The following is a 57,671-nucleotide window of genomic DNA, read 5'->3' as shown; positions in this document are numbered from 1 at the left end:
TATCAAAAGCGTATATATAGTGGAGATCCGGCAGGAGATTCCGGATCTCATTGTAGACCGACAACCCACCGACGCCGGAATCAAACACCAGCACGGTGGGACGTGGATCAGAAGGTGTAGCTGCCAGACAAGGTGTATTCCCGCCCTGCAGTTGCGTAGCCATAAACTGTCTCGTAATCTTTATCGAACAGGTTGGCGATTTTACCACGAACAGTCAGCTGTGAGGTGATTGGATATGCCACTGTCAGATCCCACACGCTTACTCCACCCATTTTTACCGGCTGATTGGTGACGAAGTCCTTGTCGTATCGCGTTCCTAAATACTGATACGTTAAACCCCAGTCAAAATCGTAAACCTGCCAGTCAAGCTGATACTTCACCTGCTGCTTTGAACGACGCGCCAGGGGTTTATCGGTAATCGCATTGCGTGCGTCAACGTAATCGTAGCTCAGCGTGTGCGCCAACGGCCCAGTGTCGAAGTTCGCTGTAGCCTCAATACCTTTAATACGTACTTTGCCTTCGTTATAGTATTTTTTGGTGTGGGGGTTGTAATCGATCATGTTATCGATATCGTTGCGATATCCTGACAAACGCCAGTTCACATCCGCTGTTAGCCCTTCAAATGCCCCTTCCCACTGTTTGCTCTCTTCAGGATCCAGATGGGAATTTCCGTACATGCCATACAGTTGTCCCAGATTAGGTGCCTTATAAGAGGTGCCGTAGGAGGCAATAAAACGATAGCCTTCGACAAACTCCCATCCGGCGCTGGTTTGCCATGTGCCATGCCGCCCAAATTGGGAATTGTCATCACTGCGCGCCGCGCCTTCGAACGTGAAATCACCCAGTTGCTGTAATCCCGTCAAGTAGAGACCGGTATTCCGCTGGTCGTAACCGTCCGTGACATACCCGGTGCCAGGCTCTGTAGTTTGCTTTTGCCAGTCTACACCAGCGCCCACGTTACCGTGACCAACCACCATACTGTTTGACCACTGCACATTATATTGCTTCATCTCATCCAGTGTGGCCGACGAGTCATAGCGGCCATAATCCGGATCATAGTTGTAGTCTTTACTGTGGCTATAGCTGGAAACCAGCTGCGACTGGATCAACTCACCATTGAATCGCAGTCCGGCATCCCAGCTTTGGCTGTAGAGTTTCCGGGTATCCACTAACGGCGTCCCCGGATAATAACCCGAGTCATAATCTGTTCGGTTATCATAACCGTAACCGCGAACAAACCCGCTCCAGGTGTCAGAGAAGTTGTGTTCCAGCGCGCCATACAGCGTCTTACTTAAGAAACCGTCTTTGTCGGGTTGAGCCTGCAAACCGGTACTACCGTAAGCCACAACATCAAAGCCTTTGGTATAGGCATAATCGCCCATCAACGTGACGCGCGTATTCTCACCTAACTGTTGTTGGGTTGAGACATCGTAATTCTGGTAGCCATTGCTTCCCACGCCAGCGGTCAGTTCCGTCCCCGGCTTTTCGCGCGTCGTAATGATATTCACCACGCCGCCAATCGCATCAGAACCATAAATAGCCGAACGTGGCCCACGAATGTACTCAATACGTTGTACCAACGATACCGGGAACTGGCTAAGGTCGGCTGCGCCGCTGACCCCTGCCAGATTCAGGCGCACACCGTCAATCAGCACCAGAACATGGCTGGCGTTAGTGCCGCGAATAGAAATAGACGAATTTTGTCCCATACCACCGTATTGGGCGATATCCACGCCTGGCAGGCGACGAAGCACATCATTCACGGAGGTGGATTGCCAGCGATCGATATCCTGACGCGTAACAACGGTGATAGGGGCAAGTACTGCGCTACGAGGCTGCTGAAAACGGTTGGCAGTGACGACGAGAGTATCTGGGCTAGCATCCTGTGCCCAACCAGAAAATGCCGTGACGGAAAGCGCCGTCCACAGCAACGATTTTTTAATCATTGTAAAGCATCCACAATATAAGAAGGATGCCGCAGGTCCCACCGATAGTACGCGATGATGAAAACCAGATGCGACGTTAGCCGGCAGGTCTTCGGGCTTGGAGGCGACTTAAAGAGACGATGACTTCCCACGGCAAGCCGCAGTGTCTGCACCAGGTGCGCTCATCTCCTACCTTCCTTACCGCTGCGCGTCAGCTCCAGATTCACACTGGATTCCCTTTTAACTCACAGGACCGGAAAACGGATGCTACAGTTTGTTACAACCCACTGTCCAGACTGTGTATCACAATATCGGAAATCATCAATGACTGGACATCTGTTGAGCAATCCCTACAATCCCCGCGTACTTTTATTTTTCAGGACGCATCATGACCCCCGAACATCTTCCGACAGAACAGTACGACGCGCAGTTAGCTGAAAAAGTGGTGCGTCTGCAGAGCTTAATGACACCGTTTTATACACAGGCTCCGGAAGTGTTTCGCTCACCGGTCAGTCACTACCGTATGCGTGCCGAATTCCGGCTGTGGCATGACGGTGATGACCTGTACCACATCATGTTCGATCAACAGACGAAAAGTCGTATTCGCGTCGACAGCTTCCCGGCGGCCAGCGAGCTTATCAACACGCTGATGACGGCAATGATTGAAGGGGTACGCGATAACCGTGTCCTGCGCCACAAACTGTTCCAGATTGATTACCTCACCACCCTGAGCGATCAAGCGGTCGTTACGATGCTGTACCATAAAAAGCTGGATGACGAATGGCGTCAGGAAGCCGAAGCGCTACGGGACGCGCTGCGTGCGCAAAACCTGAACGTGCATCTGATTGGCCGTGCCACCAAAACCAAAATCGAGCTGGACCAGGACTATATTGATGAACGCTTGCCAGTCGCGGGTAAAGAGATCATCTACCGCCAGGTTGAGAACAGCTTCACCCAGCCCAATGCCGCAATGAATATTCAGATGCTGGAATGGGCGATTGATGTCACCAAAGGTTCCCAGGGCGACCTGCTTGAGCTGTACTGCGGTAATGGCAACTTCTCATTAGCTCTGGCGCCAAACTTCAACCGCGTGCTGGCGACTGAAATCGCCAAACCATCCGTTGCAGCAGCCCAGTACAACATTGCGGCAAACCATATTGATAACGTCCAAATTATCCGCATGGCGGCAGAAGAGTTTACTCAGGCGATGAATGGAGTTCGCGAGTTCAACCGTTTGCAGGGGATCGATCTGAAGAGTTACCAGTGTGAAACTATTTTCGTTGACCCACCGCGTAGCGGTCTGGACAGCGAAACGGAGAAAATGGTGCAGGCGTATCCGCGGATTCTGTACATCTCCTGCAACCCGGAAACGCTGTGTAAGAATCTGGAAACGTTAAGCCAGACGCACAATGTTTCACGTCTGGCTCTGTTCGATCAGTTCCCGTATACGCACCATATGGAGTGTGGCGTGTTACTGACCGCGAAGTAAGTGATGTCCTGGCCGGGTGCGTTTCGCTTGCCCGGCCTACAAATATTATTCCGCAATTTCCTGCTTACGGTTACGCACTTTAAAGCCGATCCAGAACACCAGAATCACCGACAGTACCGCCGGGAAGAAGTTAGAGCCAATATCCGGATATTCAGCGCGTACCACGGTGCTGTACAACAGAACGCCGAGAATAAAACAGGCGGCGGCCAGGCCTGGTAACCCCACAGGCATGGTGCGGTTCTGATAGCGTTGATGCAGACAATAAACCGTCAGCACCAGCGAAATAATCGGGAATACTGAGAATGGCACAATGGAGCTAAACAGCGCCGCAAATGTGCCATTGATCGATAAGCCAGCAACCAGCGCCAGCAGCAGCGTACCTTTATCTTGACCTGACTGTTTCATTGCTCGTCCTTCTCGTTACTCGGAGTGGTGCGTCATCTTCTCTTGTTCACGGCGGTACCAATAAAATGCGCCTTTCGCGATCATGCGTAGTTGCAATACCAGCCGCTCTTCCAGCTGTCGACGCTGTTCAGCGCCAACATCCAGTGCTTCTGCCCCGGCGCTGAACACAATCGTTACCATGGCTTCGGCCTGCGCTTCAGTAAACGCACGAGGCATATGGTTTTCGAGTTCCAGATAGTCCGCAAGTTCCGCAATGAAGTGCTGAATTTCACGTGCGACCGCTGCACGAAACGCTGCGGAGGTTCCCGAACGCTCGCGCAATAATAAACGGAAGGCGTTGGGATTGTTGCCGATGAACTCCATAAATGTTGAGACCGAGGTACGGATCACACTCCCGCCTTTGGCGATACGCTGACGCGCCTGACGCATCAACTGACGCAGCATCAGACCGCTTTCGTCCACCATCGTCAGCCCGAGCTCATCCACATCGCGGAAATGGCGATAAAACGAGGTTGGCGCAATGCCCGCTTCACGAGCAACTTCTCGTAAACTGAGACTGGCAAAACTACGCTCAGCACTGAGTTGACTAAATGCAGCCTCTACCAGCGAACGCCGGGTTTTCTCTTTTTGTTGCGCTCTAACGCCCATCACGATGTCTGAATCCTTCCACATACCTTGCTGGCACTATACCAGAGATTAGGCGGTTGGCATGGCTTTGTTAATGATTGTTTACGCGCAGTTTGTGCTTCGACTTCGCAAAAAAGCACAACGATAATTGGGTTATCCCGACAACGATGTTACTATTCTGTTGCTTTTATGTATAAGAACAGGTAAGCCTGACCATGTCACATTCCTACGATTACGATGCAATAGTAATAGGTTCCGGTCCCGGCGGCGAAGGCGCTGCAATGGGTCTGGTTAAACAGGGAGCGCGCGTCGCGGTGATTGAGCGCTATCATAACGTCGGCGGAGGCTGTACCCACTGGGGCACCATCCCGTCGAAAGCACTCCGCCACGCCGTCAGCCGCATTATTGAATTCAATCAGAACCCACTTTACAGCGACCATTCCCGACTTCTCCGTTCTTCCTTCGCCGATATTCTCAATCATGCTGATAACGTGATTAATCAGCAAACGCGCATGCGGCAAGGTTTTTACGAGCGTAATCACTGCGAGATTTTGCAGGGGAATGCCCGTTTTGTTGATGAACACACGATTGCCCTGGAATGCCACGACGGCACGGTGGAAACGCTGACCGCGGATAAATTCGTGATCGCCTGCGGTTCACGCCCTTATCGCCCTGTTGACGTCGACTTTTCGCATCCCCGGGTTTATGACAGCGACTCCATCCTGAGCCTGCACCACGAACCTCGCCACGTTCTGATTTACGGCGCGGGGGTCATTGGCTGTGAATATGCGTCGATCTTCCGTGGAATGGACGTCAAAGTTGATTTAATCAACACCCGCGATCGTCTGCTGGCGTTTCTTGATCAAGAGATGTCCGACTCGCTCTCTTACCACTTCTGGAATAGCGGTGTGGTTATTCGCCACAACGAAGAGTACGAGAAGATTGAAGGTTGCGATGACGGCGTTATCATGCACCTGAAATCCGGTAAAAAGCTGAAGGCTGACTGTCTGCTGTACGCCAATGGCCGCACCGGTAATACCGATTCGCTGGCGCTGGAAAACATTGGTCTGAAAACCGACAGCCGTGGGCAGCTCAAAGTGAATAGCATGTACCAGACGGCGCTACCGCATGTGTATGCCGTAGGGGATGTGATCGGCTATCCGAGTCTGGCATCGGCGGCCTACGATCAGGGGCGTATTGCCGCCCAGGCCCTGGTGAAAGGCGAAGCCACCGCGCATCTGATCGAGGATATCCCCACCGGGATTTATACCATTCCTGAAATCAGCTCCGTTGGTAAAACCGAACAGCAGCTTACGGCGATGAAAGTCCCATACGAAGTCGGCCGCGCCCAGTTTAAACATCTGGCACGTGCGCAAATCGTAGGCATGAGTGTCGGAACGTTGAAGATTCTGTTCCATCGCGAAACCAAAGAGATTCTGGGGATCCACTGCTTTGGGGAACGCGCGGCCGAAATTATTCACATCGGTCAGGCGATAATGGAGCAAAAAGGTGGTGGTAACACCATCGAGTACTTCGTTAACACCACCTTTAACTACCCAACCATGGCGGAAGCCTATCGGGTAGCGGCGCTAAATGGCTTAAACCGCCTGTTTTAACGCACTGTCGAAATGGCCATCCATTGATCCACGGATGGCCTCTGCCAGCTGTTCATAACGGCTGCGCAGCGGCGAACCTGGACGATACACCAGGCCAATCGTGCGGCGCGGTTCTGGCTTAATGCATGGCAGATAGACCACACCATCACGCTTACGCTCCGACGGAACAGCCAGCGCAGGCAGTAACGTAATACCGCTACCTGCCGCCACCATATTGCGCAGCGTTTCCAGACTGGTTGCCCGGAAATGGGTATCTTCATCAGCACCTGCTTCAAAGCAGAAGCCCATGGCCTGATCGCGCAGGCAGTGACCATCTTCCAGCATCAGCAGTTTTTCACCCGCCAGATCGGACATCGGTACACAGTCACGGTTTGCCCACGGATGATCTTCATAGATCGCCAGCATCATAGGCTCATCAAATAACGGCACTTCGATGAATGCCTCACTCTCTTTCACCAGCGCCAGAATCACGCAGTCGAGCTTACCGCTATCCAGTTGCGCCAACAGCTGATGCGTCTGCGCCTCATGCAGATACATTTCCAGTTTTGGGAAGGTCTGGTGCAACATAGGAATAATATGCGGCAGCAGGTATGGCCCCACCGTTGGGATCAAACCAATATGCAGCGGGCCAGACATCGTCTCGCCTTGTTGGCTTGCCATCTCCTTGAGCACTTTGACCTCGCGCAGCACGGTGCGCGCCTGATCCACCAGCAGCAGACCTGCCTGAGTGAACAGCACCTTGCGACTCGTACGCTCCAGCAGCATGACGCCCAGCTCGTCTTCCAGCTTACGGATCTGTCCGCTCAGCGTTGGCTGACTCACGTGGCAGGAGTCTGCCGCCCGTCGGAAGTGACGATGTTCGGCAAGCGCCACCAGGTATTCAAGATCACGAATATTCATTATTCATCCTCCATCGCCACGATAGTTCGTAGCGATAGGTAGCATAGCAACGAACGATTATCCCTATCAAGCTTTCTGTTTAATAATGCACCACAGAAACGGAACGGTACCCCTTTAACCCTTGAAGCTACTGTCCGTTTAGAGAGTTTCTCTCATACTCGAAATAACTAAAGCCAACGTGAACTTTTGCGGACCTTGCGTCCGCATTTTTTTTGCATAAAAAAGCCCGGCGTGATGCCAGGCTCTGATAACTGTTTGCCTGATGGCGCTACGCTTATCAGGCCTACAAGACAAAGGTTACGCCAGACGCGCCTTCGCGTAATCAATCGCCTGTGCGACCTGCTGTGGCGACACGCCGCCTTTCGCCGCACGTTTGTCCAGACACGATTGTAGAGAAAGGATCGGGTAAACGTCATCGCCAATGACCGGACTGAACTTCTGTAAGTCGGTCAGCGACAGCGCTTCCAGCGGTTTGCCCTGACGAATCGCCTCAACCACCGTCTCGCCCACAATATGGTGTGCTTCGCGGAACGGAACGCCTTTCGCTACCAGATAATCCGCCAGCTCAGTGGCGTTGGCATAACCCTGCTGCGCCGCTTCCTGACAACGCGGACGTTTCACCTGAATGCCATCCAGCACCAGCGCGGCCATATGCAGACAATCCAGCCAGGTATCGAGCGCATCGAACAGCCCTTCTTTGTCTTCCTGCATATCTTTGTTATACGCCAGCGGTAGGCCTTTTAAGGTCATCAACATGCCGGTCAACGCACCCTGCACGCGACCGCATTTGCCACGGATCAGCTCCAGCGCATCCGGGTTTTTCTTCTGCGGCATCAGGGATGAACCCGAGGTCACACGATCGGACAGCTCGACAAAGCCCGCTTCACCGGTATTAAAGAAAATCAGATCTTCAGCAAAACGCGACAGGTGCACCATGCCGATAGAGGCGTCGGACAGTAACTCCAGCACGTGGTCGCGATCGGAAACGCTGTCCAGACTGTTACGCGTTGCCGAAGTAAAGCCCAACCAACCAGCCAGTTGTTCGCGATCGATTTCATATGCCGTACCCGCCAGCGCACCGCAGCCCAGAGGACTGACGTCCAGACGCTTAAGCGCATCCTGCAGACGGCTTTCATCACGCGCCAGCATTTCGACATAGGCCAGACACCAATGGGCAAACGTCACCGGCTGCGCACGTTGCAGGTGGGTGTAACCCGGCATCACGGCATCCTGGTTATTCTCCGCCGTCACCACCAGCGCGCTTTGCAACTGGCGGTTGGCGGAGAGTAATTCAATAACCGTGTCTTTACACCACAGTTTAAGATCGGTCGCCACCTGATCATTACGGCTACGCCCGGTATGCAGTTTTTTACCAAGCTGGCCGACTTTATCAATCAGCTTACCTTCCACCCAACTGTGAATATCTTCGGCATCGCTTTGCAGGATCTGTTGCGGATTGGCACGAACTTCTTCCAGCAGCGTGTTCAGCGCCTCTTCCAGTTGCAGCTGTTCATCGGCAGTCAGTACGCCGACCGTTACCAACGCTTTGGACCAGGCCACAGAGCCGACAATATCCTGTTCTGCCAGGCGGTAGTCAAAACGCAACGAGTCGTTGAACTGTTTGAACCGCTGATCTGCTGCCTGTGTAAAACGCCCACCCCAAAGTGCCATAACATGCTTCCTTAATATCTTGAATTTCAATGCCGGATGGCGCTTCGCTTATCCGGCCTACAGGTTCGGTTCACATACACCGGATAAGGCGAAGCCGCCATCCGGCACATTAATAGTTAAGCCAGAATACGTGTACCGATCGGCGTGCCGTTAAACAACGCCGGGAGTTGCTCTGCATGACGCCAGGAGGCGATATCCACCGGACGGCCCAGCGTGCGCGCGGCATCCAGCGCCGCATTGACCTTCACGATCATGCCATCGGTAATAATCCCCTGGTCGATCAGTTGCTCCGCTTTCGCGGCGGTCATTTCGGCGATGCGCTGGCCTTTACCATCCAGAATACCGCTCACGTCAGAGAGCAGAATCAGATCCGCACCCAACGTTGCCGCCAACGCTGTTGCCGCCTGATCGGCGTTAACGTTCATCAGCAGTCCATCTTCAGTGACGCCAATGGAGCTGACCACCGGCAGAAAACCGCTTTCCAGCAGCGTGTTAATTAGCTTAGGCGAACCCGGTTGCGCGAGTCCAACATGACCCAGCTCTTTATCGAGCGGCGTCACTGTTACGCTGTCGCCATCGCCAAGATACAGGCCCACAGAGGCGATTTGATGTTTTTTCGCCCAGGCCAGCAAGGTTTTATTCGCCGTGCCCGCCAGGGCGCCAGTGATAATGTCAATCTGATCGGCAGGGGTGACGCGCAAACCGTTTTTCTTTTTGACCGGCAGATTCAACTGCTTCATTAGTTCATCAACCACGCAGCCGCCACCGTGCACAATGATCAGCGGACGCTGATGCGACTCACGATAATTCACCAGGGCGGTAAACAGTCGCTCCAGCGCCTCTTCGCTATCCAGTAAAACGCCGCCCAGCTTGATAATTAATGGATTCATTGTTGCACCCTTAAATAAGAGACTGCGTTTCAGCAAAGCCGAAACGGATATTTGCGCACTGCATCGCCTGTGCCGCCGCGCCTTTCAATAAGTTATCTTCGGTCGCCACCACGATCAGGTGCTCTCCCTGCACGGCAAACCCGATATCACAAAACGGTAAGCCCACCACATTCTTCAGGGCCGGAACTCCTTTGTCGTACAGGCGTACCAGTGGTTTATCACCATACGCTTGTTGCAACGTCTGGGCCACCTGCGCATGGGTTACGCCCGCTTTCAAACGGCAGGTGATCGTTTCCAGAATTCCGCGCGGGAAGTTGCCCAGATGCGGAGTGAAGATCACTTCCGCGCCGAGGTGAGTGGCGATTTCCGGCTGATGACGATGGGTAAACACGCCATAGGGCTGCAGGCTCACTTCGCAAAAGCTGTTCGAGATAGCCGCTTTACGTCCCGCACCGCTGACGCCACTGGTCGCGTTAATCACCGGCCACTGGCTGAGATCCAGAAGTCCGGCGTCAATCAGTGGTTTCAGCGACAACTGCGCCGCCGTCGGATAACAACCCGGTACAGCAACCAGATTCGCTTCTTTCAGTTGCGCTGCGCTCCACTCCGCCAGACCGTACACCGCCTGCTCCAGCAGTTCGGGGTGCTGATGGGTAAAGCCATAATATTTTTCATAGAACGCGCTATCGTTAACACGAAACGCGCCTGAGAGATCAAACACCACACATCCGGCCTGCAAAAACTGCGGGGCCAGGTCATGACTGACCTCATGCGCTGTGGCGAGGAACACAACGTCCACCCCTGCGCTAAACTCGCTGATATCCGACATTGGCTGCAACGGTAAATCGACAATGCCTTTCAACTGCGGATGCAAATCGGAGATGAGTTTTCCTGCATCATTGCTTTGCGCTGAGACGGTCAAAGCGGTTATGTTCATATCAGGATGGCGATTTACATAGGTCACAAGCTCTGCGCCGGCATAGCCGCTGGCGCCCACAATCAGCGTATTCAACATCGGGGCAGCTCACCTTCTTAGATTCTGTTGCCAGGTATAAGCCTTTATCACCTCACCTTACACTTGGTGGGTTTTATTACGCTCAACGTTAATGTATTTTTATTCACAAATACTGCATGAATATTGATACTATCATGACCCGAGGTGTGTCAACAATGAAAAACAATTTACCGCCATTTATCGAGATTTACCGCGCTCTGATTGCCACGCCATCGATTAGCGCCACCGAAGAAGCGTTGGATCAAAGCAATGCAGGTTTAATCACTCTGCTGGCGGGCTGGTTCAAAGATTTAGGCTTCAATGTAGAGGTTCAGCCGGTTCCCGATACGCGAAATAAATTCAACCTGCTGGCAAGCATTGGACAAGGGGCTGGCGGTCTGTTGTTGGCAGGTCATACCGATACCGTGCCGTTTGACGACGGGCGCTGGACGCGCGATCCGTTCACCCTGACCGAGCATGACAATAAGCTCTACGGTCTGGGTACGGCAGATATGAAAGGCTTCTTCGCTTTTATCCTCGACGCGCTGCGTGATGTCGACGTAACGAAGCTGAAAAAGCCCCTGTACATTCTGGCCACTGCCGACGAAGAGACCAGCATGGCGGGAGCGCGTTATTTCTCTGAAACTACCGCTCTGCGTCCGGACTGCGCGATCATTGGCGAGCCCACCTCCCTGCAACCGGTGCGTGCGCACAAAGGGCATATCTCTAATGCCATTCGCATCTTGGGGCAATCGGGACACTCAAGCGATCCGGCGCGTGGCGTCAATGCGATTGAACTGATGCATGATGCTATCGGCCATATCATGACTCTGCGTGATGACCTGAAAGAACGCTATCATCATGACGCTTTTACCGTTCCGTACCCAACCTTAAACCTGGGTCACATCCACGGCGGCGACGCCGCCAACCGAATCTGCGCCTGCTGCGAGCTGCATATGGATATTCGCCCGCTGCCCGGCATGACGCTCAACGATCTTAATGGTTTACTTAACGATGCGCTGGCCCCTGTCAGCGAGCGCTGGCCGGGTCGCCTGACGGTGTCGGAACTGCATCCGCCTATTCCAGGCTATGAGTGTCCGCCGGACCATCAGTTGGTCGAAGTCGTTGAAAAACTGCTGGGAGCGCAAACGGAAGTGGTGAACTACTGCACTGAAGCGCCGTTTATCCAGACGCTTTGCCCGACGCTGGTGTTGGGGCCTGGCTCCATTAATCAGGCGCATCAGCCAGATGAATACCTGGAAACACGCTTTATTAAGCCAACCCGTGAATTGATCACCCAGGTTGTGCATCATTTCTGCTGGCATTAATCGTTTATAACCTTGCTCATCCTTCAGCGGTGAGCAAGGTCATTTATTAACATTTTCATAAGCACAGCTTATTTGATTCGATGTGAATTAAATAACGTAAATTCCCGCCATTTTTTCGTTTGCTGAACCGATTTCGCAGCAATTGACGTCACGAGTTTTACGTGGCTTTATAAAAGACGGCGAAAAAATTAAGTCCGAGAGATTTCGTGTCACAGCCAACGCCGCGGTGGTGCGAAAGATACAGGACGCACAAATTAAAGATGGGGTGTCTGGGTTAATGAACGAACAATATTCCGCGTTGCGTAGTAATGTCAGTATGCTCGGCAAAGTGCTGGGAGAGACCATTAAGGATGCGCTGGGAGAGCACATTCTTGATCGCGTAGAAACAATCCGTAAGCTGTCCAAATCATCCCGCGCTGGCAATGAAGTTAATCGCCAGGAGCTACTTACGACGCTGCAAAACCTGTCTAACGACGAGCTGCTGCCGGTTGCCCGTGCGTTTAGCCAGTTCCTGAACCTGGCTAACACCGCCGAGCAATACCACAGCATTTCGCCCAAAGGCGAAGCAGCCAGCAACCCGGAAGTGATTGCTCGCACTCTGCGTAAACTGAAAGACCAGCCCAACCTCGATGAAGCCACCATCAAGAAAGCCGTGGAATCACTCTCCCTGGAGCTGGTCCTGACCGCCCACCCGACTGAAATCACCCGTCGTACGCTGATCCATAAAATGGGTGAAGTTAACGCCTGTCTCAAACAGCTTGATAACAAGGATCTCGTCGATTACGAACGCCATCAACTGATGCGCCGTCTGCGCCAGTTAATTGCTCAGTCCTGGCATACGGATGAGATCCGCAAGATACGCCCAAGCCCGGTTGATGAAGCCAAATGGGGCTTCGCCGTGGTCGAAAACAGCCTATGGGAAGGCGTGCCGAACTATCTACGCGAGCTGAACGAACAGTTGGAAGATAATCTGGGCTATAAGCTGCCCGTTGATTTTGTTCCGGTTCGGTTTACCTCCTGGATGGGCGGAGACCGCGACGGCAACCCGAACGTGACGGCGGATATCACCCGTCACGTGCTACTGCTCAGCCGCTGGAAAGCCACCGACCTGTTCCTGAAAGACATTCAGTTTCTGATCTCTGAACTGTCGATGGTGGATGCCACGCCGGAACTGCTGGCGCTGGTAGGCGAAGAAGGCGCAGCAGAACCTTACCGCTATCTGATGAAAACCCTGCGTTCACGTCTGATGGCAACTCAAGCCTGGCTGGAAGCCCGTCTGAAAGGCGAGAAATTACCGAAACCTGCCGGCCTTCTCACCCAAAACGAACAGCTCTGGGATCCGTTGTACGCGTGTTACCAGTCCCTGCAGGCCTGTGGCATGGGCATCATCGCCAATGGCGAACTGCTCGACACCCTTAGACGCGTGAAATGTTTCGGCGTACCGCTGGTACGTATTGATATTCGTCAGGAAAGCACCCGTCACACTGAAGCGCTGGGCGAACTGACCCGTTATTTGGGCATTGGCGACTACGAAAACTGGTCAGAAGCGGATAAACAGGCCTTCTTGATCCGCGAACTGAACTCCAAGCGTCCGCTTCTGCCACGTAACTGGGAACCGAGCAACGACACCCGCGAAGTACTCGACACCTGCCGCGTCATTGCCGAAGCCCCGCATGGCTCCATTGCCGCCTATGTTATCTCGATGGCGAAAACGCCGTCAGATGTATTGGCCGTGCATCTGCTGCTGAAAGAAGCCGGGATCGGTTTTGCTATGCCGGTTGCGCCGCTGTTTGAAACGCTGGACGACCTCAACAATGCTGATGACGTCATGTCCCAGCTCTTGAATATCGACTGGTACCGCGGCTTTATTCAGGGCAAACAGATGGTCATGATTGGCTACTCTGATTCCGCAAAAGACGCGGGCGTGATGGCGGCCTCCTGGGCGCAATATCAGGCCCAGGACGCGCTTATCAAAACCTGTGAAAAAGCCGGTATCGAGTTGACGCTGTTCCACGGTCGCGGTGGTTCCATTGGCCGCGGTGGCGCGCCTGCGCATGCGGCACTGCTCTCTCAACCGCCTGGCAGCCTGAAAGGTGGCCTGCGTGTGACGGAACAAGGTGAGATGATCCGCTTTAAGTACGGCCTGCCGGAAGTGACCATCAGCAGCCTGTCGCTTTATACCGCAGCCATCCTGGAGGCCAACCTGTTACCGCCGCCAGAGCCGAAGGATAACTGGCGTCATATCATGGATGAGCTTTCCGATATTTCGTGTGAGCTCTACCGTGGATATGTACGCGAAAACAAAGACTTCGTCCCTTACTTCCGCTCCGCGACTCCAGAGCAGGAACTGGGTAAATTGCCGCTCGGCTCCCGTCCGGCAAAACGCCGTCCGACTGGTGGGGTAGAGTCTCTGCGCGCCATTCCATGGATCTTTGCCTGGACGCAGAACCGCCTGATGCTTCCGGCATGGCTGGGGGCAGGCACCGCGCTGCAAAAAGTGGTGGAAGACGGTAAGCAAAGCGAACTCGAAGCAATGTGCCGCGACTGGCCATTCTTCTCCACACGCCTTGGCATGCTGGAAATGGTTTTCGCTAAAGCCGATCTGTGGCTGGCTGAATACTACGATCAACGTCTGGTCAAAAAGGAGTTGTGGCCGCTCGGCGAAGAACTGCGTCAGCGTCTGGAAGCCGATATCGACGTCGTGCTGGCGATTGCCAATGACTCACATTTGATGGCCGACCTGCCGTGGATTGCCGAGTCCATTCAGTTAAGGAATGTTTATACCGATCCGCTGAACGTTTTACAGGCTGAGCTGTTACACCGCTCGCGCCTGGCTGAAGAGCAAGGCAATGCGCCAGATCCACGCGTTGAACAAGCGCTGATGGTGACCATCGCAGGTGTTGCTGCCGGTATGCGCAATACTGGCTAACGTCCCCTCCCGTCGCCTTCGTGCTATTGCGCGAAGGCGACATCAAAAATCGCTGTTATAACTGCTTCATTTTCAATATATTCCCGCCTGTATATATTTACCCAATAAATATATAAACAACAGAACACGATACTAACATCGTGATGCTTCAGTTCCTCTTAAGGTTTAGCCGCTACTCTTGGCGCTACGATTAAAGACAGGCTCACACTATGCAATCCTTACAACTCCAGTCTAAACCCGCATTTAGCTGGAAAGCCCTGGGTTGGGCGCTCCTCTATTTTTGGTTCTTTTCTTCATTACTGCAGGCGGTTATCTATTTCAGTGGCTACAGCGGATCTACCGGTTTACGCGATTCCTTGCTGTTCAGTTCACTGTGGTTGATCCCCGTATTCTTATTCCCAAATCGTATCCGTATTATTGCTGCCGTTATTGGCGTTATGTTATGGGCTGCCTCTTTAGCCGCTCTGAGTTATTACGTCATCTACGGGCAAGAGTTCTCGCAAAGCGTTCTGTACGTGATGTTTGAAACGAATGCGAACGAAGCCAGCGAATATCTGAGCCAATATTTCAGCCTGAAAATTGTGTTAATTGCGCTGGCGTATACGGTAATGGCGATTCTGCTGTGGACGCGTCTGCGCCCTGTTCATATTCCATCGCCCTGGCGCTATCTGGTGTCGTTTGCGCTGTTATACGGCTTGATTCTGCACCCAATGGCGGTTAATACGTTCATCAAACATAAACCGTTTGAAAAAACGTTGGACGGTCTCGCTTCGCGTATGGAGCCAGCCGCACCGTGGCAATTTATCTCCGGGTATTATCAGTATCGTCAGCAGTTGACCTCGCTCAATAGCCTGCTGAATGAAAACAATGCCCTGCCGCCGCTGGCCAACTTTAAAGACCATTCCGGTGACGCACCGCGTACGCTGGTACTGGTGATTGGCGAGTCAACGCAGCGTGGTCGTATGAGCCTGTATGGTTACCCGCGCGAAACCACACCGGAACTGGATGCGCTGCATAAAACCGATCCTAACTTCACCGTTTTCAATAATGTCGTGACCTCCCGTCCGTATACCATTGAAATCCTGCAGCAGGCGCTGACCTTTGCCAACGAGAAGAACCCGGATCTGTATCTGACCCAGCCATCCCTGATGAACATGATGAAGCAGGCGGGTTATAAAACCTTCTGGATCACCAATCAGCAGACAATGACTGCCCGCAACACCATGCTGACGGTGTTCTCTAAGCAGACAGATAAGCAGTTCTATATGAACCAGCAGCGTACGCAAAGCGCGCGCGAATATGACAGCAATGTGCTGGCGCCATTTAAAGAAGTCCTGGCCGACCCGGCGCCGAAAAAATTCATCATCGTTCACCTGCTGGGTACCCATATTAAGTACAAATTCCGTTATCCGGATGGTCAGGGCAAATTCGACAACAATATCGACAATGTTCCCGCCGGTCTGGGTAATGATGAGCTGGAAGCCTACAACGATTACGACAGCGCGAATGTCTACAATGACCACATCATTGCCAGCCTGATCAAAGACTACAAAGCGACCGATCCGAATGGTTTCCTGCTGTATTTCTCCGATCACGGTGAAGAGGTGTACGACACGCCGCCACATAAAACGCAGGGCCGTAATGAAGACAATCCGACACGCCATATGTATACGGTGCCGTTCTTATTGTGGACCTCGGAAAAATGGCAGGCCGCGCATCCTCGGGACTTCTCACAGGATGTGAATCGTAAATACAGCAGCTCAGAGCTAATCCACACCTGGTCTGATTTAGCTGGCTTCACTTACGATGGCTTCGATCCAACCCGTGCCATTACCAGCCCGCAGTTTAAAGAGACGACTCGCTGGATTGGCAATCCATACAAGAAGAATGCCCTGATAGATTACGATACCTTGCCTTACGGCGATCAAATCGGTAATCAATAATCCCACACAGGCCACTTTTAAGAGTGGCCTTTTTTTATGATGGCGGTTACTGTTCCCCTGTCTGCTGCCTGCAAGGGATTAACATGTATCACGACGTCAGCCATCTTCTCGCCCGCCTGATTAACGGCCCCACACCGCTACGCCAGATTTACTTTGCCAGCACCAGTAGCTCAATGCCGGAACTGGCATATCAGGTTGATTTCCCCCGGCTGGAGATTGTGCTGGAAGGTGAGTTCACCGATCACGGGGTTGCCGGCGCATCCGCAACGTTACGACCTGGTGATGTCCTGTACGTTCCGGCCGGCGGCTGGAACTTTCCGCAATGGCTTACACCGGTCACCACGCTCAGCGTTCTGTTCAGCAAGCAGCAGTTGGGTTTCAACGTCGTTCAGTGGGACGGCAAGCAATATCAAAGCCTCGTCAAACAGCATGTCGCACGGCGTGGACCGCGTATTGGTTCCTTCTTGCTGCAAACGCTTAATGAAATGCAGATGCAACCGCAGGAGCAGCAAACGGCCAGGCTGATCGTCGCAAGCTTGCTGAGCCATTGTCGCGATCTGCTCGGCAGCCAAATACAGACCGCATCGCGCAGTCAGGCGCTGTTCGAAGCCATTCGCGACTATATTGACGAACGCTACGCTTCACCGCTTACCCGGGAATCGGTCGCGCAAGCGTTCTACATCTCGCCCAATTACCTCTCCCATCTGTTTCAAAAAACGGGCGCTATCGGTTTTAACGAATACCTGAACCACACGCGGCTTGAACACGCGAAGACGCTGCTGAAGGGTTACGAGCTGAAGATCAAAGACGTGGCGCACACCTGTGGTTTTGTTGACAGCAACTACTTCTGCCGCCTGTTTCGCAAGAATACCGAACGTTCCCCCTCAGAATATCGTCGGCAATATCACAGCCAGTTGACGGAGAAAGAGATCCGTCAGTAGTAAAGAAGACAAAAATAACATTTACTGGATTTTTGTAATATAAAAAACCAACTCATGGCCCAAACCACCTGAATAAGCCTCACCTGTAGCTGACATGTGAAGTAAGTCTCACTTTTATCGACACATTACATTTATCCAGCTTTTGACAGATTTGTCAGATAGCGCGACGCGGTGAAACGCTCTTATCCTGTGCACAACAACGCATTCCGGCAACGGGCTGCTCACGCAAAATTAAGAGGGTGTTTTGTATGGAACTTTATCTTGATACCGCCAACGTCGCGGAAGTCGAACGTCTGGCCCGCATCTTCCCTATCGCTGGCGTAACCACCAACCCAAGTATTATCGCCGCCAGCAAAGAATCCATCTGGGATGTGCTGCCGCGCCTGCAAAACGCCATTGGCGAAGAGGGTATTCTGTTTGCCCAGACCATGAGCCGCGACGCGCAGGGGATGGTGGAAGAAGCCAAACGTCTGAGTAATGCCGTACCGGGTATCGTGGTGAAAATCCCCGTCACTGCTGAAGGTCTGGCCGCTATCAAATTACTGAAAAAAGAGGGTATCACCACCCTGGGAACCGCCGTGTACAGTGCTTCTCAAGGTCTACTGGCCGCGCTGGCTGGCGCAAAATATATCGCCCCTTACGTTAACCGCATTGACGCTCAGGGTGGCGACGGGATCCGCACGGTACAGGAACTGCAAACGCTACTGGAACTGCATGCGCCAAACAGCATGGTACTGGCGGCCAGCTTTAAAACGCCGCGTCAGGCGTTGGATTGCTTACTGGCAGGATGTGAAGCAATCACCATGCCCTTAGACGTAGCGCAACAAATGCTCAATACCCCTGCGGTAGAGTCAGCAATAGAGAAGTTTGAGCAGGACTGGAACAACGCATTTGGTCACATCAACCTGTGAGGGAAATAAAGTATGGATCGCATTATTCAATCACCTGGTAAGTACATCCAGGGTGCCGATGTTATTACCCGTCTTGGCAGCTACCTCAAACCACTGGCAGCGCGCTGGCTGGTCGTTGGGGACAAGTTTGTCTTAGGCTTCGCACAATCCGCGCTGGAAAAAAGCTTCCAGGATGCCGGACTGGCGCTGGAGATCGCGCCTTTTGGCGGTGAATGTTCGCAAAACGAAATCGACCGTTTGCGCGGCGTGGCGGAAAAAGCGCAGTGTGGCGCAGTACTCGGTATTGGCGGCGGGAAAACGCTGGATACCGCCAAAGCGCTGGCGCATTTTATGGGCGTGCCTGTCGCTATTGCGCCAACCATCGCCTCTACCGATGCACCGTGCAGCGCGCTGTCCGTCATTTACACCGATGCGGGTGAATTCGATCGCTATCTGCTACTGCCGAACAACCCGGACAGGGTCATTGTTGATACTAAAATTGTCGCGGGCGCACCGGCGCGTCTGTTAGCCGCAGGCATCGGCGATGCGCTGGCGACCTGGTTCGAAGCACGCGCCTGTTCACGCAGCGGCGCAACCACCATGGCGGGTGGTCAGTGCACCCAGGCGGCGCTGGCACTGGCTGAGCTATGCTTCAATACGTTGATAGAAGAAGGTGAAAAAGCGATGCTGGCAGCCGAGCAGCACGTGGTTACGCCTGCGCTGGAGCGCGTTATTGAAGCCAATACCTATCTTAGCGGCGTCGGTTTTGAAAGCGGTGGTCTGGCAGCGGCTCACGCCATTCATAACGGCCTGACGGCGATCCCGGATGCACATCACTACTACCATGGCGAGAAAGTGGCGTTTGGCACGCTGACTCAGTTGGTGCTGGAAAACGCGCCGGTCGATGAAATCGAAACCGTGGCGGCGCTGTGTCATTCCGTTGGTCTACCGATTACCCTGGCGCAACTGGATATCAAACAGGATATCCCGGCGAAAATGCGCATTGTGGCAGAAGCGGCCTGTGCTGAAGGCGAAACCATCCACAACATGCCTGGCGGCGCAACGCCGGACCAGGTGTATGCCGCGTTGCTGGTCGCTGACCAGTATGGGCAGCGTTATCTGCAAGAGTGGGAATAACGTAAGAATGCCGGATGGCGGCTTCGCCTGATCCGGCCTACAAACGGCAACATTGTACCGATACTGTAGGCCGGATGAGCGTCAGCGCCATCCGGCGTTTTTGTTTACAGCAGATCGAAACGATCCAGGTTCATTACTTTCACCCATGCCGCCACAAAGTCCTTCACGAACTTCTCGTGGGCATCGCTGCAGGCATAAACTTCAGCCACTGCACGCAGTACAGAGTTAGAACCAAACACCAGATCGGCGCGAGTTGCGGTGTATTTTACTTCGCCGCTCAGACGGTCACGACCTTCAAACAGCTCTTGTGACTCATCAACCGCTTTCCATTCGTTACGCATATCCAGCAAATTGACGAAGAAGTCAGTGCTGAGTACGCCAGGACGATCGGTAAAGACGCCGTGCTGACTACCATCGAAGTTGGTGCCCAGTACGCGCATACCACCCACCAGCACGGTCATTTCCGGTGCGGTTAGCGTCAGCTGCTGCGCTTTATCAATCAACAGAGACTCAGTGGTTGAAACGTCAGGGCGAGAACGATAGTTACGGAACCCGTCCGCAATTGGCTTGAGCAGCTCAAACATCTCAATATCCGTTTGATCCTGACGCGCATCCACGCGGCCCGGCGCAAAAGGAACATTGATGCTGACACCCGCAGCGCTTGCGGCCTGCTCCACGCCTACAACACCAGCCAGCACGATAATATCGGCCAACGACGCAGTATGGGCTGATTTATAGATGCCCTCTAACACTGGCAGTACGCGTGCCGCGGTAGCATTCACATCCCAACCACGCTGTGGGTCGAGCGCCAGACGAGCGCCATTCGCGCCGCCACGTTTATCTCCGCCGCGGAAGGTCGATGCAGAGGCCCATGCCACCGAAACCAGCTCGCCTACGGACAGCCCGGAAGCCGCAATGGTCGCCTTCAAATTAAGAATATCTTCTTCGCTTGGGTTGAAGAACGCATGCGGCAGCGGATCTTGCCAAATCAGATCTTCTTTTGGCACTTCCGGTCCGATGTAACGCGCTTTCGGCCCCATATCGCGGTGCGTCAGTTTAAACCATGCACGAGCAAAGGCTTCGTTGAACGCCTGCGGATCGTTGAGGAAACGACGAGAGATCTTCTCGAACTCAGGATCGAAACGCAGCGTCAGGTCGGTGACCAGCATTGTCGGCTTGCGTTTTTTCTCAGGATCAAACGGATCGGGGATAATCTCCGGCGCATCCACCGCTTCGAACTGGATAGCACCTGCCGGGCTGCGAGTCTGTACCCACTCATATTTGAACAGGTTCTCGAAGAAATAGTTGCTCCACTGGGTCGGCGTTTGCGTCCAGACCACTTCCAGGCCGGAAGTAATCGCGTCTGCACCCGCGCCGCTACCGTAGCTGCTGGCCCAGCCTAAGCCTTGCGCTTCAATCGGCGCGGATTCAGGATCGGCCCCTACGTGTGAAGCAGGTGCTGCGCCGTGAGTTTTACCTAATGTATGACCGCCGCCAATCAGCGCCACGGTTTCTTCGTCGTTCATCCCCATGTTACCGAAGGTCGCGCGAATCGCCGCGGCCGCAGAAAGCGGTTCGCCACTGTGATCCGGCCCTTCCGGGTTAACATAGATAAGACCCATTTCGGTTGCGCCCAACGGCGCTTTTGCCAGCTCTTCAGGATGACGGTGGGTTAGCCAGGCCTTTTCATCACCCCAGTTTACGTCGAGGTCCGGTTCCCAGACATCTTCACGACCCGCGCCAAAACCGAAGGTACGGAAGCCTGAGTTTTCCAGCGCCACGTTACCGGCGAGAATAAACAGGTCGGCCCAGGAGATTTTCTGACCATATTTCTGCTTGATTGGCCACAGCAGACGACGCGCTTTATCAAGACTCACGTTGTCCGGCCAGGAATTCAGTGGTGCAAAACGCTGCTGTCCACGACCCGCGCCACCGCGTCCATCGATGGAACGATAGGTCCCTGCGCCGTGCCATGCCATACGGATAAACAAACCGGCATAAGAGCCCCAGTCAGCAGGCCACCACGGTTGAGATTCGGACAGAAGGGCTCTGAGATCCCCTTTCAGGGCAGAGTAGTCAAGTTTGCTAAATTCTTTGCGGTAGTCGAAGTCCTCACCCAGCGGGTTCGAACGATTGGAATGTTGGTTCAAAAGATCAACGCGGAGTTGATTAGGCCACCAGTCGCGGTTATTTCTTCCTGCTCCCGCGCTGTGATCCGGCCCGCCCTGATGGAAAGGACACTTACCGGCAGTTGATGCGTTCTGGCTATCGTCGGACATGCTCATCTATATGCTCCCTTTACAGTGTTCTGACTACGATATACACCACCAGAGATTAGATATAGTCGAAATAACCCACAGATTCGATAGCCAGATCCTTTTATATTTTTAGTTACAGAGATGTAGATCAAAATGATCAATAAAAAACCCTCCGTAGAGGGCTGATGGACTGATTATGCCGGTCTTACTCCCAGCGTGTGACAAATTGCGTAGCTCATTTCGGCGCGATTGAGAGTATAGAAATGGAAATCTTTCACCCCTTCGCGGCTGAGAATTTTCACCATATCCATGGCGATGTTTGCGCCCACCAGCTTGCGGGTTTCCGCATCGTCATCCAGGCCAGCAAACATGGTCGACATCCACGCCGGAATGCGGACGTTGGTCATGTCAGCAAATTTTTTCGCCTGTTTAAAGTTAGATACCGGCAGGATACCCGGAATAATTTCCACATCGATACCCGCAGACACGCAGCGATCGCGAAAACGCAGATAGCTTTCTACATCGAAGAAAAATTGGGTGATCGCGCGATTCGCTCCGGCATCAACTTTACGCTTCAGGTTCAGCAGATCGGCCTGAGCGCTCTTCGCTTCCGGGTGCACTTCCGGGTAAGCCGCAACGGAGATATCAAAGTCCGCCACGTCTTTCAGCAGAGTCACCAGATCGGCAGCATACATATCCGGTTTGCCACCACCCGGCGGCAGGTCACCACGCAGGGCAACAATATGACGAATACCGTTATTCCAGTAATCCTGAGCAATGGTACGCAGTTCATCGCGGGTCGCATCAATACAGGTCAGGTGCGGCGCCGCTTCAAGCCCGGTACGATCCTTAATCCCTTTAATAATGCTATGCGTGCGGTCGCGCTCACCAGAGTTTGCACCGTAAGTGACCGAAACAAATTTCGGCTTCAGGCTGCTCAGGCGATCGATAGAGTTCCACAGGGTTTGCTCCATTTCACTGGTGCGCGGCGGGAAAAATTCGAAAGAAACGTTAATCTGCCCCTGTACTTCGGCCAGACTCTGATTCAGCGCTTCCCGCTGGTTGGCGTGAAAAAAGCTCATACCTTACCTCATCAATCTTTTGTCGTTATATGTTGTGTTGTGAACTGCTATACGTTTAGACGTCTAGATGTAAAAATGACGGAAAAGCACGCTGGCGTCAACACAAAAATCATCGTTAAAGGTGAGGAATACTCAGTCAACGTGAAAAAAATTCACATCAACCTGAAAGACCGAGGGATTGGTTCACAACCGTCTGCAACCACTGCAACGTTGCTTCGCTCTCAGGCAGCATCACCAATCCCACGTGGATACGCAATTCGGAATCGGTAAGCGGCAGAAATATCACGCCCTGACGCTGGATCGCGGAAAACGAGGCCGGGAGTAAACTCAGACCGTCGCCATGCGCGATCCGCGCCAGCAGCACGTCATGTTCCAGCGGCTCTTCGATACAGGCGGGAGAGTAACCGGCGCGGCGAAAAATATGTCGGGTGTAATCAAAAAAGGCAGGGTTCCGTTCGCGTTTAAACCAGAACAGTGGTCGGTGGTTCAGCGTCGTTAATGAGAGTGACGGCAGGCTCGCCTCTGGCCAGATCGCGGGTAATGCGGCAATCAACGGCTCTTGCCAGCCGAGTTGCATGACGGTAAGCCCGGGAGCCTCAAGCGGTAGCGCCACCAGCGCTGCATCCAGTTTTCCCCGACGAACCTGACGCACCAGCTCAGGCGAACCATGACGAACAATATGTAACTTCTCCGTCCGCCGGTTTAGCTGCGATTCAAGCGAAGCAAAAATACCTTGCTCAAACGCCGTACTTAGCCCCAGGCGTAGAGAGTGCTCCCCAGCTTGCGCTAACTGACTCAACGTCGCGCAGGTTTCTTCGTACATCGTCAGCAGCGGACGCACGATTTCCAATACGCGCAGACCGTCTTCCGTCAGCGTCAGTCCACGGGTATGACGGACAAAAAGCGGCATCCCCAGACGTTCTTCAAGCTGGCGAATATGGCGACTCAGCGGCGGCTGCGACATAAATAAACGCTGCGCCGCCCGGCTCATATTGTTCTCTTCCGCCACTACGGAAAAGTAACGCAGCAGGCGAATATCCAGAGAGTGCAAAGGCGATGTTGTCATACCGAAAAGGTATCACGGAAACGGTATTATCCCAATCATTCTGCACGCTCTATCCTCAGGCCATATACCAGACAAATGAGGAAGAGATTATGCATTCAGAACGCTTTATTACCGGTCAGAAGATGCTGCAAAAAGTCGATGGAAAAGGGGGCGATGCGGTCGTCGAAAGTCTGCAAGATATTGCGCCAGACTTCGCTCGCTACCTGCTCGAATTTCCTTTTGGCGACATCTATTCAAGACCGGGTCTGGATTTACGCAGTAGAGAGATTGCTACCGTCGCGGCGTTAACGGCGCTGGGCAATGCCGCCCCGCAATTGAAGGTGCATATTGGCGCGGCATTACACGTAGGCTTAACGCAGGATGAGATCGTTGAAGTGATTATGCAAATGGCCGTATACGCTGGCTTCCCCGCGGCACTCAACGGCTTGTTCGCCGCAAAAGAGGTGTTTGCCTCCCACAGAGGCTAAAACAACAGGCCAGCGGATATTCTGCTGGCCTGAACGCGTTACTTTTTCACATCTTCCACACGCATACCTTTCAGTTGTTCATCCGTCAGCGTATTTCCCGCTTTGAAATAATCAACGACGGCATTAGAGACATAGTAACCGCCGGATGTATTACGCGCTGTGCCTTCGGTGAAGGCCGTAAAACCATCACCGCCGTCTGCCAGGAAGCTATTGGTGGCAATGTGATAAACCACAGCATCCTCAATTGGCTTACCGTTAAGCGTCAATACGGTGACCCGCTGGCCAACCGGTTTGCTGCTGTCGTACTTCATCTCAAACCCTTTGGAGACCTGCAGTACGCCATTGCTTAACCCCGCGCCGTGCTCCATCAAACTACGCAGCTGCTTACCGGTAAGATCCATCGTAGACAGCTCGTTCGGGAACGGGAAGGTACTAATAACTGCGCCCATCGTAATCGCACCTGACGGGATTTCATTCCGAATGCCACCTGAGTTTGTAAGCGCTAACTGGGTATCTTTACCCGCCGCAGCCAGTAATGCATCTGCGGCCAGATTTCCCAACGAGGAGGATTCCCCGTAAGCACGCGTCAGCTCAACCGGAGAGTTGGCAACCGTCTGCTGCACAACCTCATCAAGCTTTTTATTCCAGCCATCAATCACCTGTTTCGTCTGCGGATCGGGTTTCCACTCATCGGCGTAGATAGTTTTCAGCTCGAAATTTTTCACGGTAAATTGATGCGGCTTTTGTTGGTAATCCAATACCAGTTTACCGACATCAATACCGCCGCTGTCGGTAGAGAGAATCAAGGTATTACCGACTTTAATCGGCTCTGGCGTGCCCACATGCGCATGGCCGGTGATCAGGATATCCAGGCCATGCACCTGGCCTGCAGTCTGGATATCTTTATCCAGCGCACGACGCACATCTGTACTTCCCTGGCTGGACTGACGCGCCGGCGTACCTTCGTGGATCAACGCCACCGTCAGATCCACCTTACCTTTTAATTCATCGATATAACGTTGCAGCCACTTCACCTCATCTCGCGCCTCAATGCCCACGCGCGTCGAAGCAGAAACCGTATCATCAAAAGCAAACACGCCGTGCAGGCCAATAACGCCAATCTTCACGCCATCTTTTTCAATGATGGTCCAGGGCTTATCCCAGAACATTTTGCTGCTGTTCTGGTAAAAGATATTGCCCTGCACAATGGGGAATTTCGCCTGACTCAGTTGCAACAACGTATTATCCCAGCCGTGATCGAACTCATGATTACCCATGGTGACGGCATCGAAATTCATCGTATTCATGATATCGATAATCGCCTTGCCCTTTGTCAGGCTGCTGATGTACGGCCCGGTGAAGTAATCACCCGCGTCAAAGAACCAGGTCGCGCTATTTTTCGCTTTTTCCTGCTTCACCATCGTCGTGATATTGGCCCAACCGCCAATATCGCGTGTGCCATTAGCAATCCACGGGACTTTATAAGGTTCGACGTGGGCATGGAGATCGTTGGTATAGATAATCGTGACATCTTTCGCTGACGCCCATAACGGCAGCGATACCAGAACACCGACAGCAAGCATTTTTAACTTCATAATCAATCCCTTTCAGTCATATAAAGAATCGCTACGTTACGTTCTGAAAGGTTTTTTTATGTGAGAAGACTCACACCCATCGGTAATAGTTGCAGGGCAAAATCAACGACCATTAAAAATCGTTGGTAATGCGATGACTTCTCTGTTCACCATCAACTGTTGCAAGTCTTTTGGCTGCAAAAATCTGGGGTTGGCAAACTCGGTTGATTACAGCTGGCCCGATTACCGGCTGGGCTACGCCGCTCTGCACTGCCAGGCATGCGGCAGTTATCCCCCGCTGTTTAACGCTGAACATTTCCGCGCCTGGTTGGCCGCCTGTTTTACGCATTTTGCGGTTAACAGTGGTCTTTTTTGCCCAAATTGCTACCAACGGGCACCGATCCGATATGGACATAACCCACAGGGAACCCAGCGCGTACAGTGCCGGAGCTGTAGAAAAGTGTGGACCCCCAGACAACCGCCATCGACGGCCATTGAGCCGCCAGAACAAATAGTGACGGTGCCGCTGATCGTCCCTTTTCAGGGCGCAAGTGCAGATCAGAAACTGTATGTATTATTCAGTTTTGATGCTATTCGCGGCAATATTTTGCATATTTCCAGCAACTTCACTCCTCATTCTGTTGGCGATTCATTAGTTTACCGCTGGCGTGGTATGGTCGAGGCCACAGCGAATCATGATGATGTTATCCAGCGTGTAAATCAGCGAGAAACGCAGTTTTTACGCCGTAGCCAATTTGACGAAATTCAGTACGGCAGCGCGATGCTCAAACGTAACGCCAGCGGTGAGATTTTACGCCCGGTCATTACTGCGCATGGGCATTTCCGCGTCCTGAGCCATCTCTGGCCAACGGTTAAAACGCACATCATCGCCCACGAATGCTTTCTGCGCGGCGCTGTGATTACCGCATGGTCGGAACAGTTTCGCGAACATCACGCCTCGCTTTGGTTTGTGGATGAAGAAATGGGTGACGATCAACACACCAGGTCCTGGCAATTACTGGGCAAAAGTTATCAGGGATGGTGGCAAAACCAGTGGCAGATTTGGCAACAGAGCAACAGGCGTAAAATGGTGTGTTTGTTAACGGAGGGGCTGGTTGAAAAAGGGGCCTCGATAACGCTGAGGGCAAGTCATCATTTTATCGCCTGGCTACAGCAACAGCCGGAATTTCGGGATAGCGCCCGTTACTCAGCCCATGCGGTGTTTCAGACGATAAGGACGCTGACGGAGAAATACAACATCCTGCTCACCCAGTGCGATGTGCCCGGTGGCGCTACCGCTTCCCGGGCCTACGGTTCGTGTCATAGCCAGACCGGATAAGCGTAAGCGCCATCCGGCAACGCAAACTACAGCAGTTGCGCCAGACGGTTGATGTCAGACTGGATGGCTCCGGCGGTCACGTCGCGGCCTGCTCCAGGTCCGCGGATCACCAGCGGGTTATCGCGATACCAGCGGCTTTCAATGGCGAACACATTATCGCACGGCAACAATGCCGCCAGCGGATGCTCAGGACGTACCGCTTCAACACCCACACGTGCTTTACCGTTAGCGTCAAAACGCGCCACATAGCGCAGCACCAGCCCCATTTCACGCGCCGCCTCCAGACGCTGCACCATCTGCTCGTTCAGTTCATCGCCATTTTCAAAGAAATGGTCAATCGAGCCTTCTTCGCAATGCGCAGGCACCAGCGACTCCACGCGAACCTGATCCGGCTCGATGTCGTAACCCGCTTCACGCGCCAGAATCACCAGCTTGCGCATCACATCCTTGCCGGAAAGATCCACCCGCGGGTCTGGTTCGGTCAGCCCCTGCTGCCACGCCTGATCCACCAGGTCGGTGAACGGCACCGTGCCATCAAATTGCAGGAACAGCCACGACAACGTGCCAGAGAAGATCCCGCTGATCGACAGAATGGTATCTCCGCTATCAATCAGATCGCGCACGGTATGGTTGATCGGCAAACCTGCGCCCACGGTGGCGTTATACAGCCAGTGACGACCGGTTTTTTCAAACGCATCATGGATTTGGCGATACTTATTACTGCTGCTCGCACCCGCCAGTTTGTTGGCGCTGATAACATGAAAACCGTGGCTGGCGAAATCCAGATATTGATCCGCCAACTGCTCGCTGGCGGTTACGTCCAGCACCACTAAATCATCATACGGGTGGGCGCGCATCCACAGGAACAGCGACTCTTCATCCTGTTCCACTGCCTCATCATCAAAGAAGGCCAACGCGCGGCTGGCATCCAGTCCTTCATAATTCAGCAGGCTACGGCGGCTATCGACCACGCCCGCCAGCACGAACTCTAATCCGGTACGCGCCGAGAGCGTACTTTGCTCACGGGCGAATAGCTCCAGCCAACGTGATCCAATATTCCCCTTCCCGAACAACACCAGGCCAATACGTTTTTCCGCGCGGAAAATTGACTGATGCAGACCCTGAATCAGGCTCTCCGTCGGTCCGGTACGCAGTACGGCGACCAGGCTGATGCCCTCCTCCGACTGCCAGGTGAATTCGACCGGCTGACCTTTCAGTTGCTGCCAGAAGCGGTGGCAGTGCAGCGGGTTACGGGTGACGCCCGCCCCGACCATCGCCACCAGCGCCAGCCCTTGACGCAGACGCAGCTCGCCCGGCAATCCGGCCTCATCAAGAATTCTCAACGCGCCGTCAGCGACTTCGGAGGTATAGCAAAATTGCAGCAGTTGGCGATCGGGATGCACACCAACCGCCAGCGGACGCACCTGGGTGCGTTTTAAAATCTGGTCTACCTCTTTGTGGGCCAGCTTAAAGTCCTGACCGCTGGGAACCTGAAACTCAATCAGGCAGACGTCATCATGACTGGTCACGATACGCGCCCCGGTGCCTGAAGCCAGCACGCGTTCAATACGCGTTGAACCTTGCTCAGGCGTATAGCTACAACGCAACTGGAGATCGATATCACTGCCGGAAACCGGCTGTAGGGTACGGGCATGGAGGACCGGAGCCGCCAGACGCGCCAGCTCGCTGGCTTCATCCAGACGCAGCAGCGGCAGCAGGCAGGCATCTTTCACTTTACGCGGATCCGCGCTGTAAACCCCGGCGACATCGCTCCAGATGGTTACGCGGGACACCCCGGCCAGCGCGCCAACCTGGGTCGCCGAGTAGTCAGAGCCATTACGTCCCAGCAGTACCGTTTCACCGGCGTTGTTCCGGCTAATAAAGCCGGTAACGACCAGGCGTTTACCCGGATGTTGCGCCAGCAGTTGCTGCAGCAATGGGTAAGAAAGCCCCTCATCCACCTGCGGCTGAGCGCTACGCTCCGCCCGTAAAAAATCGCGCGCATCCAGCCAGGCCGATTCCAGACCTTGTTGGTTAAGGACGGCAGACATCAAACGCGCCGACCACACCTCACCGTGTCCGACGACTTCGGCATAGACGGCATCGTTCACCCCACTGTCGAGTAACCCGGCCAGACGCTCCAGATCGTGAATAAACGCACCGATCAGGCCGTCGGCCACTTCTGGTGGTAACAAACCGCTAATCAGCTCGCTCTGATAGCGACGTAACGTCTGCTGAACCTGATGCGCAGAAAGACGATCGGTCTGGCTTAACTTCAGCCAGCTAATCAACTGGTTAGTGGTACTGCCTGCGGCTGAAACAACCATCATGTCATCAGGCTGCGAGTACTCCGCCATAATGCCTGCGACGCGCAAATAACATTTCACATCAGCCAGACTACTACCACCAAATTTGTGCAGTTGACGACCCTTCGCCCCTGCCTGCGCAATCACACTCATGTTTACCCCTTGTTTGCAGCCCGGAAGCCATTTTCCAGGTCGGCAATTAAATCTTCGCCATCTTCAATACCGGTGGAGATACGCAGCAGCGTTTCCGAAATCCCTGCTGCCGCGCGCGCTTCTGGTGCCATTCCCGCGTGTGTCATGGTTGCGGCGTGGGAGATCAGACTTTCAACGCCTCCTAACGATTCCGCCAGCGTAAACAATGACAGCCCGCCAAGGAAGCGGCGCAGCGTTTGCTCATCGCCATCCAGTTCAAAACTCAGCATCGCGCCAAAGCCTTTTTGCTGACGAGCAGCAATCTCATGCCCCTGGTTATCCGGCAATGATGGGTGATACAGTTTTTTCACCAGCGGCTGCGTTTGCAGATAATCGACAATCGCCTGAGCATTACGTTGCGCCACCTCCATACGAGGTGACAGAGTACGCAGGCCGCGCAACAGCAGATAACTATCAAACGCGCCGCCGGTCACGCCAATATTATTCGCCCACCATGCCAGTTCAGTGACCGTTTCCGGATCTTTCGCTATCACCACACCAGCCACCACGTCTGAGTGACCGTTTAAATATTTCGTGCATGAATGCAACACCAGATCGGCGCCCAATGCCAGTGGATTTTGCAGTGCCGGGCTTAAAAAAGTGTTGTCTACCACGCTGACTGCACCAGCTTCACGCGCCAATTGACAGATTTTCGCAATATCCACCACGCGTAGTAGTGGGTTGCTTGGGCTTTCTACCAGCACCAGCTTTGGTTTTTCCGCCAGCGCCGCCTGCAAAGCCCGCTCATCGCCTTGATCGACAAACAGAACGCGATAACAGCCACGCTTTGCCAGACTGTCAAACAGGCGATAGCTGCCGCCGTAACAGTCGTGCGGCGCGACCAGCAGATCGCCAGGCTTCAGGAATACCGTGGTTACCAGATGAATCGCCGACATGCCGGTATTGGTCAGTACCGCGCCCGCGCCCCCTTCCAGTTCTGCCAACGCGCGCTGAACGACATCGCGCGTCGGGTTACCGCGGCGTGAATAGTCATGGGCGCGAGGCTCATTAAAACCGGTAAAGTTATAGGTACTGGAGAGGTGAATCGGTGGGACAACGCAACCGTACTGTTCGTCGTCATTTAATCCGCTACGCACTGCGATGGTGGCCTGTTTACGCGTCATATTGAGGAGATCCTGGCTGAGTCGGTGAAAAGTCAGGCACCAGATTAATCATAGTTACGATAGCCGTCAATACATCTGGACATCTAAACTTCTTTGCGTATAGATTGAGCAAACCGCAAATAGCCGTTAAAATTATATGCATTAGCGTACATCCGCGTCGGCTTACTTCGTGTCAGGGCCGCGCCACTACGATAAACTACGCGCAATTATGGTCCGGGCTCAGGTTCTGGCCTCAATATTAATGACGAAGAGGATTAGGTATCTCATGGCTGAATGGAGCGGCGAATATATCAGCCCATACGCTGAGCACGGTAAGAAGAGTGAGCAAGTCAAAAAAATTACGGTTTCCATTCCTCTGAAAGTGTTAAAAATCCTTACCGATGAACGCACGCGTCGTCAGGTGAACAACCTGCGCCACGCCACCAACAGCGAACTGCTGTGTGAAGCGTTTCTGCATGCTTTTACCGGGCAACCATTACCCAACGATGACGACCTGCGTAAAGAGCGCAGTGATGAAATCCCGGAAGAAGCAAAGGTAATCATGCGTGAACTGGGTATCAACCCGGAAACGTGGGAATACTGATTGTTGAAGACAGATGAGAAAAGGCGGGATTGCTCCCGCCGTTTCTCGCTGAGTTACTTACTGATACCATTGATTTTATTCAATGTCTCTTCCATTTTAAGCGTTTCTTTACGGTTCAATGGATAGCAATAAATCAGAATAACCGCCGCCAAAAACAGACACAAAGCCGGCAGGAGATTCGCCATCGTATAAATATTTTCCTGCACGATGCTGGTTTGCACAGCACCACCCGTTGAGGAAGATTGATAACCAATGATGGCTAGCATAAAGCCGCCAATAGCCCCGGCGCACGCCTGACCAACCTTGCGGGCAAAGAAGTTCACGCCATAAACGGTACCATCCTCACGATCGCCGGTGACATACTGGTGATAATCACAAACATCGGTCATAAACGCCCATATCATCAGGTTGAATAACCCCGCCCCCAGCGTCGCCAGGAACAGGAAAACCAAATAGACTTTCGCGTCGGTAATGTGGACGAAGTACATAATCAGATACATCGCTACCGCAAAGAGCAGCGCGCCTACGCTAGCTTCTTTTTTACCAAACCGCTTCGTGAGCCAGGATGCCGATGGTGCCAGCAAAACCAGGGAACCAAAGGTAAACAGCAACGCGACTGACATCGCCTCTTTATTGTGGAAATAGTCATTAAACAGGTAAGTCATGTTGGTACCAGACAACCCCTGATTAATCACGATCAGCAGATCCACTACAACCAGAACAATCAGTGCCTTGTTGCGTAACAACCCCTTCAGCAGTACCGACACGGGCATGCTCTCTTTTCTTTCCACACGTACGCGTTCTGTCGTTAGCTGACAGGTCAGGGTTAAAAAGATAAAGCCCAGCACTGCGCAACCAATAGCAATCCAGAAGAAATGCTGCCCGGAAATCACCTGGCTTCCGTCCACCAGGGTGGTGTACATCAGGATTGGAATAAAAAAGCCGGTTGCCCCGCCGCCGATCGCAGACCCAACGCTGCGCCAGGTTGAGAGCGAAACACGATCTTCCGGGTTCGAGCTAATCGCCGCAGACATGGCACCATACGGAATACTGACCGTCGATAATAATGAACCGTAGATAAAATAGGAGCAGCAGATGTAGATAATTTTTGCCGTATAAGAGAAATCATTCACAAATGGCAGAAACAGGACGACCGCAATAATGCAGAACGGATACTTCATACGGCGCACCCACGGGTTAAACCGTCCATGTATCGTTAGTTTAGAGGTATCACATAAACGCCCGACGCCAACGTCGACAAACGCATCAAAGAGTTTGGTCACAAAATAGAGCGAGCCTACAATAACGCCGGAAATACCGAGTACGTTGGTGTAATAAATCATTAAAAAACTGTTTACCAGTCCAAGAATAAAACAGGTTCCGAGGTCGCCACACAAATAACCAAATTTATCTCTTAATCCGAAAGGCCTGACAGCAATAGTTTGATTACTTCCGATTATCGTTCCATCATTAGACATGATGTCAACTCCTTAGACTCATTATTCACGCAAACTATATGTATATACCGATACTCAGCGTAATAAACTGCAATGCAGAATATTAACGGTCAGAAGTTATAACCGAGGCCGACACGATAACGAGTCTGGCGATCGTCTGTGGTGGTGGTATTATAACCGGAGGAAACGTTACCAACCTCAACAAATGGAATCCAGGAACCTATGTTATAAGCCACACGGAAGTTATATTCATAATCATCTTTCCGGTTGTTATATAAGTCTTCGCTATCGGCAATTTTATAAATCCCGTTAAGCTCAAACATCCAGTCATGAATGTTATAACCGAGCCATGCTTCCGGACGGTAGACCATGCGGTCATCCTTGCCGTCAGTGTTTCGACGCGTGTACTCCTGACGATAGCGGAACGCAGTCCACCAGCGGTCATTGATATTGTACTGCACGCGGATATAAGGTTTATAAATCGTGATGTTATCGCCCGTTTCGATCGCAATACCCGGCTGCCAGATAAGATCCCGCCAGGTAAACTGGTAGCTTGCCGTATACTCGTTGCCATTACTTTCCATATTATTCCACGCATCATTAGATTGCGTATCTTCGGAACGTGAAATGGCTTCGACTGCTACACCAAAACCAGTTGCAAAACGATGAGACATATAAACACGATCGTAATTACGCCCATCGTCATAATATTCATGACGATAATCAACATAACCCGCTTGCGCGGTCACAGAGAATAATGGAATCAGTAATAACGCAGATTTAAATTTCATGACAATCCCTCTTCACACTAAATCAAGAAAATTACCCATCTCGTTCCGTCCATTAATGGGAAACGATGAAGGATTAAGAATAATTTTATATTTCCACGAAAGTGTATTTTAGAAAGAAAGCAGAAACCTTTGGTATTTTGCCAACAATTGGCATGAGTGGCAGAAATCAGAAGATAAAAATGACGCAGATCACCAGTAGAAACATTTTACCTAAAAAATAAAAACGCTGTTTTATTTATTAAATAAAAGACACTATTCAACAAATCAATATAAATTTCAGTCTTCAAGCGCAGATACAAAAAAAGCGCCATAAGGCGCTTTTTTCTGACAGCTGAAACTTATTTGCTGCCTGGGATGCTGAAACGCTTGTTGAAGCGATCAACACGGCCACCGGTAGCAACATCACGCTGCTTGCCAGTATAGAACGGGTGGCACTGACCGCACACGTCCAGGTTCAGATCGTGACCGACGGTAGAGCGGATTTTCATGACGTTACCGCAAGAGCAGTTTGCAGTAATTTCTTCGTATTTCGGGTGAATATCTTTTTTCATGGGAAAACCTCGGTTTAAGGCCGCGTCGCTCTTCCAGCCCTAACGCCAGACACCACGCGATGTTAATAGTATAGTTTTGACGCAATCAATTTGCATCAAAGGCGGCGAATCATACAGAAATTAACCTGCTCATGCAAACTGATCCGCATTCTACCCTCCACTAATGTGTATACTAACCCGCCAGATTTCAAGTCAGGATGATTCAATGCCCGTTGCGCACGTTGCCTTACCCGTTCCGCTACCTCGCACCTTTGACTACCTCCTGCCCGAAGGCATGAGCGCCAAAGCCGGGTGTCGTGTACGCGTGCCTTTTGGCAAGCAGCAGGAGCGCGTGGGCATCGTCCTTTCCGTCAGCGAGCACAGCGAACTGCCGCGGAGCGAATTAAAAGCCGTTCTCGAAGTGCTGGACAGCGAACCGGTCTATTCGACCTCCGTCTGGCGTCTGCTGTTGTGGGCAGCTGACTATTATCATCATCCTATTGGCGACGTGCTGTTTCATGCCCTGCCGATTCTGCTACGCCAGGGACGCCCGGCTAGCAACGCGCCTATGTGGTACTGGTTTGCCACTGAAGAGGGCCAGGTTATTGATCTCAACGGCCTGAAGCGCTCTCCCAAGCAGCAGCAGGCGCTGGCAGCATTACGCCAGGGAAAAATCTGGCGCGACCAGGTGGCAGAGCTGGAATTTAATGACGCCGCCTTGCAGGCGCTGCGTAAAAAAGGCCTGTGCGATCTGGCAAGCGAAACGCCAGGCTTTAGCGACTGGCGTACGCACTACGCGGTTTCCGGTGAGCGTCTGCGGCTGAACACCGAGCAGGCTACCGCCGTCGGGGCGATCCACAGCGCCTCGGACAGTTTTAGCGCCTGGCTATTAGCGGGCGTGACGGGATCGGGTAAAACAGAAGTCTATTTAAGCGTACTGGAAAATGTGCTCGCCCAGGGCAAACAGGCACTGGTAATGGTGCCGGAGATTGGCCTGACGCCGCAAACTATTGCCCGTTTTCGCGAGCGCTTCAATGCGCCGGTAGAAGTCCTGCACTCTGGTTTAAATGACAGTGAACGTCTTTCGGCATGGCTGAAGGCGAAAAATGGCGAAGCGGCGATTGTTATTGGCACGCGCTCGTCGCTGTTTACGCCGTTTAAAAATCTGGGCGTGATTGTCATCGACGAAGAGCACGACAGCTCTTATAAACAGCAGGAAGGCTGGCGCTATCATGCGCGAGACCTCGCGGTTTACCGCGCCCATAGCGAACAAATTCCCATCATTCTCGGCTCAGCCACCCCAGCGCTGGAAACACTGTGCAACGTGCGGCAGAAAAAATACCGCATGCTGCGCCTGACGCGCCGCGCCGGGAATGCGCGTCCAGCCACCCAGCACGTGCTGGATCTGAAAGGTCAGCAGGTGCAGGCCGGACTCGCCCCTGCGCTTATCACTCGTATGCGTCAGCACTTGCAGGCGGATAACCAGGTGATCCTGTTTTTAAACCGCCGGGGCTTTGCTCCTGCCCTGCTGTGCCACGACTGTGGCTGGATTGCTGAATGCCCGCGCTGCGATCACTACTACACGCTGCATCAGGCGCAGCACCATCTGCGCTGCCACCACTGCGACAGTCAACGTCCGATACCGCGTCAGTGCCCTTCCTGCGGCTCAACGCATATGGTTCCGGTAGGACTCGGCACCGAACAGCTTGAGCAAGCTCTGGCGCCTTTTTTCCCCGGCGTGCCAATCTCACGCATCGATCGCGACACGACCAGCCGTAAAGGCTCGCTGGAGCAGCATCTGGCGGAAGTACACCGCGGCGGCGCGCGAATCCTGATCGGCACGCAAATGCTGGCAAAAGGCCACCATTTCCCGGACGTCACCCTGGTGGCGCTGCTGGACGTTGACGGCGCGCTGTTCTCCGCAGATTTCCGGTCGGCAGAACGCTTCGCCCAGCTTTATACGCAGGTTTCCGGGCGTGCCGGGCGCGCCGGGAAACAGGGCGAAGTGGTGCTGCAAACGCACCACCCTGAACATCCGCTGCTGCAAACCTTGCTGTATAAAGGTTATGACGCATTTGCTGAGCAAGCGCTGGCCGAGCGGCAAACGCTCCAGCTTCCCCCATGGACCAGCCATGTCATCGTGCGGGCAGAAGATCACAACAACCAGCATGCGCCGATGTTCTTGCAGCAGTTGCGAAATCTGATTCAGGCCAGTCCGCTGGCCGATGAAAAACTGTGGGTGTTAGGCCCGGTTCCCGCGCTGGCCCCCAAACGTGGCGGTCGCTATCGCTGGCAAATTTTGTTGCAGCACCCGTCGCGAATTCGCCTGCAGCATATCGTCAGCGGCACGCTGGCGCTGATCAATACGTTACCCGATGCACGTAAGGTTAAATGGGTGCTGGATGTCGATCCCATCGAGGGATAATCCCTCACGATGCGAGGCGGATCGTAAAATTAAATATCCATCACACTTTTTATGAAAATTCTGTAACCGCTTCCATTCACTATCTGATAAAAATGTTTCAGATGAAGGTTATCCAGGGACGAGTCTGTGCCAGCCGCCCTGGCGAGGAGAAAGAGTGAAACCGAATAAGCAGGTTGCCGCCGCTACGATGAAAGATGTTGCTCTGAAGGCGAAAGTCTCAACGGCAACCGTATCCCGCGCATTAATGAACCCAGACAAAGTTTCGCAGTCAACCCGTAACAAGGTTGAGCAGGCTGCTCTGGAAGTGGGATATCTACCTCAATCGATGGGACGCAACGTAAAGCGTAATGAGTCACGTACCATCCTGGTGATTGTGCCCGATATCTGCGATCCTTTTTTTAGCGAAGTCATTCGTGGCATAGAAGTCACCGCCGCAGAACAGGGATATCTGGTGCTTATCGGCGATTGCGCGCACCAGAATCAGCAGGAAAAGACCTTTCTTAACCTCATTATCACCAAGCAGATCGATGGTATGGTGCTGCTCAGCTCGCGCCTGCCGTTTGATGCCAGCGTGGAAGAGCAGCGTAATTTACCGCCGATGGTTATGTCCAACGAGTTCGCGCCAGAGCTGGAACTCCCCACCGTGCACATTGATAACCTCACCGCCGCCTTTAACGCGATGAACTATCTGCTGGAACTGGGACATAAACGCATTGGCTGTATCGCCGGACCAGAGGATATGCCGCTGTGCCATTACCGTCTGCAAGGTTACGTTCAGGCACTGCGCCGCAACGGAATTACGGTCGATCCGCATTTCATCGCGCGCGGGGACTTTACCTATGAAGCGGGAGCCAATGCGCTTAAACAGCTCCTGGCGCTACCACAGCCGCCTACCGCGGTCTTTTGTCACAGCGATGTCATGGCGCTTGGTGCCCTCTCTTACGCCAAACGTCAGGGCCTGAAGGTGCCCGACGATTTATCGATCATTGGCTTTGATAACATTTCGCTCGCGGAATTTTGTGATCCACCCCTGACAACCGTCGCACAGCCGCGTTTCGATATCGGACGTGAAGCTATGCTGTTACTGCTCGATCAATTACAAGGCCAGAACGTCAGCAGTGGCTCACGTTTACTGGACTGCGAGCTTATTATTCGGGGTACAACCCGGGCACTGACGTAAAGTAAAGTGCTTTCGGACTCCCCTGTCTGGTCAAAGGCCCGCCGCTTAAGTAACATGGCGGGCTGACGAACGAATAAATACAGCGAAACGATAGTGGCACAACGAGATTATGTACGTCGCGGCCAACCGGCACCTTCGCGGCGCAAAAAGAGCACATCACGGAAAAAACAACGCAATACACCTGCGGTATCGCCCGCTATGGTTGCTATTGCTGCAGCCGTACTCGTGACCTTTATCGGTGGTCTGTACTTCATTACGCATCACAAGAAAGAAGAGTCCGAAACGCTGCAAAACCAGAAAGTCACCGGCAATGGCATTCCACCAAAACCGGAAGAGCGCTGGCGATACATCAAAGAGCTGGAAAGCCGTCAGCCTGGCGTACGCGCGCCTACCGAACCGTCCGCCGGCGGCGAGGTGCTGAACGCCGACCAGTTAACCAATGAGCAGCGCCAGTTGTTGGCGCAGATGCAGGCTGATATGCGTCAACAGCCAACGCAGCTCAACGAAGTACCATGGAACGAACAAACGCCTGAGCAACGCCAGCAAACGCTGCAGCGTCAGCGTCAGGTGCAACAGCAGCAGTGGAACACTACGCAGCAGCAGGCTCAACAGCCACGCCAACGGGCAACGGAACAGCCGTACCAGCAGCCGCAAACGCGTACGGCGCAAACCGCACCGGTACAACAGCCGAAACCGCAGCCAAAACCGGCGGCGCAACAGCCGTATCAGGATCTGCTGCAAACGCCTGCGCATACCACCGCCGCTCAGCCGAAAACGCAACCGGCCGCGCCAATAACGAATGAAACGCAACCACCAAAACAGACGGCTGAGAAAAAAGATGAACGCCGCTGGATGGTTCAGTGCGGGTCATTTAAAGGCGCTGAGCAGGCAGAAACCGTGCGCGCACAGCTGGCCTTCGAAGGATTCAACTCGCGTATCACCACCAACAACGGCTGGAATCGCGTGGTCATTGGTCCGGTCAAAGGCAAAGAGAATGCTGACAACACCATCAGCCGCCTCAAGGTTGCTGGTCACACAAACTGCATTCGACTCGCTACTGGGGGTTGAAACCCCCAAAATCCCCCCCATCTATACTTGCATTACGCCCCGCATCCTGTGCGGGGCCTGTATTCTGCATTTGTAACCAAGGGGTCTGCTCGTGACAACAATAGTAAGCGTACGCCGTAACGGCCATGTGGTAATCGCCGGTGATGGTCAGGCCACACTGGGTAACACCGTAATGAAAGGCAACGTGAAGAAAGTCCGCCGTCTGTATAACGACAAAGTCATTGCGGGCTTTGCGGGCGGTACTGCGGATGCATTCACGCTGTTCGAACTGTTCGAACGCAAGCTGGAAATGCACCAGGGTCACCTGGTGAAAGCGGCCGTTGAACTGGCCAAAGACTGGCGTACCGACCGTATGCTGCGCAAACTCGAAGCGCTGCTGGCCGTCGCAGATGAAACGGCATCACTCATCATCACCGGTAACGGCGACGTCATCCAGCCAGAAAACGATCTGATTGCCATCGGCTCCGGCGGTCCCTACGCCCAGGCTGCTGCACGCGCTCTGCTGGAAAACACCGAGCTTGGCGCGCGCGAGATTGCTGAGAAAGCGTTGGATATTGCAGGGGATATCTGCATTTATACCAACCACTTCCATACCATCGAAGAATTGAACTCCAAAGCGTAAGGATCCCCCATGTCTGAAATGACCCCACGCGAAATTGTCAGCGAACTGAACAAACACATCATTGGCCAGGATAACGCTAAGCGTTCCGTGGCGATTGCCCTGCGTAACCGCTGGCGCCGTATGCAGCTCAACGAAGAGTTGCGCCATGAAGTGACGCCGAAAAATATTCTGATGATTGGCCCGACCGGCGTCGGTAAAACCGAAATCGCCCGTCGTCTGGCAAAACTGGCCAACGCGCCATTCATCAAAGTTGAAGCAACCAAATTCACCGAAGTTGGCTATGTTGGTAAAGAAGTTGACTCGATCATCCGCGATCTGACAGATGCTGCCATTAAGATGGTTCGCGTTCAGGCAATCGAGAAAAACCGCTTCCGCGCTGAAGAGATGGCGGAAGAGCGCATTCTCGACGTGCTAATCCCACCGGCTAAAAATAACTGGGGACAGTCTGAGCAGCCGCAAGAACCTTCTGCTGCGCGTCAGGCGTTCCGTAAAAAACTGCGCGAAGGCCAGCTCGACGATAAAGAGATCGAAATCGATCTCGCCGCCGCACCGATGGGCGTTGAAATCATGGCGCCTCCGGGTATGGAAGAGATGACCAGCCAGCTGCAGTCCATGTTCCAGAACCTGGGCGGTCAGAAGCAAAAACCGCGTAAGCTGAAAATCAAAGACGCGATGAAGCTGCTGATTGAAGAAGAAGCGGCCAAACTGGTCAACCCGGAAGAGCTGAAACAGGAAGCAATCGACGCCGTTGAGCAGCACGGGATCGTGTTTATCGATGAAATCGACAAAATCTGTAAGCGCGGCGAATCCTCTGGTCCGGACGTGTCCCGTGAAGGCGTACAGCGCGACCTGCTGCCGCTGGTTGAAGGCTGCACGGTCTCTACCAAGCACGGCATGGTGAAAACCGATCACATTCTGTTTATCGCTTCTGGCGCATTCCAGGTCGCTAAACCGTCTGACCTGATTCCGGAACTGCAGGGTCGTCTGCCGATTCGCGTTGAACTCCAGGCGCTGACCACCAGCGATTTTGAGCGTATCCTGACCGAACCGAATGCCTCCATCACCGTTCAGTACAAAGCGCTGATGGCGACCGAGGGTGTGGACATTAACTTCACCGAATCGGGCATTAAACGCATTGCTGAAGCGGCCTGGCAGGTTAACGAGACCACCGAAAACATCGGTGCGCGTCGTCTGCACACCGTTCTCGAGCGTCTGATGGAAGATATTTCCTATGATGCGAGCGATTTGAACGGCCAAAGCATCACAATTGATGCCGAATATGTGAGCAAACATCTGGATGCGCTGGTCGCAGATGAAGATCTGAGCCGTTTTATCCTATAATCGCGTTCAATGCATTTTCATCACTGTTGATGGGGCTGATAAAGCCCCATTTTTATTGGCGCTAAATATGACTGAACAACAACAAATTAGCCGCTCACAAGCCTGGCTGGAAAGTTTACGACCTAAGACCTTACCGCTCGCCTTCGCGGCGATCATCGTCGGTACGGCATTAGCATGGTGGCAAGGATACTTCGATCCGCTGGTTGCTCTGCTGGCATTAATTACGGCGGGACTGCTGCAAATTCTGTCCAATCTCGCTAACGACTATGGCGATGCCGTCAAAGGCAGCGACAAGCCCGACCGCATTGGACCGCTGCGCGGTATGCAAAAAGGGGTTATCACCCAACAGCAGATGAAGCGCGCGCTGATTGTCACCGTGGTGTTGATCTGTCTGTCGGGTCTGGCCCTGGTTGCTGTGGCCTGTCACACGCTGGCGGATTTTGTCGGTTTCCTGGTGCTCGGGGGCCTGTCGATTATCGCCGCGATCACTTACACCGTGGGTAATCGCCCTTACGGATATATCGGTCTGGGCGATATTTCCGTGCTGGTATTCTTCGGCTGGCTCAGCGTGATGGGAAGCTGGTATTTGCAGGCACATACGCTGATTCCGGCGCTGATTCTGCCTGCCACCGCCTGCGGCCTGCTGGCAACCGCCGTGCTCAACGTCAACAATCTGCGCGATATCAACAGCGACAGGGAGAATGGCAAGAACACGCTGGTCGTGCGTTTAGGCGCCGTCAATGCCCGCCGATATCATGCCTGCCTGCTGATGGGTACGCTGGTCTGCCTGGCGCTGTTTAACCTGTTCTCGCTGCAAAGCCTGTGGGGATGGCTGTTTATTCTTGCCGCTCCGCTGCTTTTCAAACAGGCACGTTACGTGATGCGTGAGATGAACCCTGAGGCAATGCGCCCGATGCTGGAACGCACCGTAAAAGCGGCACTATTAACTAACCTGCTGTTTGTCGTTGGGATTTTCTTAAGTCAGTGGTCTCTTTAACTGACAAATATCAATTAACAATTTCAATTTTTAGAATCGCATAACACCTCGCAACCCTTACAAATAGAGGGGCGCGAGGTTTTTCCATGTTTTTTATATTTTCCGGGGATACCAACGAACGGTAAACACCGTGACCTATAAGTCCTAAAATCAGCGTTTCCCAGCTTACTTAACCGATCACGGGGTCTGACGCCCAACCGTACGATCTCGTACAGTTGCTCCCCAAACCAGGGGCTTAACGCTAGAAGCGGCGTAACCGCAGTTTGTAACAATTTCGGATATTTCCCGCATTTTTTAACACGGAAAAATTTACTTTAAGGCGTATTAAGGTGTTTTTACCAATGGATGATGTCTCCAATGATAATGGAAATGAACGATATAGACCGGGGCGGGTTACGACTGTTAACGCTTGGTGAGATTAACCTGGCCCGTACCCTCTACGCTTTCACCCTCCGCTATAACGAAGTCTGGATCCACCGCAGCAGCTATCTACCTTTCAACCTCCAAAAGAACGACTACGCCATGACGCCCAACGGCGAATTGTACTTTCAGGAAGGTACTTATGAGCCTGACTTTTCACAGCCGCATGTTAATAACGATCGCGTTGGTGGGCAGCATCTTTTTTTACATGAAATGATGCACGTCTGGCAGCATCAGCGCGGGATGATGGTAAGGATGCGGGGACTGTTCTCTTGGGCAGTTGATTACTATTACACGTTGGATAAGGCCATACTCTTGGATTACGGCTTAGAGCAGCAGGCTGCAATGGTGGCTGATTATTGGCTGCTTAAAACGTATGAATTCGGCAACCGCTCTGATTTGTATCGCCTCAAGGATTACGATCCATCTGAGCCTGTCCTTAGCCTCATATCCCGCTATGAGAAAGTATTAGGGAGGTTCCCGCATTGAAACACTACTTTCTCATTCCTGCCTTTTTTGCGCTGGCTGGGTGTGGCGCTGGCGACAGCGTTCCCCCATGGCGTAGTTTCCCTATTATAAATAATTCGCTTTGCTTCTCTGTTAATAAATCGGACGTTCTGAGCCGATACGGCGTTTATTCTGAGCAGGGGAATGAATACAAGACATTGGCGGAAAATTCGCATGTAGCACTCTCCTATCCTGAAACGTGCTTAAAAATACCGATAACGCCGGGCTATATCTATGCGGCTTCATACACGTTGAACGGAAAGAATTACCGTTACAACTTTTTCATTGACAGAAACGGGCAAATATTAAGCACAAAATGACGAGATCTATATAATGTCATTACCAGCTTATATGTATATTTATGATGAAAATGGACAGCTGATCAAAGGCAGTTGCATGGCGCTGGGCCGTGAGGGTGCAATTGAAATCATGAACAGCAGTTACGGTGTGTACCAAAACACATGCCGCAACACTGGTAAGCTGATGGGTTCGCGCGAACACAACGCTTTTACCCTGCACAAAGAGAGCGATAAGACCTCGCCATATTTTGCGGTTGCAGTCTGCCAAAGTAAGCAGCTGCAAAAGGCAGTAATCCACTATTACGACATCAACGAGGCGGGTGTCGAATACGAGATTTACCGAATTACGCTTAACAACATCGTAATCATGTCCGTCAATGCTGCTCATGCTTATATGCCGGGTTCCCACACTCCGGGCATAATGGAAAATATCGCCATCACCTACTCAGGCATTGAGTGGTTTTATATCGAAGGGAATATCAAATACGATGATGACTGGAGCCGCCCGGTTGGTTACAACCAGCAGCAGAGGTAAATCGAATTGGCAGGCAGAGATGCTGAAATAAAGACCACTTAGCAGACTGCCTGCAATACTCGTCGCTATTCCCGAACACGCTTACTTGCAATACGAGCGTACTTGGCCATCAAATCAACGTAAATCAAACCAATAATTAAACAATTTTATAGAGTTAAATCATAAGGTTACTTTCTTAGCGTACATTTCCGTACGGTTGGGCTTCCCCCCATCAACACATCAGTTTTATAGCCTGCTATAGCCCATTGTCTTACGGTATCAAGGACCTTGAGCCAGTTGCCTAAATCATTATTTCTGATTTTAGTTGTTCTCCGTGTATTTCCATTCCAAAGCATTTTTGTACTTAAAATGGTTGTGGGCGGATCCAGTAACAATCTCCCACCATCTTTATCACGGTAGCTATCATATGCATAGCGATAGACAGCACGCAGAACACGTGCCCATAAATCTGGGCTTTACTGCCTTTTTCTTCACGCCTGAACGGGCCACCAAACCATATGCCCGCTCTCTGGCCTGCTCAATAGTCATATCCGGGAACTTGCCCAACGTCACACGGTAAAATTTTCCGTCACGCTTTGGGACACACAAAAACTTTTGCTGCCACTAGACGTAACGCGCAGCCGCAACCCATTAACGACACTATCAGCATATTCAAGGCGTTTGCCGGCATCAGGAACGGGGGAGTTCCATCAGCACGGCTTTGGTGAATCTGATCGTTCTCATAGGGCTTTCTTTTATGCTCCAGCAATCTTCCGGAGATACCTCGGGGATACTTTACAGAGGGGACATACGGGTAATTGTAGGTCATTATCGGCTGTTTTAAAAATCAGTGATTACCTGTTTTTCAATGAAAAATACGAATAGTTATTGATCTGGACACTAATTAACAATTGATGATTTTGCCAACAGTACACATAGCGCGATATACTAAAAATTCTCGCAGCAACTAAACGTTAAGCCTATGAAATACGATACATCCGAGCTTTGTGACATCTATCAGGAAGATGTCAACGTCGTGGAACCGCTGTTCTCTAACTTTGGGGGACGGTCGTCGTTTGGCGGACAAATCATCACGGTAAAATGTTTCGAGGACAACGGGTTGCTGTACGATCTGCTCGAACAAAACGGCCGTGGTCGCATTCTGCTGGTCGATGGCGGCGGTTCTGTCCGTCGTGCGCTGGTCGATGCCGAACTGGCGCGGCTGGCCGTACAGAATGAATGGGAAGGTCTGGTCATCTACGGCTCAGTACGCCAGGTAGACGATCTGGAAGAACTGGATATTGGCATTCAGGCGATTGCCGCAATTCCGGTAGGCGCTTCAGGTGAAGGCATTGGGGAAAGCGATGTGCGCGTCAACTTTGGCGGCGTGACGTTCTTCTCCGGCGACCACCTGTACGCCGACAACACCGGGATAATCCTCTCCGAAGACCCGCTCGATATCGAGTGATCAAAAAGGCACCGCAAGGTGCCTTTTTTATACGTTGTCGCTGATTGCCGGATGTCGGCTTACGCCTTATCCGGCCTACAAAGAGGAGCGATTACGCGAAAGATTTCGTGTTGTAGCAAGGCGGCAAACGAAGGTATCCCCAGGAACGTAGTAAACTACGTGACTGGGGTAACTGAGCGCAGCCAACACAGCTACGGCGCGAAAGATGAAGCGTAATTAGACTTCTTCCATACGACCTAAAAGGGCATGCAGACGATCCTGCCAGCCGTTCTGCTGTTCTTTCAGATTGTTGTTCTCACGCTCCAGTTCTTCACGCTGCTGCTGTGCAGACTGAACTTCCTGCGACAGTGAGTTGTTCTTTTCTTTCAGCTCTTCGATTTCCATCTGCAACAGCGTGATGGTATCAATCGCCTGCTGTACTTTTGCTTCCAGTTTCTCAAACACTTCTAATGACATCGTCATACCTCTCCTGAATTGCAAGGCGTTGATGGATAAAAATCCTCGTCCCGATAACCGGCGACGCCTTAATAAAAACGAGCGCACTCTACTTAACACCGATTGTATGAAGCCGCGTCATCCCTGTCCAGCGGCATCCCGCGCAGATTGCGGTTTGCAACACTTTTAGTCTTTCTCCTGGTGACATGACTGTCATAACGCTTAAGTGTTAAGAGATTGTTCGGTGAAATGATTCAGCTCACACTATTTTTGTATAACAAATACCGCGGAATGGCGCGAAAACGCTCATTTTGTTGATGCAGTACACACATTTTAATTTCGATATTTCTCGTTTTTGAGCGTTAACGATAAATTAACAGTGTGCCTACCGGCTCCGGGGATGTCAGTGACCTTCTCGCACACAATAAACATTAAACTCTCTTCAGGATCCGATTATGAGTCAAACATCAACCTTAAAAGGCCAGTGCATTGCTGAATTCCTCGGTACCGGGTTGTTGATTTTCTTCGGTGTGGGCTGTGTCGCTGCACTCAAAGTGGCCGGGGCTACTTTTGGTCAGTGGGAAATCAGCATCATCTGGGGTCTGGGGGTAGCGATGGCTATCTATCTGACCGCAGGCGTTTCTGGTGCACACCTGAATCCAGCGGTCACCATCGCACTCTGGCTGTTTGCCTGTTTTGATAAACGCAAAGTCGTCCCTTTTATTATTTCGCAAATTGCCGGCGCCTTTTGCGCAGCGGCACTGGTTTACGGGCTTTATTACAATCTTTTCCTCGATTTCGAACAAACCAACCATATCGTGCGTGGCAGTACGGAAAGCCTGGGTCTGGCAGGTACTTTCTCCACCTATCCGAACCCGCATATCAATTTTGTGCAGGCCTTCGCGGTTGAAATGGTCATTACCGCTATTCTAATGGGGCTTATTCTGGCCCTGACCGACGATGGTAACGGTGTACCTCGTGGTCCGCTGGCACCACTGCTGATCGGCTTACTGATTGCCGTTATTGGTGCTTCCATGGGTCCGCTAACCGGTTTTGCGATGAACCCGGCGCGTGACTTCGGACCGAAACTCTTCGCCGGACTGGCCGGATGGGGTGAGATTGCCTTCACCGGTGGTCGTGATATCCCTTACTTCCTGGTACCGGTGTTTGGCCCAATTACCGGCGCAATTTTAGGCGCATGGGCCTACCGCAAACTGATTGGTCGTCATTTGCCGTGCGATGTCTGCGCGATTGAAGAAAAAGACGTTGCGGCCAACACTCAACAAAAAGCTTCGCAGTAATGTGACTACGGGACAAAAAATTATGACTGAAAAAAAATATATCGTTGCGCTCGACCAGGGCACCACCAGCTCCCGCGCGGTCGTAATGGACCACGATGCGAATATCGTTGCCGTTTCACAGCGCGAATTCGAGCAAATCTACCCGAAAGCCGGTTGGGTAGAACACGACCCAATGGAAATTTGGGCAACCCAAAGCTCCACGCTGGTAGAAGTGCTGGCGAAAGCCGATATCAGTTCCGATGAAATTGCCGCGATCGGTATTACCAACCAGCGTGAAACCACCATCGTCTGGGAACGTGAGACCGGTAAACCTATCTATAACGCCATTGTGTGGCAGTGTCGTCGTACCGCGGATATCTGCGAAAAGCTCAAGCGCGACGGTATGGAAGAGTACATCCGTAACAACACGGGCCTGGTGATTGACCCGTACTTCTCCGGTACCAAAGTGAAGTGGATCCTCGACCACGTAGAAGGCTCGCGTGAGCGCGCTCGTCGCGGCGAACTGCTGTTCGGTACCGTAGATACCTGGCTTATCTGGAAAATGACTCAGGGACGCGTACACGTCACGGATTACACCAACGCCTCACGTACCATGCTGTTCAACATCCACTCCCTGGACTGGGATGACACGATGCTGGATGCGCTGGATATTCCGCGTGCCATGCTGCCAGAAGTGCGTCGTTCTTCTGAAGTGTACGGCCAGACCAACATCGGTGGTAAGGGTGGCATTCGTATTCCTATCTCCGGTATCGCCGGTGACCAGCAGGCGGCGCTGTTCGGCCAGCTGTGCGTGAAGGAAGGGATGGCGAAAAACACCTACGGTACCGGCTGCTTCATGCTGATGAACACTGGCGAGAAAGCCGTTAAGTCCGAAAACGGGCTGCTGACCACCATCGCCTGCGGACCGACCGGGGAAGTGAACTACGCGCTGGAAGGCGCAGTGTTTATGGCGGGTGCCTCTATCCAGTGGCTACGTGATGAAATGAAACTCATCAGCGATGCATTCGACTCTGAGTATTTCGCCACCAAAGTGAAAGACACCAACGGCGTATACGTCGTTCCGGCATTCACCGGTCTGGGCGCACCGTACTGGGACCCGTATGCGCGTGGCGCCATCTTCGGTCTGACCCGTGGTGTAAACTCCAATCACATCATTCGCGCAACGCTTGAGTCTATCGCTTACCAGACCCGTGACGTACTGGAAGCGATGCAGGCTGACTCCGGCATTCGTCTGCACGCCCTGCGCGTCGATGGTGGTGCGGTCGCTAACAACTTCCTGATGCAGTTCCAGTCGGATATTCTCGGCACGCGCGTTGAGCGCCCGGAAGTCCGCGAAGTCACTGCGCTGGGTGCGGCGTACCTCGCCGGTCTGGCGGTCGGCTTCTGGCAAAACCTGGATGAGCTGCAGGAAAAAGCGGTCATCGAGCGTGAATTCCGTCCTGGCATCGAAACCACCGAACGTAACTTCCGTTACAGCGGGTGGAAAAAAGCCGTCAAACGCGCCATGGCGTGGGAAGATCACGACGAGTAATACGTCATTGCCGGATAGCGACTTTGCCTTATCCGGCAATCTCTTCGTGCGGGGTAACCCCGCACACACATCAATAATCGAGTCCCCTCCCCTGTGCTACACTTCGCGCCATTCCTTTCAGCTACGAGTTTGCAATGAGACGAGAACTTGCCATTGAATTTTCACGCGTGACCGAAGCGGCCGCGCTGGCTGGCTATAAATGGCTGGGCCGCGGCGATAAAAATACCGCTGACGGCGCGGCGGTGAACGCCATGCGTATTATGCTTAACCAGGTCAACATCGACGGCACCATCGTCATTGGCGAAGGTGAAATCGATGAAGCGCCGATGCTGTTTATCGGTGAGAAAGTCGGTACGGGGCTTGGTGATGCGGTAGACATTGCTGTCGATCCCATCGAAGGCACGCGTATGACGGCAATGGGCCAGGCAAATGCGCTGGCGGTACTGGCCGTGGGCGACAAAGGCTGCTTCCTGAACGCGCCGGACATGTATATGGAAAAGCTGATTGTCGGCCCAGGCGCAAAAGGGTCCATTGACCTGAACCTGTCGCTGGAAGCCAACCTGCGTAACATTGCCGCCGCGCTGAACAAACCCCTGAGCGACCTGACCGTCACTATTCTGGCGAAACCTCGCCATGATGACGTTATCGCAGAGATGACCAAACTGGGCGTGCGCGTATTCGCTATTCCCGATGGCGACGTCGCGGCCTCCATTCTGACCTGCATGCCTGACAGCGAAGTTGACGTGCTGTACGGCATTGGCGGCGCACCGGAAGGCGTGGTCTCCGCCGCCGTTATCCGCGCGCTGGATGGCGATATGCAGGGCCGTCTGTTGGCGCGTCATGACGTCAAAGGCGACAGCGAAGAAAACCGCCGTATTGGCGAACAGGAACTGGCCCGCTGCACCGCGATGGGCATTGAGGCGGGCAAAGCGCTGCGTCTGGACGAAATGGCGCGCAGCGACAATGTCATTTTCTCTGCCACCGGCATCACCAAAGGCGATCTGCTGGAAGGCATTAGCCGCAAAGGCAATATCGCCACCACCGAAACGCTGCTGATCCGCGGCAAATCGCGCACAATCCGCCGCATTCAGTCGATTCACTATCTCGATCGCAAAGATCCCGATGTGCAGGCGCACATCCTGTAATTGATTTGATCAATAGAGCCTTCCAGCCCATCCGGGCTGGAAATCTTTCGTCCAACGAACGAAGATAAGGCAATCAAAGCAGACAGGAGAAAACCATGGCAGATTGGGTAACAGGCAAAGTCACAAAGGTGCAGAACTGGACCGATGCCTTATTTAGTTTGACCGTGCGAGCTCCGGTTCTTCCTTTCACTGCGGGTCAGTTTACCAAGCTTGGCCTTGAAATCGACGGCGAGCGCGTCCAGCGCGCCTATTCCTACGTGAATGCGCCCGACAATCCCGATTTAGAGTTTTATCTGGTGACGGTTCCCGACGGCAAACTCAGCCCGCGTTTGGCCGCGCTGAAGCCTGGCGATGACGTTCAGGTGGTAAGTGAAGCCGCTGGCTTCTTCGTGCTGGATGAGGTCCCCGACTGCGACACGCTGTGGATGCTGGCGACCGGCACGGCTATCGGCCCATATTTGTCGATTCTGCAGTTAGGCAAAGATCTGGATCGGTTTAAAAATCTGGTGCTGGTCCACGCCGCGCGCTATGCCGCCGATTTGAGCTATCTGCCGTTGATGCAGGCGCTGGAAAAGCGCTACGAAGGTAAATTACGTATCCAGACCGTTGTTAGCCGTGAAACTGCGGCAAATTCGCTGACCGGGCGAGTGCCTGCGCTGATTGAAAGCGGTGAGCTGGAAAAAGCGGTAGGTTTGCCAATGGATAAAGAAACCAGCCACGTAATGCTGTGTGGCAATCCACAAATGGTACGCGACACGCAGCAACTGTTGAAAGAGACCCGGCAAATGACCAAACACCTGCGCCGTCGACCAGGCCATATGACCGCTGAACACTACTGGTAAGGGCTTGCCGGATGGCGCTTACGCTTATCCGGCCTACGAGTCAGCTCTGTACTTTACGTCCTGCGTATCTTTACCATATTTATTTTCGTCCTGGGTGCCGACAAACGCGCCCAGATCGATAAGCATACCGACCAGAATCAGCGTCGGAAGAAAACGGCCTACAGCCCATTGCCAGACGCCAGGTAACATCGCCCAGTTTCCGGCCAGCAGCATCCACGCCAGAATCATCAATAACGCCCACGCTCCTGAACGTCCCCGATCGTGCAGACGCTTTACCGTCACCGCCGCCGTCGGCCATAGCAGACACACCAGACAAAATGCCGCGGTTTGAATATCGAGTAATTGCTTACTCGCCAGGGAGAACAACGCCAGCATACTGACGATCCACAGACCTATCCAAATCCAGAAATCACGGCGTCCAATACGCCCTTTAAATGAGAATAACCACTGCTGTATGGTCATGTAGGTTCCTTTATTATTACCTTCCAGGACAGTTTACCCTTTTGACAAGCCGGACGGTTACCGTTTTAATCGTGAGCAGTCATAAAGAAAGGTACGATTGATGAAGCAAGGATTTACACTGTTTTTATTACTGTTTTCAGCCTTAACCGTAAGCACTACGGCGCAGGCGGAAGAGCCATCGACGGCAATCACGGCCCCCTATTTGCTGGCGGGCGCGCCGACTTTTGATCTATCGATTAGCCAGTTTCGTGAAAACTTTAATACGCAGAATCCGAAGCTTATCCTCAATGAATTCCGCGCCATCGACAGCAGCCGCGATCGGGCGAATCTCACCCGTGCCGCCAGCAAAATCAACGAAAATCTGTATGCGTCATCCGCGCTTGAACGCGGTACATTGAAAATAAAAAGTATGCAGATCACCTGGCTGCCGATTCAGGGGCCTGAACAAAAAGCAGCGAAAGCGAAAGCGCTGGAATACATGACCGCCGTCATTCACACCGTCGCGCCGCTGCTGACAAAAGAACAAAGTCAGAAAAAGCTGCAAAAATTGCTCGCCGCCGGCAAAGGTAAACACTATTACGCCGAAACAGAAGGCGCTATTCGCTATGTCATAGCAGATAACGGTGAAAAGGGGCTGACCTTCGCTGTTGAACCGATTAAGCTGGCTCTATCTGAAAACCTCGAAGGGTCGAATAAGTGACAAAAAGCAAAGCCTTTCTGGGGATGAATCTCTATACTGTTTCACAGACCATGCTGCCCTGACGGGCGGCCATATTCCTTAATTCGCTGACAAGCGTGGAGAAATGAAATGCGACATCCTTTAGTGATGGGTAACTGGAAACTGAACGGCAGCCGCCATATGGTAAACGAACTGGTTGCTAATCTGCGTAAAGAACTGGCTGGCGTTGCTGGCTGTGCAGTAGCGATTGCTCCGCCGGAAATGTATATCGACCTGGCGAAACACGCCGCTGCCGGTAGCCACATCATCCTGGGCGCGCAGAACGTTGACCTGAACCTGTCTGGCGCATTCACCGGTGAAACCAGCGCTGAAATGCTGAAAGATATCGGCGCGCAGTACATCATTATCGGTCACTCTGAGCGTCGTACTTACCACAAAGAGTCTGACGAGCTGATCGCGAAGAAATTTGCTGTGCTGAAAGAGCAGGGTCTGACTCCCGTTCTGTGCATCGGTGAAACCGAAGCAGAAAACGAAGCGGGCAAAACTGAAGAAGTCTGCGCACGTCAAATCGACGCCGTTCTGAAAACTCAGGGCGCTGCGGCATTCGAAGGCGTAGTCATCGCTTACGAACCAGTATGGGCTATCGGTACCGGTAAATCTGCAACTCCGGCTCAGGCTCAGGCTGTTCACAAATTCATCCGTGACCACATTGCTAAAGCTGACGCGAAAATCGCTGAACAAGTTATCATCCAGTACGGCGGTTCCGTAAACGCGGGCAACGCAGCAGAACTGTTCGCTCAGCCGGACATCGACGGCGCGCTGGTTGGCGGTGCTTCTCTGAAAGCAGACGCCTTCGCAGTCATCGTTAAAGCAGCAGAAGCCGCTAAACAGGCTTAAGTTGTATGGCGGGAGGAGTACTCCTCCCGTCGCATTAGGTTTACCAGTATCCCAGCCAGTGCCACCAGAAGGCGCCGGTTACCCCCCAAATGGTCAGGTTGACCACGCTCATTACCAGCCCCGTTTTCCACCACTCCGCCAGCGTGACATAGCCTGAACCAAAGATGATAGGCGCAGTACCCGTGCCATAGTGCGTGAGCGACATCATCAGGGAAGAAGAGAAACCGAGCATCAACCCAAGCAGCGCCGGCGGCGCGCCCAGGCCTAATCCTGCGGCGAAGAACGCAGCGAACATCGCCGTAATATGCGCAGTTGTACTGGCGAAAAAGTAGTGCGAGTAGACGTAAAGCAGGATCAGCAGTAGCGTCGCGATACTCCAGTGCACCCCAAGATGGTCGATGGCGCTACCCACGCTGGTTGCCAGCCATCCCACCAGCCCCAGTTTGCTGAGAAAATCCGCCATCATCACCAGCGCGGCGAACCAGACTATGGTATCCCACGCGCCACGGCACTTAAGAATGTCATCCCAGCTTAATACGCCCGCCATCAACAGAATCGACAAACCAATTAACGCGGCGCTGGTAGGATTTACACCCCAGCCGCTGCCCATCAACATTGCAGGAACGCCCGCCCACAGGCAGAGCAGCAAAATGAAGACGGCCAGGGTAATTTTCTCTGCCAGTGAAAGCGGACCTAGCGCCTCCAGTTTTTGCCGTGCGAACTGAGGCGCATTTGGCGTGCGAGTGATGGCTGGCGGGTAGAGCCACCAGATAACAATCGGCATGACGACCAGCGAGACCACCGCGGGAAGCAGCGCCGCAATAGCCCACATTCCCCAGGTCATGTTCAGCACACCATCCGTCCCCTTCGTTAAAAAGCTAACGATTAAAGGGTTAGGCGCGGTCGCGGTGATGAACATTGCCGAGCTGATGGGGTTAATGTTGTAATTCACCAGCGCCAGATAGCGACCCGTTGAGCCATTCTCGTTGTTGCCCGGTTGCGATCCGAGGCTTTCCGCAATCGCGCGCATTACCGGGTGGATAATACCGCCGCCACGTGCCGTGTTGCTTGGCGTAACCGGCGCAATCAGCGTTTCCGCAAGGGTTAATGCCCACGCAATCCCCAGCGTTCTTTTACCAAACAACGCAATAAACCCGTAGCCAATACGCGCGCCCAACCCGGTTTTTAACAGGCTTTGCGACAGCATGATGGATAAACCAATCAGCCAAATCAGTTGATTAGAGAAGCCGCTCAAGGCATCGTTCAGCGCAGCCGAAGGTTTACCGGGGTTGGTGACGCCGGTCATCGCCACCAGCATAATCGCCACAACCGCAATGGCGCCAATGGGCATGGCTTTACCGATAATCGCTGCGATCGTACCAATGAACAACGCCAGCAGATGCCACGCTTGCGGAGTGACGTCAGGCGGACACGGGATAACAAACCAGATGGTCAGCGTGATCGCGAGCGAAATGATGGCAGGCCAACAGCGGATAGGGGTCAAACTGTCCATGAATCAATCCTTGAGTTTCCAGTGCGCAAATCTGCGCCCCGGTATTAACCGCCATCAGCCCAAATAAAACAATTCATCATCTCACAAAACAAAAAATTAACATTTAGATACAGTTATAATTTACCCAGCATACCGAACCAGAGGTAATCCAACGGCAGAAGCACCAGATATGTTGCCGCCGCCAGCGCAATACACAGCAGCATCCCCGCCCTCGCAGGCACTTTCCCAAGCGCCATCGCCACAACAATGGGTGAAGCCTGATACGGCAGCAGCGGTGTGGAATATCCCAGCACCTGAATCATAATCACCGACAGCAGCGGGAATCCCGTCGCATCGGCAAAGCTTTGTGCCAGCGTGGTATACAGCGCCGGAACGCCGTTTGCCGTCATAATAAAATTGAGTGCGGTGGTAATGCCGGTCAGGGCGAGGAAACTGGTAAACGGTTTTTCCGCGTCCAGCGGCATCACCTGTAACAGCGCCTCGCCCACCGCACTGCCAATACCGGTCTGCGTGACGGTGATCGCCAGCCCCAGAATACCCGCCACGTAGATACAGGTACGGATATTGACCCCACTGGAAAACTCCTCGCCATTAATAAAGCCAACCCGAGGTAGCAGCGTGATCACCGCCGCCGCCAGTCCGGTCCACGCCGGACCAATGCCGTGCCAGCTTTCGCTTACCCACAAAAACAACACCACCGCTAACATCCATGCCAGACGTTTTTCATCCCGGCTCATCGGCTCAGGCGGCGTCAGATCGCGCGGCGCATGGGGATTGCCAGGAAACAGCCAGCAGATAAGTACGATGAGTATCGCGCCTTTGAGCCAGCCCAGAACCGGCGTATGCAACAGTAAATAGGGCAGATAATTCAGGTGGATACCGTAAGACCCTTCCGCTGCGCCGCTCATCACCAGATTCGGCACGTTAGCGGGTAAAATCGTCGCAGAAAGCTGGAACGTCCCAAACCCGACGGCCAGCGCCAGACCATACCAGGCTCGCGTGCCGTCGTTAATTCCCGCCCGTTTCGCCATCGCCGCAACAATCGGCATCAGCAGCGCAATGCGCCCCATGTTGGACGGCATTACAAACGCCAGCGCATAACTTAGCAGTACCACACTCGCTACCATTAACGGCCAGGAGTCGGTCAATCGCGATGACAGCGCCCTCGCCGCCCTGTCCGCTAATCCCGTTTTACGAATCGCGATACCCAGTACGAATCCACTGAAGACCAGCCAGAACGCCGACGACGCAAAGCCGCCAAAAATCACATCCGGCGGCGCGATTTTGGCCACCATCGCCACGGCAAAGAACAGCAGCGCCGTTATAAATTCCGGCAGCAGCGACGTCGCCCAGAGAATAATGGTGATGCCAACCACCAGAGAAGGAATAAACAGAGGGTGTGAAAGCCAGAGCGACATGCCTGTCTCCTGTTGTTTTTTTCAACAAGAATACGGGGACAGGCATGTGGAGTAAACGCCAGATTAGGTAGGGTTAGCGCAGAATATCACATTGATGATCCTGAATTTCCTCAGCAGAGGCGAGATTCAGCGACAGCAAGTTACGCTGGGTCGCCAGCAGGACAAAGGACTCATCGCTCTGGCGCACCATCGCCAGCGCATAGCTGCCCATATGCTCTCGCGCATCCGGTACTTCTTCCGCCAGCATCATAAACGGGCTGCGTTGCGCCAGTTCGTTTTCCGTGACGCGACGCGCCAGATATTCATGCCCGCGTAATCCACCCGGCAAAGGCAACCAGCGGGTGCTGATTTTCGCCATGTTGTCATCCAGTTGCTTTCTGACATCGGTCCGCAGGCAGGAGATATGAATGTGCAGGTGATTTTGCGTACGCCCACTACGCGAGTTAATGGTCAGTGATACCGCTTTGTCAGGGATCTCCTGACCGTATTTTTGGCTCATAAAGCTACGCGCCTGCCAGGCCAGCCAGAAAAAGTTCGGCGTGCCTGATTCCAACAGCAGCGGGCTTTCCGTACCATTGATACGGTAACTCGGCATCAACAGATATTGCAGCGGACCGTTACGATCTTTGAACACCACATATCCGGCGTCTGGCTTCACTTCCACGCACGGTGCGGGATCCTGCTGCTGCAACTGGTGCGGTATGCATTGCTGAAGAACAATCTGGCGTAACGCGTCCGGGTTGCCGGTGAATTTCCAGTAACCAATGCCAGCAGCGGCAGCCACCACAATCACCGCCAGTAAAAGATAGCCTGCTTTTTTCATTACGCGTTCCCTGTATCCTATTGAGGGGCAAGAGTAACGCAAAACCATGACAAATAAAAAACCCGGTCGCGTTATGCCACCGGGTTGGTAACTCACAGATTTATTTAGCGCTTGCTGATCTGGTCGAACGTACCGCCGTTAGAGAAGTGCTCTTTCTGTGCTTTCGTCCAGCCGCCAAACTCTTCGTCAATGGTGAACAGCTTCAGCTTCGGAAAGGCATTTTCGTATTTCTTCGCCACTTCAGCATCACGCGGACGGTAGAAGTTTTTCGCTGCTATCTCCTGACCTTCCGGCGAGTAGAGATACTTCAGGTAGGCTTCCGCTACCGCTTTGGTATCTTTCTTTTCGACCACTTTGTCGACCACGGAAACAGTCGGCTCCGCGAGAATAGATTCACTCGGGGTGACTATCTCGAATTTATCTTTACCCAGTTCGTTCGTCGCCAGTAGCGCTTCGTTTTCCCAGGCGATCAGCACATCACCGATACCGCGTTCAACGAAGGTATTGGTTGAACCACGCGCACCGGAGTCCAGCACTTCAACGTTTTTAAACAAGGCTTTGACGAAGTCTTGCGCTTTGGCCTGATCGTTATTGTTGTGATGCAGGGCGTAGCCCCATGCTGCCAGATAGTTCCAGCGTGCGCCGCCTGAGCTTTTCGGGTTTGGCGTAATGACGGACACGCCCGGTTTGATCAGATCGTTCCAGTCATGAATTTGTTTTGGATTGCCTTTGCGAACCAGGAAAACGATGGTGGAGGTGTAAGGTGCTGAGTTATCCGGCAGACGTTTGATCCAGTTTTTATCGATACGACCACGTTCAGCAATAGCATCCACATCGTAAGCCAGCGCCAGCGTCACGACATCGGCTTCAATGCCGTTAATGACGGAAGTCGCCTGTTTACCCGAGCCGCCGTGCGATTGGCGGATCACGACGTTGTCGCCGGTTTCCTGCTTCCAGTGCGCGCTAAAAGCTTTGTTGTACTGCTCGTACAGTTCACGCGTTGGATCGTACGATACGTTAAGTAACTGAATATCCTTTGCCAGAACGCTGGTCGATGCCAGCAATAATGTTAACCCTACGCCCCATTTGTTCATCGCCCAGCTCTCTTATGTGGTGTTGTGATGAGCAAAGCGTGCCAGAAAGCGATCCAAACATTAAAGAATAAAAAAAGATTTGCTATAACTTCGAGGAATAAATCTGAGGGATTGCCGGATGGCGGCCAGCGCCTAATCCGGCCTACAAGTCTCTGCAACCTGTAGATACTGTTATTGCCTGCAAGCCTTTTCACGTTTCGCGGTTACGGATTGCAGGCACGACCAGTCACAGCGCC

General features: G+C 52.9%; 50 protein-coding genes and 1 riboswitch (1 of these 51 running past the window's edge). Of the genes, 27 read left to right on the top strand and 23 right to left on the bottom strand.

What is annotated here, in order from left to right; genetic code table 11:
- Positions 1 to 163, bottom strand: partial view of a glutamate racemase gene (gene murI / locus ACVXHP_RS23060; protein ID WP_447572235.1) — the 5' end (the start) only. The gene continues 689 nt to the left of window position 1, outside the view; 163 of the gene's 852 nt are visible here — the first part of the coding sequence; the start codon lies at positions 161 to 163; its stop codon lies beyond the left edge, outside the window.
- The gene (gene btuB / locus ACVXHP_RS23055; protein ID WP_447572234.1) at positions 108 to 1,946 is read right to left on the bottom strand and encodes a TonB-dependent vitamin B12 receptor BtuB; all 1,839 of its coding nucleotides are present in this window, start codon (positions 1,944 to 1,946) and stop codon (positions 108 to 110) included. Before btuB ends, murI begins: the two co-directional genes overlap by 56 nt.
- 65 nt (positions 1,947 to 2,011) lie before the next feature.
- Positions 2,012 to 2,198: riboswitch (cobalamin riboswitch) on the bottom strand.
- Positions 2,199 to 2,313: 115 nt separating this feature from the next.
- Between btuB and trmA the strand changes: the two genes are divergently transcribed.
- Positions 2,314 to 3,414, top strand: coding sequence for a tRNA (uridine(54)-C5)-methyltransferase TrmA (gene trmA / locus ACVXHP_RS23050; RefSeq protein WP_447572233.1), 1,101 nt, complete (start codon positions 2,314 to 2,316; stop codon positions 3,412 to 3,414).
- Between the two features lie 45 nt (positions 3,415 to 3,459).
- On the opposite strand, the gene ACVXHP_RS23045 is transcribed toward trmA, so the two are convergent.
- Together ACVXHP_RS23045 and fabR are read right to left on the bottom strand one after the other, a co-directional pair.
- Positions 3,460 to 3,819 carry a YijD family membrane protein gene (locus ACVXHP_RS23045; protein ID WP_003825114.1) on the bottom strand — a complete coding sequence of 120 codons (360 nt, stop codon included), beginning with the start codon at positions 3,817 to 3,819 and terminating at the stop codon, positions 3,460 to 3,462.
- Between the two features lie 15 nt (positions 3,820 to 3,834).
- Positions 3,835 to 4,470 carry an HTH-type transcriptional repressor FabR gene (gene fabR / locus ACVXHP_RS23040; RefSeq protein ID WP_003028862.1) on the bottom strand — a complete coding sequence of 212 codons (636 nt, stop codon included), beginning with the start codon at positions 4,468 to 4,470 and terminating at the stop codon, positions 3,835 to 3,837.
- Between the two features lie 191 nt (positions 4,471 to 4,661).
- Here fabR and sthA point away from each other — a divergent pair, with 191 nt between their 5' ends.
- Positions 4,662 to 6,062 (top strand): Si-specific NAD(P)(+) transhydrogenase, encoded by a 1,401-nt coding sequence (gene sthA, locus ACVXHP_RS23035; protein WP_003028860.1) that lies wholly within the window; start codon positions 4,662 to 4,664, stop codon positions 6,060 to 6,062.
- Here the strand turns inward: sthA and oxyR are convergent.
- From oxyR to argC, 4 genes are all read right to left on the bottom strand, one after another.
- A complete protein-coding gene (gene oxyR, locus ACVXHP_RS23030) occupies positions 6,045 to 6,962 on the bottom strand; it encodes a DNA-binding transcriptional regulator OxyR (protein WP_038636079.1) in 918 nt (305 codons plus the stop codon). The genes sthA and oxyR overlap by 18 nt on opposite strands.
- 297 nt (positions 6,963 to 7,259) lie before the next feature.
- Positions 7,260 to 8,633, bottom strand: coding sequence for an argininosuccinate lyase (gene argH, locus ACVXHP_RS23025; RefSeq protein ID WP_447572232.1), 1,374 nt, complete (start codon positions 8,631 to 8,633; stop codon positions 7,260 to 7,262).
- 116 nt (positions 8,634 to 8,749) lie between these two features.
- Positions 8,750 to 9,523 carry an acetylglutamate kinase gene (argB, locus tag ACVXHP_RS23020; protein ID WP_047025877.1) on the bottom strand — a complete coding sequence of 258 codons (774 nt, stop codon included), beginning with the start codon at positions 9,521 to 9,523 and terminating at the stop codon, positions 8,750 to 8,752.
- A 10-nt stretch (positions 9,524 to 9,533) separates the two neighbouring features.
- Positions 9,534 to 10,538 (bottom strand): N-acetyl-gamma-glutamyl-phosphate reductase, encoded by a 1,005-nt coding sequence (argC, locus tag ACVXHP_RS23015; protein ID WP_047025878.1) that lies wholly within the window; start codon positions 10,536 to 10,538, stop codon positions 9,534 to 9,536.
- 155 nt (positions 10,539 to 10,693) lie between these two features.
- On the opposite strand from argC, the gene argE reads away from it, so the two are divergent.
- The 6 genes from argE (at position 10,694) to gldA (ending at position 19,685) form a co-directional block, all read left to right on the top strand.
- A complete protein-coding gene (gene argE, locus ACVXHP_RS23010) occupies positions 10,694 to 11,845 on the top strand; it encodes an acetylornithine deacetylase (protein WP_447572231.1) in 1,152 nt (383 codons plus the stop codon).
- Positions 11,846 to 12,122: 277 nt separating this feature from the next.
- On the top strand, positions 12,123 to 14,774 hold the full coding sequence (gene ppc, locus ACVXHP_RS23005; RefSeq protein ID WP_304702897.1) for a phosphoenolpyruvate carboxylase: 2,652 nt from the start codon (positions 12,123 to 12,125) through the stop codon (positions 14,772 to 14,774).
- A gap of 209 nt (positions 14,775 to 14,983) precedes the next feature.
- Positions 14,984 to 16,717, top strand: a complete 1,734-nt coding sequence (locus tag ACVXHP_RS23000; protein WP_047025881.1) for a phosphoethanolamine transferase CptA — start codon at positions 14,984 to 14,986, stop codon at positions 16,715 to 16,717.
- 83 nt (positions 16,718 to 16,800) lie between these two features.
- Positions 16,801 to 17,658, top strand: a complete 858-nt coding sequence (locus tag ACVXHP_RS22995; RefSeq protein ID WP_447572230.1) for an AraC family transcriptional regulator — start codon at positions 16,801 to 16,803, stop codon at positions 17,656 to 17,658.
- 248 nt (positions 17,659 to 17,906) lie between these two features.
- Complete coding sequence (gene fsa, locus ACVXHP_RS22990) at positions 17,907 to 18,569, top strand: fructose-6-phosphate aldolase (RefSeq protein WP_447572229.1); 663 nt, start codon at positions 17,907 to 17,909, stop codon at positions 18,567 to 18,569.
- Between the two features lie 12 nt (positions 18,570 to 18,581).
- Entirely contained in the window at positions 18,582 to 19,685 is a 1,104-nt protein-coding gene (gene gldA, locus ACVXHP_RS22985) for a bifunctional L-1,2-propanediol dehydrogenase/glycerol dehydrogenase (RefSeq protein ID WP_038636055.1), read from the top strand.
- Positions 19,686 to 19,789: 104 nt separating this feature from the next.
- On the opposite strand, the gene katG is transcribed toward gldA, so the two are convergent.
- The 3 genes from katG to ACVXHP_RS22970 form a co-directional block, all read right to left on the bottom strand.
- Entirely contained in the window at positions 19,790 to 21,970 is a 2,181-nt protein-coding gene (gene katG / locus ACVXHP_RS22980) for a catalase/peroxidase HPI (RefSeq protein WP_200009442.1), read from the bottom strand.
- Positions 21,971 to 22,137: 167 nt separating this feature from the next.
- Complete coding sequence (metF, locus tag ACVXHP_RS22975) at positions 22,138 to 23,025, bottom strand: methylenetetrahydrofolate reductase (RefSeq protein ID WP_047025885.1); 888 nt, start codon at positions 23,023 to 23,025, stop codon at positions 22,138 to 22,140.
- 157 nt (positions 23,026 to 23,182) lie between these two features.
- Positions 23,183 to 24,091 carry a LysR family transcriptional regulator gene (locus ACVXHP_RS22970; RefSeq protein WP_447572228.1) on the bottom strand — a complete coding sequence of 303 codons (909 nt, stop codon included), beginning with the start codon at positions 24,089 to 24,091 and terminating at the stop codon, positions 23,183 to 23,185.
- Positions 24,092 to 24,180: 89 nt separating this feature from the next.
- Here ACVXHP_RS22970 and ACVXHP_RS22965 point away from each other — a divergent pair, with 89 nt between their 5' ends.
- Positions 24,181 to 24,558, top strand: a complete 378-nt coding sequence (locus ACVXHP_RS22965; RefSeq protein WP_087856665.1) for a carboxymuconolactone decarboxylase family protein — start codon at positions 24,181 to 24,183, stop codon at positions 24,556 to 24,558.
- 38 nt (positions 24,559 to 24,596) lie between these two features.
- On the opposite strand, the gene ACVXHP_RS22960 is transcribed toward ACVXHP_RS22965, so the two are convergent.
- Complete coding sequence (locus ACVXHP_RS22960; protein WP_200009444.1) at positions 24,597 to 26,153, bottom strand: bifunctional metallophosphatase/5'-nucleotidase; 1,557 nt, start codon at positions 26,151 to 26,153, stop codon at positions 24,597 to 24,599.
- Between the two features lie 133 nt (positions 26,154 to 26,286).
- On the opposite strand from ACVXHP_RS22960, the gene ACVXHP_RS22955 reads away from it, so the two are divergent.
- The gene (locus ACVXHP_RS22955) at positions 26,287 to 27,471 is read left to right on the top strand and encodes a cytoplasmic protein (protein WP_447572227.1); all 1,185 of its coding nucleotides are present in this window, start codon (positions 26,287 to 26,289) and stop codon (positions 27,469 to 27,471) included.
- A 26-nt stretch (positions 27,472 to 27,497) separates the two neighbouring features.
- On the opposite strand, the gene metL is transcribed toward ACVXHP_RS22955, so the two are convergent.
- Together metL and metB are read right to left on the bottom strand one after the other, a co-directional pair.
- Complete coding sequence (gene metL, locus ACVXHP_RS22950; protein ID WP_200009446.1) at positions 27,498 to 29,930, bottom strand: bifunctional aspartate kinase/homoserine dehydrogenase II; 2,433 nt, start codon at positions 29,928 to 29,930, stop codon at positions 27,498 to 27,500.
- A 2-nt stretch (positions 29,931 to 29,932) separates the two neighbouring features.
- Positions 29,933 to 31,093, bottom strand: coding sequence for a cystathionine gamma-synthase (gene metB / locus ACVXHP_RS22945; RefSeq protein WP_042313378.1), 1,161 nt, complete (start codon positions 31,091 to 31,093; stop codon positions 29,933 to 29,935).
- Between the two features lie 265 nt (positions 31,094 to 31,358).
- On the opposite strand from metB, the gene metJ reads away from it, so the two are divergent.
- Positions 31,359 to 31,676 (top strand): met regulon transcriptional regulator MetJ, encoded by a 318-nt coding sequence (gene metJ / locus ACVXHP_RS22940; RefSeq protein WP_003825168.1) that lies wholly within the window; start codon positions 31,359 to 31,361, stop codon positions 31,674 to 31,676.
- Between the two features lie 53 nt (positions 31,677 to 31,729).
- Here metJ and ACVXHP_RS22935 read toward each other — a convergent pair whose 3' ends face one another.
- The 3 genes from ACVXHP_RS22935 to rpmE all read right to left on the bottom strand — a co-directional run bounded on the left by ACVXHP_RS22935 (position 31,730) and on the right by rpmE (position 34,475).
- Entirely contained in the window at positions 31,730 to 33,154 is a 1,425-nt protein-coding gene (locus ACVXHP_RS22935; RefSeq protein WP_447572226.1) for an MFS transporter, read from the bottom strand.
- A gap of 89 nt (positions 33,155 to 33,243) precedes the next feature.
- On the bottom strand, positions 33,244 to 33,924 hold the full coding sequence (locus ACVXHP_RS22930; protein ID WP_447572225.1) for an oligogalacturonate-specific porin KdgM family protein: 681 nt from the start codon (positions 33,922 to 33,924) through the stop codon (positions 33,244 to 33,246).
- A 338-nt stretch (positions 33,925 to 34,262) separates the two neighbouring features.
- Positions 34,263 to 34,475 carry a 50S ribosomal protein L31 gene (gene rpmE, locus ACVXHP_RS22925; RefSeq protein WP_008787040.1) on the bottom strand — a complete coding sequence of 71 codons (213 nt, stop codon included), beginning with the start codon at positions 34,473 to 34,475 and terminating at the stop codon, positions 34,263 to 34,265.
- Between the two features lie 205 nt (positions 34,476 to 34,680).
- Between rpmE and priA the strand changes: the two genes are divergently transcribed.
- The 10 genes from priA (at position 34,681) to rraA (ending at position 45,295) form a co-directional block, all read left to right on the top strand.
- Positions 34,681 to 36,879 (top strand): primosomal protein N', encoded by a 2,199-nt coding sequence (gene priA / locus ACVXHP_RS22920; protein ID WP_447572224.1) that lies wholly within the window; start codon positions 34,681 to 34,683, stop codon positions 36,877 to 36,879.
- A gap of 154 nt (positions 36,880 to 37,033) precedes the next feature.
- The gene (cytR, locus tag ACVXHP_RS22915) at positions 37,034 to 38,059 is read left to right on the top strand and encodes a DNA-binding transcriptional regulator CytR (RefSeq protein ID WP_042313387.1); all 1,026 of its coding nucleotides are present in this window, start codon (positions 37,034 to 37,036) and stop codon (positions 38,057 to 38,059) included.
- A gap of 93 nt (positions 38,060 to 38,152) precedes the next feature.
- Positions 38,153 to 39,127: a cell division protein FtsN gene (ftsN, locus tag ACVXHP_RS22910; RefSeq protein WP_072055793.1), complete on the top strand. Its 975-nt coding sequence runs from the start codon at positions 38,153 to 38,155 to the stop codon at positions 39,125 to 39,127.
- A 91-nt stretch (positions 39,128 to 39,218) separates the two neighbouring features.
- Positions 39,219 to 39,749: an ATP-dependent protease subunit HslV gene (gene hslV, locus ACVXHP_RS22905; protein WP_003028805.1), complete on the top strand. Its 531-nt coding sequence runs from the start codon at positions 39,219 to 39,221 to the stop codon at positions 39,747 to 39,749.
- 9 nt (positions 39,750 to 39,758) lie between these two features.
- Complete coding sequence (gene hslU, locus ACVXHP_RS22900; protein WP_003028803.1) at positions 39,759 to 41,090, top strand: HslU--HslV peptidase ATPase subunit; 1,332 nt, start codon at positions 39,759 to 39,761, stop codon at positions 41,088 to 41,090.
- Positions 41,091 to 41,157: 67 nt separating this feature from the next.
- Positions 41,158 to 42,087, top strand: a complete 930-nt coding sequence (gene menA / locus ACVXHP_RS22895; RefSeq protein ID WP_047025891.1) for a 1,4-dihydroxy-2-naphthoate polyprenyltransferase — start codon at positions 41,158 to 41,160, stop codon at positions 42,085 to 42,087.
- 357 nt (positions 42,088 to 42,444) lie between these two features.
- Positions 42,445 to 42,996 carry a type IV secretion protein Rhs gene (locus tag ACVXHP_RS22890; protein ID WP_447572223.1) on the top strand — a complete coding sequence of 184 codons (552 nt, stop codon included), beginning with the start codon at positions 42,445 to 42,447 and terminating at the stop codon, positions 42,994 to 42,996.
- On the top strand, positions 42,993 to 43,334 hold the full coding sequence (locus tag ACVXHP_RS22885; RefSeq protein ID WP_220137863.1) for a putative T6SS immunity periplasmic lipoprotein: 342 nt from the start codon (positions 42,993 to 42,995) through the stop codon (positions 43,332 to 43,334). The genes ACVXHP_RS22890 and ACVXHP_RS22885 overlap by 4 nt, the downstream gene beginning before the upstream one ends.
- 13 nt (positions 43,335 to 43,347) lie before the next feature.
- On the top strand, positions 43,348 to 43,848 hold the full coding sequence (locus tag ACVXHP_RS22880; protein WP_447572222.1) for an Hcp family type VI secretion system effector: 501 nt from the start codon (positions 43,348 to 43,350) through the stop codon (positions 43,846 to 43,848).
- Between the two features lie 961 nt (positions 43,849 to 44,809).
- The gene (gene rraA, locus ACVXHP_RS22875) at positions 44,810 to 45,295 is read left to right on the top strand and encodes a ribonuclease E activity regulator RraA (protein WP_008787034.1); all 486 of its coding nucleotides are present in this window, start codon (positions 44,810 to 44,812) and stop codon (positions 45,293 to 45,295) included.
- 216 nt (positions 45,296 to 45,511) lie between these two features.
- Here rraA and zapB read toward each other — a convergent pair whose 3' ends face one another.
- A complete protein-coding gene (gene zapB, locus ACVXHP_RS22870; protein ID WP_019077914.1) occupies positions 45,512 to 45,757 on the bottom strand; it encodes a septal ring assembly protein ZapB in 246 nt (81 codons plus the stop codon).
- A gap of 428 nt (positions 45,758 to 46,185) precedes the next feature.
- On the opposite strand from zapB, the gene ACVXHP_RS22865 reads away from it, so the two are divergent.
- From ACVXHP_RS22865 to fpr, 4 genes are all read left to right on the top strand, one after another.
- Positions 46,186 to 47,031, top strand: a complete 846-nt coding sequence (locus tag ACVXHP_RS22865) for an MIP/aquaporin family protein (RefSeq protein WP_038635996.1) — start codon at positions 46,186 to 46,188, stop codon at positions 47,029 to 47,031.
- Positions 47,032 to 47,053: 22 nt separating this feature from the next.
- Positions 47,054 to 48,562, top strand: a complete 1,509-nt coding sequence (gene glpK, locus ACVXHP_RS22860; RefSeq protein ID WP_003028792.1) for a glycerol kinase GlpK — start codon at positions 47,054 to 47,056, stop codon at positions 48,560 to 48,562.
- 134 nt (positions 48,563 to 48,696) lie between these two features.
- A complete protein-coding gene (gene glpX, locus ACVXHP_RS22855; protein ID WP_038635990.1) occupies positions 48,697 to 49,707 on the top strand; it encodes a class II fructose-bisphosphatase in 1,011 nt (336 codons plus the stop codon).
- A 95-nt stretch (positions 49,708 to 49,802) separates the two neighbouring features.
- The gene (fpr, locus tag ACVXHP_RS22850) at positions 49,803 to 50,549 is read left to right on the top strand and encodes a ferredoxin--NADP(+) reductase (protein WP_038635988.1); all 747 of its coding nucleotides are present in this window, start codon (positions 49,803 to 49,805) and stop codon (positions 50,547 to 50,549) included.
- 33 nt (positions 50,550 to 50,582) lie between these two features.
- Here the strand turns inward: fpr and ACVXHP_RS22845 are convergent, their stop codons facing one another.
- The gene (locus ACVXHP_RS22845; protein ID WP_038635986.1) at positions 50,583 to 51,011 is read right to left on the bottom strand and encodes a DUF805 domain-containing protein; all 429 of its coding nucleotides are present in this window, start codon (positions 51,009 to 51,011) and stop codon (positions 50,583 to 50,585) included.
- Positions 51,012 to 51,111: 100 nt separating this feature from the next.
- On the opposite strand from ACVXHP_RS22845, the gene ACVXHP_RS22840 reads away from it, so the two are divergent.
- Together ACVXHP_RS22840 and tpiA are read left to right on the top strand one after the other, a co-directional pair.
- Complete coding sequence (locus tag ACVXHP_RS22840) at positions 51,112 to 51,711, top strand: YiiQ family protein (RefSeq protein ID WP_079225710.1); 600 nt, start codon at positions 51,112 to 51,114, stop codon at positions 51,709 to 51,711.
- A gap of 108 nt (positions 51,712 to 51,819) precedes the next feature.
- Complete coding sequence (gene tpiA / locus ACVXHP_RS22835; RefSeq protein WP_038635981.1) at positions 51,820 to 52,587, top strand: triose-phosphate isomerase; 768 nt, start codon at positions 51,820 to 51,822, stop codon at positions 52,585 to 52,587.
- 40 nt (positions 52,588 to 52,627) lie between these two features.
- Here tpiA and ACVXHP_RS22830 read toward each other — a convergent pair whose 3' ends face one another.
- From ACVXHP_RS22830 to sbp, 4 genes are all read right to left on the bottom strand, one after another.
- Positions 52,628 to 54,100 (bottom strand): DASS family sodium-coupled anion symporter, encoded by a 1,473-nt coding sequence (locus ACVXHP_RS22830; RefSeq protein WP_304702905.1) that lies wholly within the window; start codon positions 54,098 to 54,100, stop codon positions 52,628 to 52,630.
- A gap of 113 nt (positions 54,101 to 54,213) precedes the next feature.
- Complete coding sequence (locus tag ACVXHP_RS22825; RefSeq protein ID WP_316129565.1) at positions 54,214 to 55,518, bottom strand: SLC13 family permease; 1,305 nt, start codon at positions 55,516 to 55,518, stop codon at positions 54,214 to 54,216.
- Between the two features lie 73 nt (positions 55,519 to 55,591).
- Positions 55,592 to 56,341: a CDP-diacylglycerol diphosphatase gene (locus tag ACVXHP_RS22820; RefSeq protein WP_447572221.1), complete on the bottom strand. Its 750-nt coding sequence runs from the start codon at positions 56,339 to 56,341 to the stop codon at positions 55,592 to 55,594.
- Between the two features lie 104 nt (positions 56,342 to 56,445).
- Positions 56,446 to 57,435, bottom strand: coding sequence for a sulfate/thiosulfate ABC transporter substrate-binding protein Sbp (gene sbp / locus ACVXHP_RS22815; protein ID WP_047025897.1), 990 nt, complete (start codon positions 57,433 to 57,435; stop codon positions 56,446 to 56,448).
- Between the last annotated feature and the right edge of the window lie 236 nt (positions 57,436 to 57,671).

The sequence above is a fragment of the Citrobacter freundii complex sp. 2025EL-00176 genome, assembly GCF_053309355.1.
This window is presented reverse-complemented; position numbering and strand designations above follow the sequence as displayed.

What these genes read in the sequence shown, in the direction of transcription:
- btuB (WP_447572234.1), bottom strand. Translation starts at nt 1,946, where the DNA reads ATGATTAAAAAATCGTTGCTGTGGACGGCGCTTTCCGTCACGGCATTT.
- trmA (WP_447572233.1), top strand. Translation starts at nt 2,314, where the DNA reads ATGACCCCCGAACATCTTCCGACAGAACAGTACGACGCGCAGTTAGCT.
- ACVXHP_RS23045 (WP_003825114.1), bottom strand. Translation starts at nt 3,819, where the DNA reads ATGAAACAGTCAGGTCAAGATAAAGGTACGCTGCTGCTGGCGCTGGTT.
- sthA (WP_003028860.1), top strand. Translation starts at nt 4,662, where the DNA reads ATGTCACATTCCTACGATTACGATGCAATAGTAATAGGTTCCGGTCCC.
- oxyR (WP_038636079.1), bottom strand. Translation starts at nt 6,962, where the DNA reads ATGAATATTCGTGATCTTGAATACCTGGTGGCGCTTGCCGAACATCGT.
- argH (WP_447572232.1), bottom strand. Translation starts at nt 8,633, where the DNA reads ATGGCACTTTGGGGTGGGCGTTTTACACAGGCAGCAGATCAGCGGTTC.
- argB (WP_047025877.1), bottom strand. Translation starts at nt 9,523, where the DNA reads ATGAATCCATTAATTATCAAGCTGGGCGGCGTTTTACTGGATAGCGAA.
- argC (WP_047025878.1), bottom strand. Translation starts at nt 10,538, where the DNA reads ATGTTGAATACGCTGATTGTGGGCGCCAGCGGCTATGCCGGCGCAGAG.
- argE (WP_447572231.1), top strand. Translation starts at nt 10,694, where the DNA reads ATGAAAAACAATTTACCGCCATTTATCGAGATTTACCGCGCTCTGATT.
- ppc (WP_304702897.1), top strand. Translation starts at nt 12,123, where the DNA reads ATGAACGAACAATATTCCGCGTTGCGTAGTAATGTCAGTATGCTCGGC.
- ACVXHP_RS23000 (WP_047025881.1), top strand. Translation starts at nt 14,984, where the DNA reads ATGCAATCCTTACAACTCCAGTCTAAACCCGCATTTAGCTGGAAAGCC.
- ACVXHP_RS22995 (WP_447572230.1), top strand. Translation starts at nt 16,801, where the DNA reads ATGTATCACGACGTCAGCCATCTTCTCGCCCGCCTGATTAACGGCCCC.
- fsa (WP_447572229.1), top strand. Translation starts at nt 17,907, where the DNA reads ATGGAACTTTATCTTGATACCGCCAACGTCGCGGAAGTCGAACGTCTG.
- gldA (WP_038636055.1), top strand. Translation starts at nt 18,582, where the DNA reads ATGGATCGCATTATTCAATCACCTGGTAAGTACATCCAGGGTGCCGAT.
- katG (WP_200009442.1), bottom strand. Translation starts at nt 21,970, where the DNA reads ATGAGCATGTCCGACGATAGCCAGAACGCATCAACTGCCGGTAAGTGT.
- metF (WP_047025885.1), bottom strand. Translation starts at nt 23,025, where the DNA reads ATGAGCTTTTTTCACGCCAACCAGCGGGAAGCGCTGAATCAGAGTCTG.
- ACVXHP_RS22970 (WP_447572228.1), bottom strand. Translation starts at nt 24,091, where the DNA reads ATGACAACATCGCCTTTGCACTCTCTGGATATTCGCCTGCTGCGTTAC.
- ACVXHP_RS22965 (WP_087856665.1), top strand. Translation starts at nt 24,181, where the DNA reads ATGCATTCAGAACGCTTTATTACCGGTCAGAAGATGCTGCAAAAAGTC.
- ACVXHP_RS22960 (WP_200009444.1), bottom strand. Translation starts at nt 26,153, where the DNA reads ATGAAGTTAAAAATGCTTGCTGTCGGTGTTCTGGTATCGCTGCCGTTA.
- ACVXHP_RS22955 (WP_447572227.1), top strand. Translation starts at nt 26,287, where the DNA reads ATGACTTCTCTGTTCACCATCAACTGTTGCAAGTCTTTTGGCTGCAAA.
- metL (WP_200009446.1), bottom strand. Translation starts at nt 29,930, where the DNA reads ATGAGTGTGATTGCGCAGGCAGGGGCGAAGGGTCGTCAACTGCACAAA.
- metB (WP_042313378.1), bottom strand. Translation starts at nt 31,093, where the DNA reads ATGACGCGTAAACAGGCCACCATCGCAGTGCGTAGCGGATTAAATGAC.
- metJ (WP_003825168.1), top strand. Translation starts at nt 31,359, where the DNA reads ATGGCTGAATGGAGCGGCGAATATATCAGCCCATACGCTGAGCACGGT.
- ACVXHP_RS22935 (WP_447572226.1), bottom strand. Translation starts at nt 33,154, where the DNA reads ATGTCTAATGATGGAACGATAATCGGAAGTAATCAAACTATTGCTGTC.
- ACVXHP_RS22930 (WP_447572225.1), bottom strand. Translation starts at nt 33,924, where the DNA reads ATGAAATTTAAATCTGCGTTATTACTGATTCCATTATTCTCTGTGACC.
- rpmE (WP_008787040.1), bottom strand. Translation starts at nt 34,475, where the DNA reads ATGAAAAAAGATATTCACCCGAAATACGAAGAAATTACTGCAAACTGC.
- priA (WP_447572224.1), top strand. Translation starts at nt 34,681, where the DNA reads ATGCCCGTTGCGCACGTTGCCTTACCCGTTCCGCTACCTCGCACCTTT.
- hslU (WP_003028803.1), top strand. Translation starts at nt 39,759, where the DNA reads ATGTCTGAAATGACCCCACGCGAAATTGTCAGCGAACTGAACAAACAC.
- menA (WP_047025891.1), top strand. Translation starts at nt 41,158, where the DNA reads ATGACTGAACAACAACAAATTAGCCGCTCACAAGCCTGGCTGGAAAGT.
- ACVXHP_RS22890 (WP_447572223.1), top strand. Translation starts at nt 42,445, where the DNA reads ATGATAATGGAAATGAACGATATAGACCGGGGCGGGTTACGACTGTTA.
- ACVXHP_RS22880 (WP_447572222.1), top strand. Translation starts at nt 43,348, where the DNA reads ATGTCATTACCAGCTTATATGTATATTTATGATGAAAATGGACAGCTG.
- rraA (WP_008787034.1), top strand. Translation starts at nt 44,810, where the DNA reads ATGAAATACGATACATCCGAGCTTTGTGACATCTATCAGGAAGATGTC.
- zapB (WP_019077914.1), bottom strand. Translation starts at nt 45,757, where the DNA reads ATGACGATGTCATTAGAAGTGTTTGAGAAACTGGAAGCAAAAGTACAG.
- ACVXHP_RS22865 (WP_038635996.1), top strand. Translation starts at nt 46,186, where the DNA reads ATGAGTCAAACATCAACCTTAAAAGGCCAGTGCATTGCTGAATTCCTC.
- glpK (WP_003028792.1), top strand. Translation starts at nt 47,054, where the DNA reads ATGACTGAAAAAAAATATATCGTTGCGCTCGACCAGGGCACCACCAGC.
- glpX (WP_038635990.1), top strand. Translation starts at nt 48,697, where the DNA reads ATGAGACGAGAACTTGCCATTGAATTTTCACGCGTGACCGAAGCGGCC.
- fpr (WP_038635988.1), top strand. Translation starts at nt 49,803, where the DNA reads ATGGCAGATTGGGTAACAGGCAAAGTCACAAAGGTGCAGAACTGGACC.
- ACVXHP_RS22845 (WP_038635986.1), bottom strand. Translation starts at nt 51,011, where the DNA reads ATGACCATACAGCAGTGGTTATTCTCATTTAAAGGGCGTATTGGACGC.
- ACVXHP_RS22840 (WP_079225710.1), top strand. Translation starts at nt 51,112, where the DNA reads ATGAAGCAAGGATTTACACTGTTTTTATTACTGTTTTCAGCCTTAACC.
- tpiA (WP_038635981.1), top strand. Translation starts at nt 51,820, where the DNA reads ATGCGACATCCTTTAGTGATGGGTAACTGGAAACTGAACGGCAGCCGC.
- ACVXHP_RS22830 (WP_304702905.1), bottom strand. Translation starts at nt 54,100, where the DNA reads ATGGACAGTTTGACCCCTATCCGCTGTTGGCCTGCCATCATTTCGCTC.
- ACVXHP_RS22825 (WP_316129565.1), bottom strand. Translation starts at nt 55,518, where the DNA reads ATGTCGCTCTGGCTTTCACACCCTCTGTTTATTCCTTCTCTGGTGGTT.
- ACVXHP_RS22820 (WP_447572221.1), bottom strand. Translation starts at nt 56,341, where the DNA reads ATGAAAAAAGCAGGCTATCTTTTACTGGCGGTGATTGTGGTGGCTGCC.
- sbp (WP_047025897.1), bottom strand. Translation starts at nt 57,435, where the DNA reads ATGAACAAATGGGGCGTAGGGTTAACATTATTGCTGGCATCGACCAGC.